The 57,671-nt window shown below is 64.5% G+C and carries 48 protein-coding genes and 1 tRNA gene (2 of these 49 running past the window's edge); 26 read left to right on the plus strand and 23 right to left on the minus strand.

Annotation, left to right across the window (positions count from 1 at the left end; translation table 11 throughout):
- Together GOC52_RS19240 and GOC52_RS19245 are read left to right on the plus strand one after the other, a co-directional pair.
- Positions 1–943: the 3' portion of a S8 family serine peptidase gene (locus GOC52_RS19240; protein ID WP_010482107.1), read on the plus strand. The gene continues 824 nt to the left of window position 1, outside the view; the window shows 943 of its 1,767 coding nt (coding positions 825–1,767); the start codon falls outside the window, past its left edge; its stop codon occupies positions 941–943.
- Positions 943–1,536, plus strand: coding sequence for a S8 family serine peptidase (locus tag GOC52_RS19245; RefSeq protein WP_019336322.1), 594 nt, complete (start codon positions 943–945; stop codon positions 1,534–1,536). Before GOC52_RS19240 ends, GOC52_RS19245 begins: the two co-directional genes overlap by 1 nt.
- Positions 1,537–1,672: 136 nt before the next feature.
- Here GOC52_RS19245 and GOC52_RS19250 read toward each other — a convergent pair whose 3' ends face one another.
- The 5 genes from GOC52_RS19250 to cyoA all read right to left on the minus strand — a co-directional run bounded on the left by GOC52_RS19250 (position 1,673) and on the right by cyoA (position 6,341).
- Positions 1,673–2,344: an SCO family protein gene (locus GOC52_RS19250; RefSeq protein WP_100446965.1), complete on the minus strand. Its 672-nt coding sequence runs from the start codon at positions 2,342–2,344 to the stop codon at positions 1,673–1,675.
- 143 nt (positions 2,345–2,487) lie between these two features.
- Positions 2,488–2,820 (minus strand): cytochrome o ubiquinol oxidase subunit IV, encoded by a 333-nt coding sequence (cyoD, locus tag GOC52_RS19255; protein ID WP_005411473.1) that lies wholly within the window; start codon positions 2,818–2,820, stop codon positions 2,488–2,490.
- 1 nt (position 2,821) lies between these two features.
- Complete coding sequence (gene cyoC, locus GOC52_RS19260; protein ID WP_010482111.1) at positions 2,822–3,457, minus strand: cytochrome o ubiquinol oxidase subunit III; 636 nt, start codon at positions 3,455–3,457, stop codon at positions 2,822–2,824.
- Complete coding sequence (gene cyoB, locus GOC52_RS19265; RefSeq protein WP_191850172.1) at positions 3,454–5,430, minus strand: cytochrome o ubiquinol oxidase subunit I; 1,977 nt, start codon at positions 5,428–5,430, stop codon at positions 3,454–3,456. The genes cyoC and cyoB overlap by 4 nt, the downstream gene beginning before the upstream one ends.
- A gap of 5 nt (positions 5,431–5,435) precedes the next feature.
- A complete protein-coding gene (gene cyoA, locus GOC52_RS19270; RefSeq protein ID WP_010482114.1) occupies positions 5,436–6,341 on the minus strand; it encodes a ubiquinol oxidase subunit II in 906 nt (301 codons plus the stop codon).
- Positions 6,342–6,524: 183 nt separating this feature from the next.
- Here cyoA and GOC52_RS19275 point away from each other — a divergent pair, with 183 nt between their 5' ends.
- From GOC52_RS19275 to GOC52_RS19290, 4 genes are read left to right on the plus strand one after another with little or no spacing between them, the layout of a single operon-like run.
- Positions 6,525–7,940: an aminotransferase-like domain-containing protein gene (locus tag GOC52_RS19275; RefSeq protein WP_191850174.1), complete on the plus strand. Its 1,416-nt coding sequence runs from the start codon at positions 6,525–6,527 to the stop codon at positions 7,938–7,940.
- 55 nt (positions 7,941–7,995) lie between these two features.
- Positions 7,996–8,274, plus strand: a complete 279-nt coding sequence (locus GOC52_RS19280; RefSeq protein ID WP_005414763.1) for a hypothetical protein — start codon at positions 7,996–7,998, stop codon at positions 8,272–8,274.
- Complete coding sequence (locus GOC52_RS19285) at positions 8,274–8,873, plus strand: DUF6436 domain-containing protein (RefSeq protein WP_049454011.1); 600 nt, start codon at positions 8,274–8,276, stop codon at positions 8,871–8,873. The genes GOC52_RS19280 and GOC52_RS19285 overlap by 1 nt, the downstream gene beginning before the upstream one ends.
- Positions 8,874–8,882: 9 nt before the next feature.
- The gene (locus GOC52_RS19290; protein WP_049454013.1) at positions 8,883–10,397 is read left to right on the plus strand and encodes an aminotransferase-like domain-containing protein; all 1,515 of its coding nucleotides are present in this window, start codon (positions 8,883–8,885) and stop codon (positions 10,395–10,397) included.
- Between the two features lie 241 nt (positions 10,398–10,638).
- Here the strand turns inward: GOC52_RS19290 and GOC52_RS19295 are convergent, their stop codons facing one another.
- Both GOC52_RS19295 and GOC52_RS19300 read right to left on the minus strand, forming a co-directional pair.
- On the minus strand, positions 10,639–11,940 hold the full coding sequence (locus GOC52_RS19295) for an aminotransferase class V-fold PLP-dependent enzyme (RefSeq protein WP_191850176.1): 1,302 nt from the start codon (positions 11,938–11,940) through the stop codon (positions 10,639–10,641).
- Positions 11,940–14,342 carry a TonB-dependent receptor plug domain-containing protein gene (locus GOC52_RS19300; protein WP_191850178.1) on the minus strand — a complete coding sequence of 801 codons (2,403 nt, stop codon included), beginning with the start codon at positions 14,340–14,342 and terminating at the stop codon, positions 11,940–11,942. The genes GOC52_RS19295 and GOC52_RS19300 overlap by 1 nt, the downstream gene beginning before the upstream one ends.
- Before the next feature lie 199 nt (positions 14,343–14,541).
- On the opposite strand from GOC52_RS19300, the gene GOC52_RS19305 reads away from it, so the two are divergent.
- Genes GOC52_RS19305 through GOC52_RS19315 form a run of 3 tightly spaced genes read left to right on the plus strand, consistent with a single transcriptional unit; the run spans position 14,542 to position 17,188 of the window.
- Positions 14,542–15,369, plus strand: coding sequence for an AraC family transcriptional regulator (locus GOC52_RS19305; protein ID WP_191850180.1), 828 nt, complete (start codon positions 14,542–14,544; stop codon positions 15,367–15,369).
- A gap of 13 nt (positions 15,370–15,382) precedes the next feature.
- The gene (locus tag GOC52_RS19310; RefSeq protein ID WP_134958826.1) at positions 15,383–16,462 is read left to right on the plus strand and encodes an alpha/beta hydrolase family protein; all 1,080 of its coding nucleotides are present in this window, start codon (positions 15,383–15,385) and stop codon (positions 16,460–16,462) included.
- A 54-nt stretch (positions 16,463–16,516) separates the two neighbouring features.
- Positions 16,517–17,188, plus strand: a complete 672-nt coding sequence (locus GOC52_RS19315) for a VOC family protein (RefSeq protein ID WP_043401222.1) — start codon at positions 16,517–16,519, stop codon at positions 17,186–17,188.
- A 1-nt stretch (position 17,189) separates the two neighbouring features.
- Here GOC52_RS19315 and GOC52_RS19320 read toward each other — a convergent pair whose 3' ends face one another.
- From GOC52_RS19320 to GOC52_RS19330, 3 genes are all read right to left on the minus strand, one after another.
- On the minus strand, positions 17,190–18,593 hold the full coding sequence (locus GOC52_RS19320; RefSeq protein ID WP_191850182.1) for a TPM domain-containing protein: 1,404 nt from the start codon (positions 18,591–18,593) through the stop codon (positions 17,190–17,192).
- 2 nt (positions 18,594–18,595) lie between these two features.
- Positions 18,596–20,434: a M3 family metallopeptidase gene (locus tag GOC52_RS19325; protein ID WP_191850184.1), complete on the minus strand. Its 1,839-nt coding sequence runs from the start codon at positions 20,432–20,434 to the stop codon at positions 18,596–18,598.
- Positions 20,435–20,507: 73 nt separating this feature from the next.
- The gene (locus tag GOC52_RS19330; RefSeq protein WP_049435759.1) at positions 20,508–21,020 is read right to left on the minus strand and encodes a hypothetical protein; all 513 of its coding nucleotides are present in this window, start codon (positions 21,018–21,020) and stop codon (positions 20,508–20,510) included.
- A gap of 82 nt (positions 21,021–21,102) precedes the next feature.
- On the opposite strand from GOC52_RS19330, the gene GOC52_RS19335 reads away from it, so the two are divergent.
- A complete protein-coding gene (locus tag GOC52_RS19335; protein ID WP_143994153.1) occupies positions 21,103–21,729 on the plus strand; it encodes a YiiX/YebB-like N1pC/P60 family cysteine hydrolase in 627 nt (208 codons plus the stop codon).
- 54 nt (positions 21,730–21,783) lie between these two features.
- Here the strand turns inward: GOC52_RS19335 and GOC52_RS20810 are convergent, their stop codons facing one another.
- From GOC52_RS20810 to GOC52_RS19360, 5 genes are all read right to left on the minus strand, one after another.
- On the minus strand, positions 21,784–21,945 hold the full coding sequence (locus GOC52_RS20810; protein WP_010482135.1) for a hypothetical protein: 162 nt from the start codon (positions 21,943–21,945) through the stop codon (positions 21,784–21,786).
- Positions 21,946–22,218: 273 nt separating this feature from the next.
- Positions 22,219–23,643, minus strand: a complete 1,425-nt coding sequence (locus GOC52_RS19345) for a short-chain fatty acid transporter (protein WP_191850188.1) — start codon at positions 23,641–23,643, stop codon at positions 22,219–22,221.
- A gap of 187 nt (positions 23,644–23,830) precedes the next feature.
- Positions 23,831–24,724, minus strand: coding sequence for a 4-hydroxybenzoate octaprenyltransferase (gene ubiA, locus GOC52_RS19350; protein WP_191850190.1), 894 nt, complete (start codon positions 24,722–24,724; stop codon positions 23,831–23,833).
- Positions 24,725–24,836: 112 nt separating this feature from the next.
- Positions 24,837–25,826, minus strand: a complete 990-nt coding sequence (gene galE, locus GOC52_RS19355; RefSeq protein ID WP_191850192.1) for a UDP-glucose 4-epimerase GalE — start codon at positions 25,824–25,826, stop codon at positions 24,837–24,839.
- A gap of 111 nt (positions 25,827–25,937) precedes the next feature.
- Positions 25,938–28,166: a polysaccharide biosynthesis tyrosine autokinase gene (locus GOC52_RS19360; protein ID WP_191851487.1), complete on the minus strand. Its 2,229-nt coding sequence runs from the start codon at positions 28,164–28,166 to the stop codon at positions 25,938–25,940.
- A 634-nt stretch (positions 28,167–28,800) separates the two neighbouring features.
- Here GOC52_RS19360 and GOC52_RS19365 point away from each other — a divergent pair.
- The 10 genes from GOC52_RS19365 to GOC52_RS19410 all read left to right on the plus strand — a co-directional run bounded on the left by GOC52_RS19365 (position 28,801) and on the right by GOC52_RS19410 (position 38,680).
- On the plus strand, positions 28,801–30,267 hold the full coding sequence (locus GOC52_RS19365; RefSeq protein ID WP_191850194.1) for a lipopolysaccharide biosynthesis protein: 1,467 nt from the start codon (positions 28,801–28,803) through the stop codon (positions 30,265–30,267).
- 16 nt (positions 30,268–30,283) lie between these two features.
- On the plus strand, positions 30,284–31,345 hold the full coding sequence (locus GOC52_RS19370; protein ID WP_191850196.1) for a nitroreductase family protein: 1,062 nt from the start codon (positions 30,284–30,286) through the stop codon (positions 31,343–31,345).
- On the plus strand, positions 31,345–32,505 hold the full coding sequence (locus GOC52_RS19375; protein ID WP_191850198.1) for a polysaccharide pyruvyl transferase family protein: 1,161 nt from the start codon (positions 31,345–31,347) through the stop codon (positions 32,503–32,505). The genes GOC52_RS19370 and GOC52_RS19375 overlap by 1 nt, the downstream gene beginning before the upstream one ends.
- 53 nt (positions 32,506–32,558) lie before the next feature.
- Positions 32,559–33,449, plus strand: a complete 891-nt coding sequence (locus GOC52_RS19380; RefSeq protein WP_191850199.1) for a glycosyltransferase family 2 protein — start codon at positions 32,559–32,561, stop codon at positions 33,447–33,449.
- 8 nt (positions 33,450–33,457) lie between these two features.
- Positions 33,458–34,639: a hypothetical protein gene (locus tag GOC52_RS19385; protein ID WP_191850201.1), complete on the plus strand. Its 1,182-nt coding sequence runs from the start codon at positions 33,458–33,460 to the stop codon at positions 34,637–34,639.
- Entirely contained in the window at positions 34,632–35,531 is a 900-nt protein-coding gene (locus tag GOC52_RS19390) for a glycosyltransferase family 2 protein (RefSeq protein ID WP_191850203.1), read from the plus strand. The genes GOC52_RS19385 and GOC52_RS19390 overlap by 8 nt, the downstream gene beginning before the upstream one ends.
- A 14-nt stretch (positions 35,532–35,545) precedes the next feature.
- Positions 35,546–36,088, plus strand: coding sequence for a serine O-acetyltransferase (locus GOC52_RS19395; protein WP_191850205.1), 543 nt, complete (start codon positions 35,546–35,548; stop codon positions 36,086–36,088).
- Entirely contained in the window at positions 36,085–37,200 is a 1,116-nt protein-coding gene (locus GOC52_RS19400) for a DUF1972 domain-containing protein (RefSeq protein WP_191850207.1), read from the plus strand. Before GOC52_RS19395 ends, GOC52_RS19400 begins: the two co-directional genes overlap by 4 nt.
- Positions 37,201–37,309: 109 nt before the next feature.
- Entirely contained in the window at positions 37,310–38,476 is a 1,167-nt protein-coding gene (locus GOC52_RS19405; RefSeq protein ID WP_191850209.1) for a nucleotide sugar dehydrogenase, read from the plus strand.
- 127 nt (positions 38,477–38,603) lie between these two features.
- Positions 38,604–38,680, plus strand: a tRNA-Arg gene (locus GOC52_RS19410).
- 155 nt (positions 38,681–38,835) lie between these two features.
- Here GOC52_RS19410 and GOC52_RS19415 read toward each other — a convergent pair.
- The 4 genes from GOC52_RS19415 to GOC52_RS19430 form a co-directional block, all read right to left on the minus strand.
- Positions 38,836–39,531 carry a DKNYY domain-containing protein gene (locus GOC52_RS19415; RefSeq protein ID WP_191850211.1) on the minus strand — a complete coding sequence of 232 codons (696 nt, stop codon included), beginning with the start codon at positions 39,529–39,531 and terminating at the stop codon, positions 38,836–38,838.
- A gap of 92 nt (positions 39,532–39,623) precedes the next feature.
- Positions 39,624–40,979 (minus strand): Gfo/Idh/MocA family protein, encoded by a 1,356-nt coding sequence (locus tag GOC52_RS19420; protein ID WP_191850213.1) that lies wholly within the window; start codon positions 40,977–40,979, stop codon positions 39,624–39,626.
- Between the two features lie 65 nt (positions 40,980–41,044).
- Positions 41,045–44,020 (minus strand): TonB-dependent receptor domain-containing protein, encoded by a 2,976-nt coding sequence (locus GOC52_RS19425; protein WP_191850215.1) that lies wholly within the window; start codon positions 44,018–44,020, stop codon positions 41,045–41,047.
- Positions 44,021–44,153: 133 nt separating this feature from the next.
- Positions 44,154–47,513, minus strand: coding sequence for a TIM-barrel domain-containing protein (locus GOC52_RS19430; RefSeq protein WP_191850217.1), 3,360 nt, complete (start codon positions 47,511–47,513; stop codon positions 44,154–44,156).
- 322 nt (positions 47,514–47,835) lie between these two features.
- On the opposite strand from GOC52_RS19430, the gene GOC52_RS19435 reads away from it, so the two are divergent.
- The 6 genes from GOC52_RS19435 (at position 47,836) to GOC52_RS19460 (ending at position 55,166) form a co-directional block, all read left to right on the plus strand.
- Positions 47,836–48,990, plus strand: coding sequence for an SIS domain-containing protein (locus tag GOC52_RS19435; protein ID WP_143994158.1), 1,155 nt, complete (start codon positions 47,836–47,838; stop codon positions 48,988–48,990).
- Positions 48,983–49,921 carry an ROK family protein gene (locus tag GOC52_RS19440; protein WP_191850219.1) on the plus strand — a complete coding sequence of 313 codons (939 nt, stop codon included), beginning with the start codon at positions 48,983–48,985 and terminating at the stop codon, positions 49,919–49,921. Before GOC52_RS19435 ends, GOC52_RS19440 begins: the two co-directional genes overlap by 8 nt.
- Before the next feature lie 17 nt (positions 49,922–49,938).
- Positions 49,939–51,273 (plus strand): D-tagatose-bisphosphate aldolase, class II, non-catalytic subunit, encoded by a 1,335-nt coding sequence (locus GOC52_RS19445; protein ID WP_049435777.1) that lies wholly within the window; start codon positions 49,939–49,941, stop codon positions 51,271–51,273.
- Between the two features lie 33 nt (positions 51,274–51,306).
- Positions 51,307–52,083 (plus strand): DeoR family transcriptional regulator, encoded by a 777-nt coding sequence (locus GOC52_RS19450; protein WP_043399720.1) that lies wholly within the window; start codon positions 51,307–51,309, stop codon positions 52,081–52,083.
- Positions 52,080–53,195 carry an N-acetylglucosamine-6-phosphate deacetylase gene (gene nagA, locus GOC52_RS19455; RefSeq protein ID WP_191850221.1) on the plus strand — a complete coding sequence of 372 codons (1,116 nt, stop codon included), beginning with the start codon at positions 52,080–52,082 and terminating at the stop codon, positions 53,193–53,195. The genes GOC52_RS19450 and nagA overlap by 4 nt, the downstream gene beginning before the upstream one ends.
- A 192-nt stretch (positions 53,196–53,387) precedes the next feature.
- Positions 53,388–55,166 (plus strand): MFS transporter, encoded by a 1,779-nt coding sequence (locus GOC52_RS19460; RefSeq protein ID WP_191850224.1) that lies wholly within the window; start codon positions 53,388–53,390, stop codon positions 55,164–55,166.
- Positions 55,167–55,218: 52 nt separating this feature from the next.
- Here the strand turns inward: GOC52_RS19460 and GOC52_RS19465 are convergent, their stop codons facing one another.
- The 4 genes from GOC52_RS19465 to GOC52_RS19480 form a co-directional block, all read right to left on the minus strand.
- Positions 55,219–55,635, minus strand: a complete 417-nt coding sequence (locus GOC52_RS19465) for a SecDF P1 head subdomain-containing protein (protein WP_401743690.1) — start codon at positions 55,633–55,635, stop codon at positions 55,219–55,221.
- Positions 55,636–55,685: 50 nt separating this feature from the next.
- The gene (locus GOC52_RS19470; protein ID WP_021203354.1) at positions 55,686–56,237 is read right to left on the minus strand and encodes an HdeD family acid-resistance protein; all 552 of its coding nucleotides are present in this window, start codon (positions 56,235–56,237) and stop codon (positions 55,686–55,688) included.
- Positions 56,238–56,295: 58 nt separating this feature from the next.
- Positions 56,296–56,991, minus strand: a complete 696-nt coding sequence (locus GOC52_RS19475) for a ComF family protein (RefSeq protein ID WP_191850228.1) — start codon at positions 56,989–56,991, stop codon at positions 56,296–56,298.
- Positions 56,992–57,088: 97 nt separating this feature from the next.
- Positions 57,089–57,671, minus strand: the 3' portion of a protein-coding gene (locus GOC52_RS19480) for a chloride channel protein (protein WP_049454069.1). 758 nt of this gene lie beyond the right edge of the window; the window shows 583 of its 1,341 coding nt (coding positions 759–1,341); its start codon lies off the right edge, out of view; it ends in the stop codon at positions 57,089–57,091.

Raw genomic sequence — 57,671 nt, forward strand, 5'->3', positions numbered from 1 at the left:
CGCCGTGCGCGCCGATGGCGTGCGCTCGTCCTACTCGTCCACCGGCTCGGCGCTGTGGGTGTCCGGCTTCGGCGGCGAGAATGGCTGGCAGCGGCAGGTCGTGCCGGGCCAGCTGGCGATCCGCTACGATCCGGCCATCCTCACCACCGACGTCACCGGCTGCGCGCAGGGCAGCAACAAGAATACGAGCCTGCGCAACACATTGGACGGCGACCAGTCCGCCATCGACAGCACCTGCAACTACACCGGCAAGATGAACGGTACCTCGGCGGCCACGCCGATGGTGTCGGGCGTGGCGGCACTGCTGCTGGAAACCAATCCAAACCTGTCCTACCGCGATGTGAAGTACATCCTGGCCACCACGGCCACCCGCAATGACCCGAACCGGGCGGCGGTCACGCACTCCGATGGCCGCGTGCTGGTGCCGGGTTGGACGGTGAATGCCGCCGGCCGCGCCTACAGCAACTGGTACGGCTTCGGCGTGGTCAACGCCGCCCGTGCAGTAGAGGTCGCCGAGAACTTCCAGTCGCTGGGTGCATTGGTGGACAGCGGCTGGCGCAACACGACGCGCACCGTGGCCATCGGCAATACCTCGGCCGCTGCTGCACGCCTGACCTTCCAGCTGGCCAATGGCGCGCGCAACATCGAAAGCGTGCAGCTGGGCTTCCGGGTCAATCACAGCAACACCCGCCAGCTGCAGTTCGTGCTGGTCTCGCCCAGTGGCACGCGCAGCGTGGTGCAGCCGGCATTCACCGCGATCGGCTCTGGCCTCAATGGTGTCCAGCGCAACTTCACCAACTGGGACCTGCTGTCCAGCAATGCCTTCCTGGATGAGAACGCCACGGGCACCTGGACGCTGGAAGTCACCGACCTGGGGCAGGCCGCGAACGCTGCATCGCGTGGCAACCTCGAATTCTTCAAGATCCGCGTTCTGGGGCACTGATGATGAAGACGACCATTCTGTTGAGCACCCTCGCCCTCGCGGCGATGACCACCACCGCCTGGGCACAGAGTTCGGGCCAGACACCTCCGGCGAAGACCTTGTCGACCGTAGACACGCAGCAGTTGAAGGCGGAGGCCACCGGCCGTTCGTTCAATGTGGGCGGCGCGCGCTTCCAGCTGGCGCCGTCGGCAACCGTGCAGCCGGCCAGCGGCGGCCAGTTCCGGATCACGACCGGGGCTGATGCCAGGGCGGCGGCCGTCGGTACCCGCAGCAAGCGGTCCACCGATGCGTCTACCGGTGTGGCCGCACGTGCGGATGCCGGCGCCAGCAAGTTTGCGGCCGCTGTCTCCAACGATGGCGCGCCGGTAGTGGCGACCTCGCGGGTCAAGGTGTTCTTCACCGATGCGGCCTCGGCCCAGCGTGCGGCCACCGCCACCGGCGGCACCGTGGTGAAGGTATCCAAGGCCTCGGGCCGCGCGATTGTGGAGTACCCGTCGGTGAACGCGGCGCTGGATGCGACCACCAAGCTGCTGTCGACCGCCGGCATCAAGGCCGCCGAGCCGGACGTGGTGCAGTGGGAAGAAACCAAGTAAGGCGTTGAGTGGTGCCCCCGGCCGGTTGGCTCTCCTGGCCGGCCGGGGGATGGGTGTGGGGGGATGTGCCGACCAACGGTCGGCACCCACCAACAGCAGATCCAGACGTGCCAACCAAGGTTGGCACCCACCAGCGTCAGCGGGCGGCGAGTGTGTCGCTGTGTTTGCGGCTGCAGCTGGCCAGTGCGTCGTTGCCGGCGGCTGGATGAGCGGGCTCCAGCAGCAGGCGCTGCACGTCGGAGAACAGCTTGTCCACCGGCATGCCATAGGGCGCGAACAGGCGCAGGCGGCCCTGGCGGTCGAACACGTAGCCACCGGCGATGTGGCTCATGGTGTAGGTCTCCGGCACCTGGCCGGGTTCCTTCTCGTAGAACGCCTTGAAGTCGCTGGCCATCGCGGCCAACTGCGCTTCGTTGCCGACCAGTGCGATCGCCTTGGGGTCGAAGGCTTCCACATAGGTGCGCGCCACCTCCGGCGTATCACGCGCCGGGTCGACGCTGACGAACACGACCTGCAGCTGGTCGGCATCCTTGCCCATCAGGTGCTTCACCTGGCTCAACTCGACCATGGTGGTCGGGCACACATCCGGGCAGCTGGTGAAACCGAAGAACAGATAGGTCACCTGCCCCTGCAGGTCCTTCGGGCCGCGCATGGTGCCGTGGCTGTCGGGCATCGACCACTGCTGGCCAAGTTCTTCGCAGGCGATGTCCTTGGAATAGAAGTCCATGCGCGACTGCGCACTGCAGCCGGCCAGCAGGCCGATGGCCAGGCCTGCCAGCAGCGGCAGGCGGAAACGGGGAGAGAACAACGAACGGACAACAGCAGCAGGACGCTTCACGGGTACCACCAACGCAGATGCGGGCGGGGTCTCGGTCAGGCCTGCCCTTGGGGGAAAAGAGGGCTGAGGTGCCGGGGTGATCGCGCGATCCGTGCCGATCACTCCGGCCACGGTCAGTTGATCATCATGTGGTAGTGCATGCTCCAGATGATCCATACCGACAGCGCGACGATGATGAACAGGATCACCAGGGTGAACACGAAGCTAGCTAGGTTCCAGCCACCTTCGGACTTGCGGTCCATGTGCAGGAAATAGACCAGCTGCACCAGGATCTGCGCCACCGCGAAGCCGACCAGCAGGAACAGCGTGAGCGGACGCGACAGCACCGGGTTCATCACCAGCGCGAACGGCACCACGGTCAGCAGCGCGCACAGCACGAAGCCGATCAGGTAGGACTTGGTGGAGCCGTGCGCATTGCCGGCGCGCGAGGTTTCGACGTGGGCCATGTCAGAAGGCTCCGATCAGGTAGACGAAGGTGAAGACGCAGATCCACACCAGGTCCAAGAAGTGCCAGAACAGGCTCAGGCACGACACGCGGGTGATGTTGGTCGGGGTCAGGCCACGGCGGTAGACCTGGTGCATGACCACCGCCATCCAGATCAGGCCGCTGGCCACGTGCAGGCCGTGGGTGGCGACCAGCGCGAAGAACGCCGACAGGTAGGCACTGGTGCTGGGGCCTGCGCCTTCGTGGATCAGGTGCGAGAACTCATAGATCTCCATGCCGATGAACGAGGCACCGAGCACGAAGGTCACGCCCAGCCAGCGCAGCACCGCCGAGGTGTCGTGGCGGTGCATCGCCAGTACGGCCTGGCCGTAGGTGATGCTGGAGACCAGCAGCAGGAAGGTCTCGGCCATCACGAACGGCAGCGAGAACAGCTCCTTGCCGGTGGGGCCGCCGGCGTAGGCGGTGCTGAGCACCGCGTACGAGGCGAACAGCGAACCGAACAGCACCAGGTCGGACATGAGGTAGACCCACATGCCGAACACCTTCATGCCGCCCTGCTCATGGCTGTGGTCGTGTTCGTGGTGGTCCTCGTGTGCCTGCGTGCCGGTGGCCAGCTCGGGGCGGGTCAACAGGTTCATGCGCGTATCTCCTTCAGCTTGGCAAGGTTGGCCGCTTCAGTGCGCGCCACCTCTTCGGAACTGACGTAGTAGTCCACGTCCTCGTCGTAGGACCGCACGATCAGGGTCACGATCATCGCGATGAAGCTGGCCGCGGCCATCCACCAGATGTGCCAGACCAGGGCGAAGCACAGCACCAGGATCCAGATGTTGAGGATCAGCGGCACGCCGGTGTTCTTCGGCATGTGGATCGGTGCGTACTTCTTCGGCGGCGGCGGCAGGCCGCGCTTCTTCGCTTCGTGGAAGGCGTCCAGCTCATCGGCCTTGGGCACCACCGCGAAGTTGTAGAACGGCGGCGGCGACGGCGTGGCCCATTCCAGCGTGCGCGCATTCCACGGGTCGCCGGTCAGGTCCAGGTTGCGCTTGCGGTCGCGAACGCTCACGTAGATCTGCACCAGCATCAGGATGATGCCCGCGAACACGAACAGCGCGCCGATGAAGGCGGCGATCAGGTACGGCGTCCACGCCGGGTTGTCGTACTGGTTCATGCGACGGGTCATGCCCATGAAGCCCAGCATGTACAGCGGCATGAAGGCCAGGTAGAAGCCGATCACCCAGCAGGCGAACGACCACTTGCCCAGGCGCTCGTTGAGGGTGAAGCCGAACACCTTCGGGAACCAGTAGGCGAAGCCGGCCAGGTAGCCGAACAGCGCGCCACCGATGATGGTGTTGTGGAAGTGGGCAACCAGGAACAGGCTGTTGTGCAGCAGGAAGTCCGCGCCCGGGATGGCCAGCAGCACGCCGGTCATGCCACCGATGGTGAAGGTGACCAGGAAGGCGATGGTCCACAGCATCGGCACGCTGAACTCGACGCGGCCACCATACATGGTGAACAACCAGGTGAAGATCTTCACGCCGGTGGGAATGGCGATGATCATCGTCATGATGCCGAAGAAGGCATTGACGCTGGCACCGGAACCCATGGTGAAGAAGTGGTGCAGCCAGACGATGAACGACAGGATGCCGATCGCCAGCGTGGCGCCGACCATCGACTTGTAGCCGAACAGCTTCTTGCGCGCGAACGTGGCGGTCACTTCAGAGAAGATGCCGAACGCCGGCAGCACCAGGATGTACACCTCCGGATGGCCCCAGGCCCACACCAGGTTCACGTACATCATCGGGTTGCCACCCAATGTGTTGGTGTAGAAGTTGAAGTCCAGGTAGCGATCCAGGGTGAGCGCACCCAGCGCCACGGTCAGGATCGGGAAGGCGGCGATGATGATCACGCTGGTGACCAGCACGGTCCAGGTGAACACCGGCATCTTCATCAACGTCATGCCCGGCGCACGCATGCGCAGGATGGTGATGAACAGGTTGACGCCGGTCAGCAACGTACCGATGCCGGACGCCTGCAAGGCCCAGATGTAGTAGTCGACACCCACGCCTGGACTGAACTCGATGCCCGACAGCGGCGGATAGGCGACCCAGCCGGTCATGGCGAATTCGCCGACGCCCAGCGAGATCATCATCAGCGCTGCGCCGACCACGAAGATCCAGAAGCTGAAGGCGTTGAGGAACGGGAACGCCATGTCGCGCGCACCAATCTGCAGCGGCACGATGATGTTCATCAGGCCGACCACGAACGGGGTGGCCACGAAGAAGATCATGATCACGCCGTGTGCGGTGAAGATCTGGTCGTAGTGCTCGGGCGGCAGGAAACCGTCACTGCCTGGTCCGGCCGCGGCCAGCTGCGCGCGCATCATCAGCGCATCGGCGAAGCCGCGCACCAGCATGACCAGCGCCACCACCACGTACATGATGCCGATCTTCTTGTGGTCCACGGTGGTGAACCAGTCACGCCACAGCGGGCCCCACAGCTTGAAGTACGTCACCGCGCCGAGCAGCGCGAGGCCACCCAGCGCCATGGCCGCCAATGTGACCACGACGATCGGCTCGTGCAGCGGCACGGCCTCCCACGTCAATTTACCCAACATGTTCGTTACTCCTGGGAAACCTGGGCACCGCCGGCAGCGCCCGCCGGGGTAGCAGCTGCGGTGTTCTCACCGACGCCGATGAACTGGTCGATGACCTTCTTGAACAGCAGCGGTTCAACACTGGAGAAGTGCTGCACCGGTGCGTTCTTCGACGGCGCGGCCAGCGCCTTGAACTGCGTGAAGCTGAGCGCGTCGGGCGCGCTGCGCACTTCGGCCACCCAGCGCTCGAAGTCTTCGTTGCTGCTGGCAGTGGCGATGAACTTCATGTTCGAGAAGCCATGCCCGCTGTAGTTGCCGGACATGCCACGGAACTGGCCGGGTTCGTTGGCGATCAGGTGCAGCTGCGTGCGCATGCCGGCCATCGCGTAGATCTGCCCACCCAGCTGCGGGATGAAGAAGGTATTCATCGTCGAATTGGAGGTGATGTTGAATGCCAGCGGACGATTGGCCGGGAAGTTGAGCTGGTTGACCGTGGCGATGCCCAGGTCCGGGTACACGAACACCCACTTCCAGTCGGTGGCGATCACGTCCACGTGCAGCGGTTCGCCAGCCACGTCCAGCGGCTTGTAGGGGTCCAGCTCGTGGGTCGACTTCCACACGATCACCGCCAGCACCGCGATGATGATCAGCGGCACGCCCCAGACCACGATCTCCACCTTGGTGGAGTGCGACCAGTCCGGCGTGTATTTCGCTTTGGTGTTGCCGGCGCGGTAGCGCCACGCGAACACGAAGGTCAGCACGATGGCCGGTATCACCACGATCAGCATCAGGCCGATGCAGATCAGGATCAGGTCGCGCTGGGCGAGCCCGACCATGCCCTTCGAATCCAGCAGCACCCAGTCACAGCCCGACAGGCCGACGCAGGCCAGGGCGACCAGCGCCAGGCGGATGCGGTTCCAGCAGATATTCATTGGAGGTCAACCCTGTTGAAGAAGCGCGCTTGACCGGCTCGCCTGCGCGCAGCGCCCGGGCGTGGAGCGGCTACACTGTGGGTACGAGGTCGCCTACAAGCAGGCGAACCACTCCAATCAAGCCCATACAAGATACATCATTGTATGGACTTGTGCATCTGCACGTATGGAAAGATCTGACCGATGACGCCACCTGCCGCCGGCCGCCGCCTGAAACATCCCAATCGCACCTGGGTCCGCCCCTTCCGCGAGGGCGCCGGCCCGCTGTACCTGCAGATTGCCCAGCAGGTGCGCGAGGCGGTGGATGACGGCGTGCTGCGCCCGGGCGACCGCCTGCCGCCGCAGCGCGACCTGGCCCAGCAGGTGGGCGTGGACCTGACCACGGTCACCCGCGCCTTTGCCGAACTGCGCCAGGCCGGCCTGCTCGACGCGCAGGGCGCGGGCGGCACCTTCATCGCGCTGTCGGCCGGCAACCGCAGCACCTCGGTCGACCTGAGCATGAACATCCCGCCGCTGCTGGGCAGCGCGCCGTTCGCGCAGGGCATGGAGGCCGGCTTCCAGCACGTGGGCCAGCAGCTGGGCCAGGGCGAACTGATGAGCTACCACGTCGGCGCCGGCACCCGCGAGGACCGCGCCGCCGCCGTACAGTGGCTGGCACCGATGCTGGGTACGGTCGTCGCCGACCAGGTAGTGATCTGCCCCGGCGCGCAGACCGCGCTGTGCGCGCTGATCCTGGCCCGTACCCAGCCAGGCGAGCTGATCGCCGCCGAACAGCTGACCTACCCGGGCCTGCTGGCCGCCGCGCGCGTGCTGCAGCGGGGCGTGATGCCGGTGGCGATGGACGCCGAGGGCATGCTGCCCGACGCCTTGGAAGAAGCCTGCCAGCTACGCCGCCCGCGCCTGCTGTACCTGGTGCCGACCATCCAGAACCCGACCACCGCGACAATGTCGGCACACCGCCGGCAGGCCCTGCTGGCGGTGGCGAAGCGCCACGATCTGACCGTGATCGAAGACGATCCCTACTGGTTGCTGGCCGGTGACGCCGCGCCGCCGCTGGCCGCCCATCGCGACGCCGGCTGCCCGGTCTACTACATCTCCACCCTGTCCAAGTGCCTGGCGCCCGGCCTGCGCACCGCCTACCTGGTGGTGCCGGCCGGCGAACCGATGGAACCGGTGCTGGACGCCCTGCGCGCGATCGCCCTGATGCCGACCCAGTCGATGGTGGCGGTAGCCTCGCAGTGGATCCGCAGCGGCCAGGCCCAGGACATGGTGCAGCGCTTCCAGCAGGAGCTGCGCGAGCGCCAGGCGATTGCCGCGCAATACCTTCCGTCCCGTGCCCAGGCGCATCCGGCCGGCCTGCATGTGTGGCTGCCGCTACCGCCACGGCTGGACCAGTACCGGCTGATCCAGGCGGCACAGGAGCAGGGCCTGGGCATCGCCAGCTCCGATGCCTTCAGCGTGGAAGAGCCGCCGCCGGGCAACGCCATCCGCCTGTCACTGGGCGGCGCGGTTGACCAGGGTGCGCTGGCCGGGGCGCTGGCCAAGCTGAACGAGATCCTGTCTGAGGCCCCCGAGGCACGGCATAACGCCATCGTCTGAACCGGGTGCATGGCACGACATCCATACAAGATGATATTTTGTATGCAATGTATGGATGAAGGGACGTGCATCGATGCGCGCCGAGAAACTGAAGTTCCACCTGGTGATGGCCGGGTGCGGTGGCTTTGTAGTGCTGATGCTGGCCGCGCTGGCCTGGGTCTGCCTGCAGCCGCAGACCGTGGACGTGCAGGCCGCCGAGCGCCACGCCATCGAGCAGTGCGTGCAGCGCAGCGAGGATCCGTCGCGTAGCGAGATCCAGCGCCGCGCCCAGGCCGATTCCTGCCGCGAGATGCGCAAGCAGTACGTGCACAAGTTCGGCCGGGAAGACTCCTGATGGGCGCAGCCGCGCCGCGCCGCCGCTGGCTGCTGCCGACGATGATCGCCCTCGCCTGCCTGTTCATGGCAGGCGTGGCGGCTGCACTGTGGCAGTACTTCGGCTACAGCGCGCAATCCACGTTCACCGAACAGGCCATCGTCTTCGACGACTCGCAACTGCGCCTGCCAGCCGATCTGGCCGGAGATACCGGCCGCATCCGCGTGGTGCATTTCTGGGACCCGGCCTGCGGGGTGTGCAACCGCGAGACCGGTGCCCACCTGAGCTACCTGATCAGCATGTACCGCCGCGCCGGCATCGACTTCTACGCGATCCGTCGCCCTGGCACGCAGGGCGAACTGCCCGAGCCGCTGCGCAACAAGGTGATCAACCTGCCGTCCATCGACGGCATCGAGCACATCCCGGCCAGCCCTGCCGTGGCGATCTGGGACCGGCACGGCCATCTGGCCTACGCCGGCCCGTACAGCATCGGCATGGTCTGCAACTCGGCCAACAGTTTCGTCGAACCGCTGCTGGACAAGCTGGTACGTGGTGAGACCGTACGCCCGAAAGGACTGCTTGCCGTGGGCTGCTACTGCCCCTGGCAGGCCAAGCGCTGAGGACGCGCAATGACATCACTGACGCTGGCCGACGTGGCCGCCGCAAACAACAACGGCGGTCACCTGTCCGAACCGACCGATGGTTATGGACAGGCTCCCGCCGTTGGAAGCAACGATACGCCCCGACATGCTCCGTACATGCCGCGACCGGATGTCGCAGCCCGCGAATGGGTGCAGGACGTGCTCGCGCACAACGGGCCGATCTACCTGCGCATCGTCAATTCGCTGGAACGCACGGTGCGTCGTGGCGGCCTCGCACCCGGACAGCGCCTGCCCTCGCAGCGCGCGTTGGCGCAGCAGCTCGGCGTCGACCTGACCACGGTCACCCGCGCCTTCGATGAAGCACGCAAGCGCGGCCTGATCGAAGCGCGCGGGCCACAAGGCAGTTTCATCGCACCGCCCAAGGCCGGCTTCGACCAGGCGGTGGACCTGAGCATGAACGTGCCGCCGGTGCCTGATGCCGACGCGCTGGCGGAGACGCTGCGTCGCGGCGCCGCCGCCGTGCTTGCGCGCAGCAACGCACCGAACCTGATGACCTATCACTTGGGGGGCGGCAACCCCACTGATCGCCATGCCGCGGCGCGCTGGCTGCAGCCGATGCTGGGCGTCGTGGCTGACAACTGCCTGCTGCTGACCGAAGGCGCACAGGTGGCGCTGGCCGCGATCCTGGTCAGCCAGGGCCGCGATGGCGATACGATCCTCTGCGATGCGCTGGTCTACCCGGGCCTGCTGCAGGCCGCCGCCGCACTGGGTCGGCGGCTGCTGCCGGTGGACGGCGACGAGCACGGCATGTGTCCTGAAGCGCTGCTGCGGCAGGCACGTAGTAGCGGAGCACGGCTGGTCTATCTCAACCCCACCTGCCAGAACCCGACCGCGCTGACGCTGCCCTTGCAGCGGCGCGAGGCGCTGGCGCGGGTGCTGGAGAGCGAAGGCCTGCTGGCGATCGAGGATGATCCGTACTGGCACCTTGCCGAAGATGCACCTACACCGCTGGCGGCACTGGCACCGCGTCATGTGTTCTACGTGGCGACGCTGTCCAAGGTGATCAGCCCCGGCCTGCGCACCGCGTTCGTGCGCTGCCCGAGCGCGGCGCATGCCGAGGCGATGACGGCGGCGTTGCGGGCGACGCGACTGATGGGGCATCCGCTGGTCTCGGCGTTGGCCAGCCAACTGCTGCTGGATGGTTCGGCCCAGTCGCTGCTGGCCCAGGTGCGCACCGAGGCACGCGAGCGCACGCGCATGGCGCGCTACCTGCTGGCACCGTCGCTGCTGCAGCGCGCGGAAGGCCTGCATGCGTGGTGCCGGATACCGGCGCCGTGGACCGACGCCACGCTGGTGCGTACCGCACAGCTACAGGGGCTGGCGATTGCGCCGTCATCGGCGTTCTGCCCGCCGGGGGTCTCGCACCAGTACGGCGTGCGGTTGTCGCTGGGGCTGGCCGCAGACCGACGGCAGCTGGAAAGTGCGCTGCGGCGGATTGACCGGTTGTTGTTGTCGGATGCGTTGCCGGCGATCGAGCGGTAGCCCCCCACCCGATCGGTAGTGCCGGCCGCTGGCCGGCGGAAGATTCCTCAGCACGGTTGGAATGTGCCAACCAAGGTTGGCACCCACCAGATCGGACGTAGATCGTGGAATGGAATGTGCCGACCAACGGTCGGCACCCACCAGGCTGGAGGAGGATCGGTAGTGCCGGCCGCTGGCCGGCGGAAGATTCCCCGGCACGGTTGGAATGTGCCAACCAAGGTTGGCACCTACCAAAGCAGGGTCAGGCCAGGGCGGAGAGCGCCTGCACCAGCGCATCCATCTGCTGCGGCCGGGTGAACACCGACGGCGTCACCCGCACGCAGGCGCCGGAGTCCAACCCGTCGCGATGCGTGGTGAACACGCGATGCTCGTCCAGCAGGCGCTTCTGCAGCGCCATGTTGTCTGCCACGCTGGTGCGCCCACGCAAACGGAAGCTGGCCAATGCGCTGGCCAGCGCCGGATCCGGCGAAGACAGCACTTCAATATGCGCCATCTGCCGTGCCGGCAGCGTCCAGCGCTCGCGCAGGTAGCGCAGGCGCGCCTGCTTGTTGGCCACGCCGATGCGCTGGTGCAGCGCGATCGCTTCAGGCAGTGCCAGGTAGGCGGCGAAGTTGACCGTGCCGGTGTGTACGCGGCTGCCCACGCGGCCGTCGTCGGTCTCGCCCATGTACGGGTCGAGGTCCGCAACGCGGCCCCTGCGCACATACATCGCGCCGACGCCGACCGGCGCACCGATCCATTTGTGCAGGTTGATTCCAACGAAATCGGCCTTCAGCTGTGGCACCGCGTAGTCGATCTGGCCAAACCCATGCGCAGCATCGACGATCACATCGATACCGCGTGCGCGCGCACGCTCGGCGATCTCCGCCACCGGCAGCACCAGCCCGTGGCGATGGCTGACCTGGGTCAGCAGCACCAGTTTCAGGCGTGGCAGCCGCGCGAACGCGGCCTCGTAGGCCTGCAGGATCTGCGCGTGGTCGGGCACCGCCGGCAGCCCGATGCGCTCGACTTGCACGCCACGGCGCTGCTGCAGCCAGCGCATCGCGCCGATCATGCTGTCGTAGTCGATGTCGGCATACAGCACCTGGTCGCCGGGCTGCAGGCGGTTGTAGCCGCCAATCAACGCCAGCATCGCCTCGGTGGCACCCCGAGTCAGTGCGATCTCATCCGCACCCACACCCAGCAGCTCGGCCACCTGCCGCTGTACCGTCATGTACTGCGCCGGAAACGCGCGGCGCCCATACCAGGCATTGCCACGGTTCACCTCGGCGGTATGGCGCTGATAGCTGGCCAGCGTCTCGCGGCCCATCGCGCCCCAGTAGCCGTTCTCCAGGTGGTTCACTTCATCGGTGATGTCGAAGTGGCTGGCCACGGCGGCCCAGTAGCCTTCATCGCGGGCCAGCACGTCCGGCGCCGCGGTCGTTGCGGGAATCTGCATGGGCGCAGCGTAACGCGCGGACGCCTTGGCCGGCAGTGAAGACAGGGCGGCTGCGGCGGGCAGCAGGGTGCCGGCACGCAACAGGGAGCGGCGGGCCGGGTCCATCAGAAGCTCAACCGGTACTGTGCGTACAGGTTGGCACCGTCGGTGTCATACGGTGCATTACGCGAGTAGATCAGGCCGCGGCTGGCCTGGAACACGGCCTCATCCGGGTAGCGATCCAGTACGTTGTCGGCGCCGACGCGAAGGCTGTGGTGTTCGTTGATGCGATAGCCCACCGCGAGGTCGAGGAAGCTCATCGCACTGAAGCGCTGGTAGATGTCGCCGACCGCGTTGCCGCTGGAGTCGGTCCAGGCACCGTAGTAGCGCATGCGCGCCATCAGCGACCAGGCGCCGACATCCCAGCTGCCGGTGAGGCTGCCCTTGTGCTCGGGCAGGCGGTCTTCAAACAGCACGCGCTGGGTTTCGTTGGTGGCCACCGAGGTGCTGCCGTTGTCCACGCGGGTGCGGTTGTAGTTGTAGGCCAGGGTCAACGTCATGCGGCCTGCGCCAAGATCGCGCAGGTAATTGCCGACCACGTCCACGCCGGTGGTGGTGGTATCGAAGTCGTTGGTGAAGTAGTTCACCGAGGTATAGCCCAGCGGGTTGGGAGTACCGGCCGGAATGGCGAAGCTGGCCGACTGGCTGAAGCGGTCGGTGAGCTTGATCTGGTAGACGTCCACCGAACCGGACAGGCCCAGGTCGGTGCGCCAGGTCAGGCCCAGCGATGCGGTACGCGATTCCTCCGGCTTCAGCGGCCTGGCACCGAGCTGCTGCGCCAGCGGATCGTTCGGCGACAGGCGGCCACTGGTGAAGATCTGCAGCGTGCGCGTGTCCAGCCCCTGGGTGGTGCTGGTGGTGTTGAGCTGTGCGGGTGTCGGCGCACGGAAGCCGGTGGACACGGTGCCGCGCAGGGCCACGTCCGGCGTGATCGCGAAGCGCGCCGACAGCTTTCCGTCCAGCGTGCTGCCGAAGCTGGAGAAGTCCTCGTAGCGGCTGGCCGCACCGATGCTCCAGCGCTCGCCCAGCGGCACTTCCATATCCACGTAGGCCGCCTTGCTACGCTGGCTCCACTGCCCAGCCTGGCTGGCCGAGAAGCCCGGTGCGCCATTGGAGTTGGCCTCCAGGCCTGCGGCCGCGCCCGGGCCCACCGCGTACGAGGCCGGATCACCAGCGCGCACCTGGTAGGTCTCCTGGCGGAACTCGCCACCGAAGGCGACGTTGATCGGCTTGGACAGCGCGCCCACGTCCCACTCGTAGTTGACGTCGGCGTTGGCGTTCTTCTCGGTCTGGGTCAGGCGGCCGAGCTCGAACGCGGTCGGGCTGGCCGGACCCAGCGAAGCATTGATCGAGTTCTTCAGGCTGTAGTCGATGGCATTGCGGCCGTACGAGGCGCTGACATCCCAGCGCAGCTTGGGCGTGATCTCACCGCGCAGGCCGCCGACCAGCTGCAGATCGTTCTGGACGTTGCCGTACTGCGGGCTGAAGCCCACCGGGTACAGCGAACGCAGGTTCCAGCCCGGGAAAATGGCGGTGGTGCGGTAGGCGCCGGTGGTGGTGTCCGGGTTGCGCCAGTTGAAATCGCTGACGCCATCGCTGTGGCTGTAAAGGCCGAACGCATACAGCTCCAGCGTCTCGCTGGCGTTGGCCTTGACGTTGAAGCCGACGCGGCGGCTCTCCAGTTCCGGTTGGCCCCAGCGCTGCACCGGGTTGGGTACATCCAGCTCCGGATGCGCAGCCTGGAAAGCAATGGCATCGGGGCGCTGGCGGGTGCGCGAGGTGGCATCGGAGTTGGACGATTCGGCGAACAGCACCAGGCTGCCATAGTCGCCCAGCGACCAGCCGGTGCGCGCACTGAAGTCGCGCGAGGCACCGTCCCCCTGCGCGTACTGCGAATAGCCGGCGGTGATCTCGGTGCCCGGACCATCCTCGAGGATGATGTTGATGACACCGGCGATGGCGTCCGAGCCGTACTGCGCAGACGCACCATCACGCAGTACCTCGATGCGCTTGATTGCACTGGTCGGAATCTGCGCCAGGTCGGCGGCCTGCGCGCCACGGTTGCCGAGCAGCGCGCTGCGGTGGAAGCGACGACCGTTGACCAGCACCAGGGTCTGGTCCGGCGACAGGCCACGCAGGGTGGCCGGACGCACGAACACTTGGCCGTCCGCCATCGGCAGGCGCTGCACCACGAACGACGGCACCAGCTGGGCCAGCACATCCTTCAGGTCGGTGGATTCAACGGACGTGATGTCTTCCTTGGTGAACACGTCTACCGGCGCCAGCGTTTCGAACTGGGTGCGGTTGGAGGCACGGGTACCGGTGACCAGCATCGCATCGAGCTGGGTGGGCACGGCACGGCTACCGCCTGCGGCGTCGATCGCATCGGCCTCCGCTGCGATCGCGCCTCCTGCGCTGGCCATGGTAAGGGCAAGGAGGATGGAACGCGAAAGCTTCGAACGATGCACAGCAGGGCTCCGGGAGGACGCGACAGGGCCAGCACCTGTGCGGACACAACAGGCCTGGACAAGGCGCGCAGTCTCGGCCCGATGTGTGAAGGAGGCATGACGTCAGTACGACAGCTTGATGCCGCACAGGCGCAAGAACTGCTAAGCGCCGCGCCTGCCGATCCGCTACTGTGCCGGCATTGGATTCGGGGAAAGGCAGATGAGCGCGGCGGGCAAGGCGTTGTGGTACATCGAGACCCATGCGGACCGGCCATTGGCACTGGCCGATATCGCCGCTGCGGCGGGACTGTCACCCTTCCATCTTTCACGCCTGTTCCAGGCCCGCACCGGTACCTCGGTGGTGCGCTACCTGCGGGGACGGCGCCTGACCGCCGCCGCGCAACGATTGGCCAACGGTGCGGGCGACATCCTGCAGGTCGCGCTGGGGGCCGGCTATACCACCCATGCCGCGTTCACCCGCGCCTTCAGTGAACAGTTCGGGCAGACGCCGGAGCGCGTACGCGAACAGGGCACCGATGGGCTGGCGCTGGTACAGGCGATCCGCGTGGATGATGCGCCGGCGCCCTGCGGTGAAGCGCCGCGGCTGCTCGACACGCCCGCTTTCCAGGTGGTGGGCATCGGCATGCGGCATAGCCGCGACAGTGGCGGCGCGATTCCCGGCCAATGGGCGCAGCTCAACCGCGAATGGCCGACGCCCGCACCGATCAGCTTCGGTGTGTGCTGCAACAGCGACAACGATGGCGGCTTCGATTACATCGCCGCACTGCCGGCAAGCGTGGTGCCGAGCGTGCCTGCACACTGGCAAAGTGTGCACATTCCGCCGCGTCGCTATCTGGTGGCCTGGCACGGCGCGCACATCTCGACCATCCGCTCGACCTGGTTCTGGCTGCTGGATCATTATCTTCCTGCGTCCAACCTCAGCCTTGCCGATGCACCGGATCTGGAATGCTACGACGCCCGATTCGATGAGCACACCGGCAACGGCGGCGTGGAGATCTGGCTGCCAGTCGACGAACGTCCCAACTGACAAGGAACTGAAGATGCGCATGACGGTTGCTGTGCTGGGAATGATCCTCATGGTCTCCACTGCCGTGGCCGATGCCAGCGAGACGCAGGCAGCCGGCGAGCGCCACGGCGCCACCACGGTGGCCAGCGCGGCTGTACGCGATGCGCAGCACCACGACGCGCTGCGCTACACGGTCTGGTACCCAGCGCTGGCCGGCAGCCGGGAAACCGCCCTGACCATCGGCCCGCCCGACGCGCCGCTGTTCGACGTCGGACGTGCCGCGATGGAGGCTCCCGTCGCAGGTGATCGCCTGCCAACGCTGCTGCTCTCGCATGGCAACGGCGGCAGTGCGCGCATGATGGGCTGGCTGGGCACCGCGCTGGCGCGGGCCGGGTATCTGGTGATCGCGGTCGATCATCCAGGCAACAACGGCATTGACACGATGACCCTGCCCGGCAGCATCCTGAGCTGGTTGCGTGCGGATGACCTGCGCGCCGCTCTGGCGGCCGTGCGGGCCGATCCAGTGCTGGGCCCGCACGTCGATCCTGAACGCCTGGGGGTTGCCGGGTTCTCGGCCGGTGGCTACACGGCGCTGCTGGCAGCCGGTGCACGACCGGACCTGCAGCGACTGCTGGCCTTCTGCACCGCACATCCGGATGACGGCGTCTGCCGGCCTCAACAGGAGGCCGCAACGCATTCAATGGAAGCGCGCGTTGCCGCTGCGGCCTCTCCAGCACTGGCGCCATGGATCTCCCAGGCCAACGACGCGCGCGCCATTCCCGGCGTGCGGGCGGCATTCCTGCTGGCTCCGGCGATCATCCAGGCCTTCGCGCCAGAGCAGCTGTCCTCGTTGCGGCTGCCCGTGTCGATCGTGCTGGGTGAGGCTGACACGGTTGCGCCGCCACAGACCAATGGCGCGGCCGCCGGGGCCCTGATTCCGGGCGCGGAACTGCAGCGCTTGGCCGATGTGGGCCACTATGATTTCCTGGCCGCGTGTACCGCGACCGGGCAGCAGCGGCTGCAGGACCTGTGCACTACGTCGGTGCCAAAGGCACAGACCCACGCGCAGGCAGTGGATGCAGCGATACGGTTCTTCGACCATTCACTGCGCTAGTGGCCGCCGGGTATGGCCCGGCGCTAAAGTGGGCGCGTCCACGGAGAACCGATCATGCGCCTGCTGCACCTCACTCTGCCGGTATCTGACGTGGGTGCCGTGGCCAGCTACTTCCACGATGTGCTGCAGCAGCGCGTGGTCGGTACCCATGTGCACATCGGCTGGAGCACCATCGAACTGCAGCCCGCTGAAGGACGCCCGCTCGGTGGTGTGCACCTGGCGTTCAACGTGCCGGACAACCGCTTCGGCGAGGCGATGACCTGGTTGCGCGAACGCACGCCACTGCAGCGCAATCCGGCCGGGTTGGATTATTTTGCTCTGGAAAGCAGCTGGCAGTCGCAGTCGGTGTACTTCACCGGCCCCGATGGCTTGATCCTGGAACTGATCGGCCGCCGCCGCTTGCCGGCCAGTGCGCATCAGGGCGCCTTCCACGGCAGCGAGCTGACCTGCCTGAGCGAGGTCGGCCTGCCCAGCCACGATGTCGACGCTGTGCGCGAACAGTCCAGCCTGCGGTTCGGCCTGCAACCGATCAGCCTGCCTTCGCCGCAGTTCGCGCCGATGGGCGACGACGAGGGCCTGCTGATCGTGGTCGCTGCGGACCGGCGCTGGTTCCCCGAGCAGAAGGACCTGCCCAATGCACAGGGCCTGTTGCTGCAGGTTGGCGACGTGGCCGGCCCGGGCGTTGTGGAGGACGCTGCACTCGGCTGGCGGGTACAGGCGATCTGAGCTACCAGCTGCCGGACGCGCCGCCTCCGCCGCTGCGGCCACCGCCTCCGGACCAGCTGCTGGAGCTGCTCGACGACGAACTGCTGGATGACGAACTGGACGCGCTGCGTTCGCGGCGTGACGAAACCCGGCCACGTGCGCGCTCGCCCGGCAACATGGTGAACAACCCTACGAAGTACAGCAGCACGCCACACACACCTGACACGATCATCGCCAGCAGCCGTGGATCGTCACCTTCGGCACGATGGATCGCCAGCAACGCGCCCCCGACATAACCGAGGGTCAACAGCAACAGCACGGTCATGCGCACGACGAAGCTGCTGCGGTTCTTCTTCCAGCGTGCGCGACAGGCCTGCACCAGCAGGAACACCATCAGGGTGACAACACCCGCGGCGGCCTGCAGCAGCAGGTGCCGGGCCAGGCTCGGTGGCAGCTGGCCACGAAGCAGCGCCTGTACCAGCAAGACCATGCTGAGTACCAGCATGCCGCACAGGACGATGCGCACCCCGCGGCTGCGACGCCAGCACCAGCCGAGCAGGGCCGCCACCGGCACGCCCAGCGCCATCACGAAGCACAGGCCCGCCAGCAGGTGGCGTGGCAACAGCAACGCCACGGACAGCACCCCTGCGGCAACCACCCCTGTCACCAGCATCGGACGCCCCCAGGCCGGCAAGGTCGGCCAGCTCGGCCTCGGTGCCGACGCATTGGCGGCCAGTGCCTTGCGCCGCCGCTCCCGACGGCTTCCGCTGAAATCGTCCTCGGTCTTCGCTGGCGGTAGGGGCGGCGGCGAGCGCCACAGCCCGGCCAGGAAGCCGGCCAGCAGGGTCAACGCCACCACCGAGTCTGCGCGGCGCCAGTCCGCAGGCAGCACATTGCTGGCCGACGGCGCTTCCCATGCAGGCAGGTCCTCGCCTTCGATCAGCGCCACCATGATCGTCGTGCCATCAAGCACGCCCTGGTCGAAATCGCCCTCACGGAAGCGCGGCACGATCGCGTTGTCGATGATGCGAGCGGCGTACGCGTCTGGTAGCGCACCTTCCAGGCCATAGCCGGTCTGGATGCGTACGCGGCGATCCTGCACCGCCACCAGCAACAGCACACCGTCGTCGATACCGGCGCGGCCCAGCTGCCATTGATCAAACACCCGCTGGGCGTAGGCCTCGATGCCCTCGTTGCCCACGCTGGGTACCACCAGCACCTGCAGCTGCGCACCTTTCTGCACCTGCAGCTGCATCGCCTGCCTGCGCAGGGTGGCGCGGGTTTCGGCGGACAGCGCGTTGGCAGTGTCCACCACGGGATCGTCCAGCGCCGGCACCGGGATTGCCGCCAGCGCCGCCATCGGCAGCAGGCACAGCAGCAACAACAGCCACCTCATGGCTGCAGTCCGCTGTCCTGCGCGCAGCATGCTCACGTACCCTGCCCTGCCTCGATCCGCGCATGCAGCGCCTGCAGCTGTGCCACCGCCTGGTTGAACACCTGCAGATCGGCATCAACCAGCGCCGGCCAATCGGGAGCGTGCCCCAGCAGCTGCGCCACCTGCTCGTCCGGCGCGCGGTCGAAGCCTTCGCCAAGCACGGCAAGATAACGCTCACGGAACCCGGCGGGGTCGCGCTGGTCCTGCACATACAGCTGCACGGCCAGCAGCCCCGCATACAGGTAGTTCACCAGATAGTTCGGGTCTTCATACATCAGGCGCTTGCCGATCCAGGTGTTGCGCAGCTGCGGGTAGCGCTCCGGTTGCTGGCCGAAGCGCGCCAGCACCTGCCCGGTCAGCGCGTCCAGATCATCGGCGGTGCCCAGCGTACCGGCGGCAACGCCCTGGTAGATCGACTGCTCCAGCTGCGCTTCCTCGGAAGAGGTGAACAGCTGCAGCACCATGTCGTCCAGCAGCGACTTCAGGTAATAGGCCTTGGCACGCGGGTCCTGTGCCTGCTGGTACAGCTGGTCGCGGAAGCGCAGCTCGTTGTAGATCGCGAACGCCTCGGTCAGCCACTGGCTGCCATTGCGCTGCAGCGGCGACGCATGACCGCGCTGCATCCATTCACCATGCACGGCGTGACCGGCTTCATGTGCGATCTCGACATCGCTTTCCAGATCGCCACGGCGCACGCCAACGAACAGCATTGCCGGCACACCGGGAGCGCTCACCGAGAACGCGTCCTGGCTGCGGTCACCGCGTTCGGTGGCCAGGTCCATGCGCTGGTTGGCTGGATCGAGCAGCGCGCGCAGTTCGGCGACGTACGCTGGCCCCAGATGCTGCATGGCATCGGCGGCGTTGTCGCGCAGCTGCGCCAGCGTCAGCACTGGTGGCGTGTAGCCGGCATCGGGCACGGTGGTATCCCAGATCTGCGGCGCGTCGATGCCCGATCGCGCAGCGTGGCGTAGCAGCATGTCCTGGTAGGCGCGGCGGTCCCCCGCGTGCTGCTCGATCGCCACCAGCGTTGCATTCACTACGGCGGTATCCAGACCCATGCGCTGGTAGCCGTGTGCCGGCGCCGAGCCATCGCCCTGCAGGCGTGCGGCCGCGTCATTCACCTGCACTAGCCCCAGCAGCACCGAAGCCATCGGCTCACGGCGCGAGTGCAGCCCCTGCCAGTAACCCTTCCAGCCTGCCTCGCGCAGGGCACGGTCGGGCTGCTGGGCCAGCGCCTGCTTGTCGCGCCCCGTGTCCCAGTGCCGGCCGCCGTGCTCGATCTGCGGGTACTCGGCGCTGCGCAGGATCTGCCCGCGCAGGCGCGCGAAGCTGTCCAGCGCCGGATCGGCCAGTGCCTCCACGGCCTCATCCAGCGCGGCGTTGGCCGGGGTGGCAGCCTCCTTCAGCGCGCGTGCGCGCAGGAAGCCATACGGTGCTGCCCACGCTGCATCTGCGGGTGCCTCGCGCAGTGCGGCGCGACCACTGCGAGCGATACGGCTGCACAGCCCCGCTGCCTGCTCCATCGCCTGTGCCGGGCGAAGATCGCGTGCGTTGCGGGCGGACTGCAGGTGCAGGTAGCCGAGATGACGCAGGCACTGCGCTTCCAGTACCTCGGCCTGCTGGAAGCGTTCCGCCGGTGCAAGGGCGGACGCCTGCTGCAGGGCCTCGACGCGCTTGCCCAAGGTGACACGCGCGGCCTGTTCGGCGGTGGTATTGGCGAAGTAGGCGCGGTCATCGGCATGCACCGACTGTGCCTGGGCGCCGCTGAAGGGAGCTATCGCCAATACGGCGACGACGGCGGCGGTGGTGGTGCGCTTCCTGAAAGCCTGCATCGGCGTCTCCCTGCCTGGACCAGGGATCGAGCCTAGCAGCCACTGGCCCGCCGCGCCTGTGCCGGATAAGGCCTCAGATCGACTCGTCTTCACGCTTGACCAGCGTCCAGCAAGGCGTCTGCGCGAAGGTATAGGTCTGCTGGTCGCTGCTGTCCGGCGTACGGATCTGCACCTGCCGTTGCCCATCGGCCAGGGGGCTGACCTGCATTTCGCGGCCCTGCCCGGCCAACGCGGCAGGATCGGGCATCACCGGCCACTCGACATCGGCCAGCGCCAACCGGCTTTCCACCTTGCGCGGTTCCGGCTCGGCCTCCGCATCGATGTAGCTGTCCAACAGCGGATCGGCCGTGGCCTTTTCCTGCAGCGTGATCTCGTTGCCGAAATGCTTCAGGAACGTATCGAATTCCGGGTAGGGGCATTCACTGGCTGCAGCCACAGGTGTGGGCTCGGTGGCGCTGGTCGCCGGCGCCGCTGCGGCAGTCACGGCTTCGGCCGCTGTCTGTGGTGGCTGCGGCGCCGGCGTGCAGGCAACCAGCACCGCGCCGCAGGCAAGCACCAGCAGTGCAGGAGAAGGGTATCGACGCATGGGCTCATCCTGAATCCGGTCCGGTCGCTCCATGCTACCGCGCACCCTACAATTCCGGCATTCCGCCTGTCCGAGAGTCCTCATGCATCGCCTCCTGCTCCTGATCGGCCTGCTGCTGCCCGCCCTGTGGCCGGCCGTGGCGTTGGCCGTCAATGTCCACGAAGGCGACCTGCTGTTCGTCACTGCCGGCCGCAGCGGCCTGAGCGCGGCCATCGACGATGCCACCGGCACGCAGGGCGCACCCAGCTTCGATCACGTCGCCCTGGTCGCCTCGGCGCCGAAGGGCTGGGAGGTGCTGCACGCCGACGAGAAGGGATCACGCCGGCAATCACTGACCGAGTTCCAGCAGGACGCCCAAGCCAAGCAGCGGCAGATCGTGGTCTATCGCCTGCGCGCGCCGCAGCAGGCGGCCATCAAGGATGCGGTTGCCACCGCGCGCACGATGCTGGGCAAGCCCTACAACACGTCGTATGTGTTGAACGAGGACAGCTATTACTGCTCGGACTTCATCGAGCGTGCGTTCCGTGCGCACCGCGTGTTCGCCTTGCAGCCGATGAACTTCCGCAACCCGCAGACCGGGCAGATCGCCCAGCACTGGGTCGATCTTTACCGCGGCATGGGCATGGACGTGCCGCAGGATCAGCCGGGCACCAATCCGAACGACATGTCGGCGGCGCCGGTGCTGCAGCGTATCGGCGTGCTGGAATAAGCAAAGCCCCGCACGGGGCGGGGCTTCGCCGGTCACGTTGCACACGCAACGCGATCATTCTTCTTCGTCGTGGCCGCCCTGCTGCTGGTTCTGGTTGCGCTTCTGCTGTTCCTGCTGCTGTTGCTGCTGCTGGTCGCGGCCACGGCCCTGCTGCTGATCCTGCTGGTTCTGCTGGCCCTGCTGCTTCTGGTTCGGGTTCTGGTTCTGCTGTGCCATGTCCGATCTCCAAAGCCACTCGCGGAATGCGGTGGACGTGGCTATCGTCTGCAGCGAATGGTTAATCACGCGTGGGTGGGCGGCTACATCTGTGTGTACGCCTGTGAATGAACGCGCGGAAGCCCTTGTGGCACAAGCGGCTGAAGGATTCATGCGGGTTCGGCATGTGCTCATGCCGTCATCGACGTTGCACGCATTCATGGCGATCGCAGCCGGAAACACGCGCTGAACGAGGCTGGCTTCCCGGCTAACGCAGGGAAGCCAACGCTGCATTCAGGGCATCACCGGCGGCACGTACGCCAGGGTCATCCCCAGCAGCCACAACAGGCCCAGCACCAGCGGAATGTGCACCAGCAGCTGGATGAAGGTGAAGCCGACGATGTCGCGTGCCTTCAGCCCCAGCACGCCCAGCAGCGGCAGCATCCAGAACGGATTGATCAGGTTCGGCAGCGCTTCGGCCGCGTTGTAGACCTGCACCGCCCAGCCCAGGTGTGCCTTCAGTTCGTTGGCAGCCTGCATCACGTACGGCGCTTCGATGATCCACTTGCCGCCACCGGAGGGCACGAAGAAGCCCAGCACCGCCGAGTAGACGCCCATCACCAGCGCGAACGTATCGGTGCTGGCTACGTGCACGAACAGGCTCGACAGCCGGTGCGCCAGTGTCTGTCCATCGCCGCCGGCAGCGTGGGTGAGAATCATCGCGATGCCACCGTACAACGGGAACTGGATCAGCACGCCGGTGGTGCTCGGTACCGCCTTCGCGACCGCGTTGAGGAAGCTGCGCGGCCGCCAGTGCAGCAGCAGGCCCAGCGAAATGAACAGGAAGTTGTAGGTGTTGAGGTTGGCGATGGCCGTGACCAGCGGCTTGTTGGCGAACTCGTTGAACAGCCAGCCGAACGCCAGCAGCGAGAGCAGCACGGTCAGCAGCGGGCTGTACTCCAGCCATTCGCCCGGGCGCGTGCGGCGCTGCAGTGGTTCCGGCTCGGCCTGCGCAGCGCCGGGGAAGTCTTCAGCGGTACGGGCGCTGCCGGCGGCCGGTGCGGTCAGCCAGGCGATCAGCAACGAGACCAGGATCAACACCGCGGTCAGTGCGATCGACTGCCACAGGAAAATGGTTTCAGTGAACGGCAGGACGCCGGTGATCTCCACCAGCCCCGGCGGCATGCTGGCCGGGTTGGCCTGCAGCTGCGCGGCCGACGAGCTCAATCCCATCGCCCACACCGCACCCAGACCGAGATAAGCCGAGGCACCGGCCGCGCGGTAGTCCATGCGCAGCTCGGTGCGGCGAGCCAGCGCGCGGACCAGCAGGCCGCCGAACACCAGCGAGAAGCCCCAGCTGAGCAGCGAGGCGAGCATGCTGACCAGGCCCACGTACACCACCGCACCACGGCCGGTGCGCGGCACACGGGCAAGGAAATCGATGAAGCGTGCGACCACCGGTGCAGTGGCCACGGCATAGCCACCGATGACCACGAAGGCCATCTGCATGGTGAAGGGAATCAGGCTCCAGAAGCCGTCGCCGAAGGCACTGGCGGTAGCCTGCGGGGTGGAGCCGAAGCTCATCGCCGCCAGCGCGACAATGACCACGCCCAGCACCGCGAACACGTACGCATCGGGGAACCATTTTTCCGCCCAGGCGGCCGAGCGCAGCGCAGCGCGCGCCATCCAGCCGTCCTGTACTGCTGCCGTCGAGGCCATCGCCTACCCTCCCAGGTTCGATGGCCCGATTCTGGGCGGTGGGATGCGGGCTGTCAGCCACCTATTGGTCGTAGGTGGCGGGATACCCGGCGCTGCGCGCCGCCGCCCGAGCATGGGCTCGGGCGCTACTGATATCCGGTTTCGGGGTTGCCACCTGTAGAGCCGAGCCGACGCTCGGCTGCGCTTCTCAGCGCAGCGCCAGGTCCACGGCGATACCGGCAAACAGCGCGGCGCCCACCCAGTTGTTGTGCAGGAACGCCTTGAAGCACGGGCCGCGCTCGCGGTTGCGGCAGATCCAGAACTCGTACACCACCAGCACCGTGGCCACCGCCACGCCGGCCAGGTAGTAGCCACCCAGCCCACCACGCACGCCGACCAGCGCCATGGTCGCCAGGAACAGCGCGAACAGCACGCCCTGGATGACCAGGTCGAGGTCACCGAACAGGATCGCGGTGGAGTGAGAGCCCATCTTCAGGTCGTCGTCGCGGTCGACCATGGCGTACCAGGTGTCGTAGGCCGTGGACCACAGGATGTTGCCGGCATACAGCAGCCAGCCCAGCATCGGCACCTCGCCCTGCACGGCGGCAAAGGCCATCGGGATGCCCCAGCCGAACGACATGCCCAGGTACACCTGCGGCAGGTGCGTATAGCGCTTCAGGTAGGGGTAGCTGGCGGCCAGGAACACGCCGATGAAGCTCAAGCCGATGGTCAGGCCGTTCAGGGTCAGCACCAGGCCGAAGGCCACCAGCATCAGCACCGCGAACAGCGCCAAGGCAGCGCGCCCGCTGATTGCACCGGTGGCGAGCGGGCGTGCCTTGGTGCGTTCCACGTGCGGATCCAGCCAGCGGTCGGCGTAGTCGTTGATGACGCAACCGGCCGAGCGGGTCAGCCAGACGCCGGCGGTGAATACGAACAGGGTCCACAGCGGCGGCAGGCCGCCCGCAGCCAGCCACAACGCCCACCAGGTGGGCCACAGCAGCAGCAGCGTGCCGATCGGGCGATCGGCGCGCATCAGACTCCAGTAATGCCGCCAGCGCGGCGTCGGCGCCGGATGCGGCGCGGAAAGGGGGGTATCAGCCATGGGGATAGGATACTCCTGCACTCCCTTGGTGGCAGCGCGGGCCCGGAAAAGACGGGGCCCGATGCGCCTGCGCGCACCGGGCCCCGGTGTCCTGCCCTGCGTGGCGGTGAACTCAGACCTTGCCCCACGCTGCTGGCGCATTGTGCCAGCGCCAAGCGCTCTCAATGATCGGCGCCAGTTCTGTCCATACGGGTTGCCACCCCAGTACCCTGCGCGCACGCTCACTCGAAGCCACCAGCCGCGCGGGATCACCGGCCCGTCGCTCAGCAGCGTCGTAGGGTACGCGCAAGCCAGACACAGCTTCAGCCGTCTTGATCACGTCCAGAACAGAGAAACCCTGTCCATTGCCAAGATTGAACGCATGGGCACCTGGCTGTGCATCCATGTAATCCATCGCCAGCGCATGGGCTTGGGCCAGGTCCTGCACATGCACGTAGTCCCGCACACAGGTTCCATCCGGTGTTTCGTAGTCGTTGCCAAACACCTTAAGCCGCCCGCCCTGCCCCAGCGCCGAACGCAATACATTGGGAATCAGATGAGTCTCGCAGGCATGCGCCTCTCCGATGCCGTGCTGGGGCAATGCCCCGGCGGCGTTGAAGTACCGCAGGCATACCGAGCGCAGACCGTAGGCTGCAGCAGCGTCCGCCAAGATGCGCTCGGCCATCAGCTTGCTCGCCCCATAGGGGTTGATGGGCTGCTTCGGATGGTCTTCGTCAATCAGCGCCGAGCACGGCTCGCCAAAGATCGCCGCCGTAGAGGAAAACACAATGCGCTCCACCTCGTGACTTCGCATTGCCTGCAGAAGATTCACCGTGCCGGTGACATTGTTGATGTAGTAAGCGTAGGGATCACGTACCGACTCACCCACCAGCGACCGGGCCGCGAAATGCATGACTGCATCGAAGTGGCGGGCACCGAAAAGTCGTTGCAGAGCGGCAGCGTCCAGCAAGTCGCCCTCTACCAGCTCTCCCCACGCCACGGCGCCACGGTGCCCCGTGGACAGATTGTCGAATACGGTTACCCGGTGCCCCCGCTCGGACAAATACTGGGCCATGTGGCTGCCGATGTAGCCCGCACCGCCGCATATAAGAACGTCATGCATGGGGATCTTCCCTGATCTGATAGGAAGAATGCCTGGAGCATCCTACCCCTGGAATGGATGGAGGGTCGGCATCTTCATGCCGACCCTCTACACGCCATCAACAGCAGGAAGCTATTCCTTGCCGTCGGACTTGTACTCGTAGTAGCCATAGCTGTAATAGCCCGTGGCACGCTTCTCGACCGCGTTGAAGATCGCACCCTTGATCTGCACGCCGTTCTGCTCGAAACGCTGCAGCGTCAGCTCGATTTCCTTGGCTTGGTTCACGCCGAATCGGGTGACGAGCAGGCTCGAGCCGGCATGCGTGGCGACCAGTGCCGGGTCAGTCACGGCCAGGATCGGCGGCGTATCGACGATCACCAGGTCGTACTTGCCGGACATGTCCTGCAGCAGCTGCGCGAAACGCGGGTGCATCAGCAGTTCAGCCGGGTTCGGCGGAATGTCACCGCGCACCATATAGTGCATGTGGTCCAGGCCGGACACCGGGTGGATCACATCGTCGGCGCTGAGCTTGCCGCCCAGCACGTCCGACAGGCCCTTCTGGTGCGACACACCCAGGATCTTGTGCAGGGTGCCTTTGCGCATGTCGGCATCGATCACCAGCACGCGCTGGCCGGCCTGGGCGATCACTGCCGCCAGATTGGTGGACACGAAGGTCTTGCCCACGCCCGGGCGCGGGCCCGAGATGGTCAGGATGTTGTTCTTCGCCTCCAGCATCGCGAAGTGCAGGCTGGTGCGCAGGCTGCGCAGTGCTTCCACGGTCGGGTCGGCCGGCGCGGATACCGCCAACAGATGCTGGCGTCCATCGGCCACCACGCGCGTGCCGTGCTTGCCCTTGCGCAGCTTGGGCAGGGTGTTGGACACGCTGAGCGGGATGGCGGCGTAGACCGGCAGGCCGAGCGCTTCAATGTCCGCGGGATCTTCGATACCCGGGTTGAGCATGCGCTGGAGGAAAACGAAGGCAACCGAGAGGAAGCCGCCGAGAAGCGTGGCGATGGCTACGATCAGGGCCTTGCGCGGCTTGACCGGGTTAGCCGTATCCACGACTGCCGGATCAACGATGCGCACGTTACCCACGGTACCGGCACGGGCAACGTCCAGCTGCTGCGCCTGATTGAGCAGCGCGGTGTAGAGCTCGTTGCTGACCTGAAGGTCACGAGTCAGGCGAAGCAGTTCCTGCTGGGTGTCCGGCAGCTGGCCGACCTGGCGCTGGAAGCCAGCCTTGCGGCCTTCCAGGTCACCAATCTGCTTGAGCAGCGCACGGTAAGCCGGGTGTTCGCGGGTGAAGCTGCGATCCATCTCGGCCTGCTTCAGGCGCAGCTGCTGGATGCTCCCCTCCACGGCGACTTCCTGCTCCAGCAGACCCTTGGTCTGCATGGTGATGTCGACGGAATTGGCCTTGGACTGGTAGGTCGTCATCGCAGCTTGAGCTTCTTCGACCTGCTTCCGTACCGAGGGAAGCTGGTCCTTCACAAACTGCAGCTGGGCAGCCGCTTCTGCGGACCCCCGATCAACATTCTGCCTGACGTAGGCTTCCACTACCTGTTGGACCAGAGCCTCGGCCTTGGCTGCGTCTTGACTTTCGTAGACCACCTGCAGGATTCCAGACTCTTTACCCTGCTCGCCAACCCTGACCTCACTCTGCAGACCCGAGATGACATCCAGGCGACGGCGCTTCACAACCGTAAAGCGCGTCCCTACGTTTGCATGCAGCTTCTGGACTTCAATCGTGAACCCGTTCGCGGTCGCAGCTTCTCCCGCGACGCCGGTCAGAATCACATTTCCATCCTTGCCCAAGAGCCGGAATTTGCCACCTTCCAAAGACTCAATGGTCAAAGGAACTTCCAACCAGAGAGACGGCACTTCAAAACGCTGAAGAACGAGGGTCTCCCCGCCCCAGGCATAGCTGGTCGCACCGAACTTCGCAGTGGCCAACTGCCCTTGGACATCCGGCGAGTAGCGGCGCGCGAAGTAGGAACCAACCAACGGGAAACGTACCGGTTCAACGACCACATCCAGGTGAAGCTGATCGACGGCAGTGCCGATGACGGACCGGGAAGTGAGCAGTGCCACCTCGGTGGTAGCAGCCTTACTGCCACTTCCCACGCCAAGAGACGAAGAGATCTCAGAAAGGCCCGGAATGCCAGGCATCTTGGATTCGACCTGCACCATCGCTTGGGCTTGATAGACAGGAGCTGCAAGCAGTGCATAACCGGCACCGATTACAAAGAAGGCAGCCGTGACGATCAAAATCAGCCACTTTCGATCAAGGACGACCCCAACCAGTTCGCGCAGGTCAATTTCGTCCCCTTTGACCGAACGGTTTTCCATTTGTTTCGTCATCGCTTCCACTTAGATTTCGAGTTCGATCAGTGTTGTTCCTCGCGCAAACCATCCAAGTTGCGACGATGCCTCAGCGCGGGCCAGCCTTATAGCTTACTCCAAGACCTGGATTAGCACACCATTCCGGCGGTGACAACGGACGCTCCCGGGGCCACGTAGGCTTGTGAGCCTGCTAATATGCGAGGCTATCCATCAAAGAAACGTGTGACACACGTCTCATTTCTGGATGGCAGGCACATCACAAGGATCAATTGAAATGTCCAACTTCGACATTCGGCAGGATGCCGGCACCACGGCCGAAAGAGCGGCTGCGCAGCCACACACTGCTAACCGACACTGATCTCCCAGCTAGTGCGCAGCGCGTCAACGCCTGACCGAGAAGCTACGCAGCCAGCCAGGTCTTCGTGATCAGTCTTCGCCCAATCGTCTACGGCTATGCGGAGATGACTTGAGATGTTGGACAACCATGTGAAGTCAAGCGGTAGGTTGCCTCGTACGGACCATATCCACAGATGCAACCATCCAACAGCACAAGGACCAACTCGATCACGGAAAGACCCTGAACTTCAAGCCACGGATGCTTCTTCCAAATTCGCTGGACGAGATCGTTTTGCCGCAAACTGATACGAAAAGAATGAGTGATCATCAGCAACAAGGCAATGCAGCATTGAAGAGCAAGGCAGTTAGGGGCGGCGTCGTCACCCTTTCCGCGCAGATGGCGATGATCGCGATTCAGATGGCATCCGTGATTATCCTGTCCCGCCTGCTTCCACCTGAGGACTTCGGCATCATTGCAATGATCATGGCGCTGATTGCGTTCATGACGCTGTTCCGGGATATGGGCTTGTCCACCGCATCCATACAGAAGGTAACCCTCAGCAACGAACAGGTTAGCACTCTTTTTTGGGTGAATGTAGCTGCAGGCCTTGTATTGACTGCCCTGGTACTTGCGCTGTCCCCTCTGGTGGCCTGGTTCTATTCAAGGCCAGAACTGCAGGCGGTCTGCGCAGCTCTCTCAGCATCTTTCCTGATTACAAGCGTCGGTGCCCAGCATGGGGCAATGATGCAGCGCGAGTTGCGATTCCTGCCCAAAGCAATCGCTGACGTTTCGGGGGCACTCGTCAACCTGTTGATTGCATGCACCTTGGCATTCAAAGGATTTGGATACTGGTCCCTGGCTGTTGGCACCATTGCCGGGACACTGACAACGACTACGCTCTATCTCGCACTTGGACGCTTCAGGGTGGGTCGCCCCCGGCGTGGTCAAGGCATCCGGGAAATGCTGGGCTTTGGCGCGGACGTGACCGGCTTCGAAATTGCCAACTACTTCAGCAGAAACCTGGACAATATTCTGCTGGGACGAATCTGGGGGCCGTCGGCACTAGGCGCATATAGCCGGGCGTATCAGTTAATGATGCTACCCATCTATAGCCTGCGCACGCCGATAAATGCCGTGGCGTTCCCGGTCCTCAGCCGCCTACGAAGCGACCCTGTCGCCTTCCGTCACTACTACTGCAGAGTATCCACACTGCTGGCGTTCCTATCGATGCCGCTGATGGCCTTCCTTTGTGTGAACTCCAGGAATGTCATTTCCGTCTCCATTGGCGACAAGTGGCTCAGCGTGGTTCCGATTTTCGTACTGCTGGGAATAACGGGATTCATACAGCCCGTCGCAGGCCTGCGCGGCATGGTTCTGCTTAGCCTTGGCCACTCCCGCCGCTACCTCATCTGGGGCGTTCTGAACGCGGCCGCGGTCTGCCTATCGTTCGTCATCGGGGTCAACTGGGGGCCGGAAGGAATTGCACTGGCGTACGCCCTGGTCAACTACGCGATACTCTACCCATCGCTCGTTTTCAGCTTCAAGGACTCGCCGCTGAGCACTTCGGACTTCTTCCGGTCAATTTCGCTTCCACTACTGGGCTCTGCGATCGCGTCCGCGACCAACTTCCTCCTGCTGAGAACCATCACGCTCTCGTCCCCCATCGAAACCATTGCCATCAACTGCGTGGTGTTCACGACTGCTTACATGGCCTGCATCGCCATCGTGCCGAAGGGCAGAGAGACCTTGAAGTTCTACGCAAGATTGATTCGAAACCATTAACAATAAGTCATAGACGATGAAAGCAATTCTGCGCGACTTAAAAAGGACTGCCAAGCGCATCCTGCAAACACTGGACGAGGCATTCGTTCGACTTGGTGCGGCAAATCGTTTTCTTGCAACAGTATATTATCTTGTCAACGGCAGGTACGGCCGGGAGCAACAGGCCAATCTTTCCGGGAAGCTTGCCTACAAGAAATCTCTAAGCGATCCCTCGATCAACACAAGTCTCTTGAGGCGAAACATTCACCGCTTGGAAAAGGGGCTCCTGATGCGCCCTCGCCGGGTGCCGTTTGGCGTCAGCTACATTGGAGAGACGGTACTTGCATATCGCAATGCAGTTTCTTCGGGCACGGAGGGGGATGAGCTTCGCTGGGCTCACGACGTTCTCAGTGAATACATGAATGTGACTCCCAGTCATGAAGCGGTCGATGGATTCCGCAGCATCATGAATTCAGTCAGCCACCCATCGCCTGGCGGCCCCACCGATGCAAGAAGGCTCATTCCATACACTCGACTCGAATCAGACATGCCTCAGGTCGGGATCGATGATCTGCTGAAGCTCGCCAAGCATCGCCGCTCTGTTCGCTGGTACCGTCCCGACCCCATCCCGCGTGATGCGATTGACCGTGCAATCGAAATCGCTTCGTATTCGCCAACTGCATGTAACCGGCAGCCGTACGAGTTCCGAATCTTTGATGATCCGGAACTCGTGTCCCGCATCATCTCCATCCCAATGGGGACCACCGGTTTTGCCGAACAGGTCCCGGCCGTCGCGGTGGTAGTTGGCAGGCAACGGAACTATCCGGCTGATCGGGATCGCCACCTGATTTACGTAGATGGCTCCTTGGCCTCCATGTCTTTCGTTTATGGGCTGGAAGTTCAAGGCCTGTCATCCTGCTGTATCAACTGGCCGGACATCGAAGCACTTGAAAGAAAGATGGAGCGCGAACTCCGCCTGGCTTCAGATGAGCGCCCCATAATGCTCATCGCCTTTGGATATCCTGACTTAAGCGGCCTGGTGGCCAATTCGACAAAGAAGCCCCTCAGCACAATCTGCAAATATAACTTCGAGAAATAATGAACAACATTGTCTTCGAAATTAACGGCACCGGGACCCACAACAGAGGGGCCGAGCTGATGGCGATTGCCGTCTCTGAACAGGTGCGAGCCAGATACTCGAACCCGACAATCGTGGTCTCTTCACGGTTTGGAACGCCAGCAGATCTCAATCGCTATGGATTCCGTGCAACATGGGAGGCTCTGGGACGATTTGGACGATTGAAGACGTTCGCACGAGGACTTGCATGGCGTTTCGACGCAAACAAGGCCAACCCTGCTTCTGTCGATGTAGTACTCGATGCGTCGGGCTTCGCGTTCTCGGATCAGTGGGGCGCTCAGCCAGCAGAGCTACTGGTGACAAAGATGTCACGCGCATACCGCAAGCGGCAGGATCTCTACCTGCTTCCCCAGGCGTTGGGGACGTTTGAGAAAGAGCCTGTCCGCTCGGCGGTTAAAGCGTTGTTTGCCCGGGCAACACAGGTGTTCGCCCGTGACTCCAAGTCGCTGGAATCTGCACGCCTGATAGGATCCAGCACCGAGGTGAGACAGTGCCCTGACTTCACGGTTCTCGTAAAGCCTGTCGCAGATGCAAGCATCATCGTGCCGGACCAGTTTGTCGGAATCGTCCCAAACATTCGCATGCTGGACAAGACGAAGAGCGGGGAAAGCTACTTGGGCTTCCTGCGAGCCGCGATTAGCCAGGTTCGCCAAAGTGGCCTGACTCCGGCATTCGTCCTGCATGACGCAGAAGAAGATCGAAAGGTGATTGCCATGCTGGGCGCAGACTATGCTGCCATACCCGTGCTTACTCACCACGATCCTCGCGTGCTGAAGTGGCTTCTCGGGAAGGCCAGCATAGTAATCGGATCACGCTTCCATGCATTGGTCAGTGCGCTGTCACAGGGCACCCCGTGCATTGGAGCCGGATGGTCGCATAAGTATCCGGAGCTCTTTTCGGATTTCAACTGCTCCGACTATCTGGTCGATGATCTGGATGATCACGCGAAGCTCGATCAGTGCATTCAAGCACTCTCCACCACTGAAAGAAGATCAGAGGCGTCCGCTCGAATCACTGAAGCTGCAGATGGCGTCAAAAGCTCTGCCGAGGCCATGTGGTCCCTTGTTTTCACGCAGATCGAAGAGCGCAGAAAGACACACCTGAAAGCGCAAGCCGGGTAACGCTGGCCAGATAGAAGCCATTCGCTCCGATCTTTCCTCCAAGTGATAGTCCAATGTCAAGTCTAGTTTCCATTTATATACCGACGTTCAACAGGCTTGAGATGCTTCAGCGGGCTATTCACTCGGTCTGCTCGCAGACGTACGATCACCTTGAAGTCCTTGTTGTCGACGATTGTTCCAGCGACGGTACGCGCGCGTATCTTGAGCACCTCCCTGAGCAGGACGCAAGGATCCGCGTCTTTCTCAAGGACGCGAATTCTGGGGCGTGTGCGAGCAGGAATATAGCGCTTCGCAACTGCAGAGGAGTGTTCGCAACGGGGCTGGATGATGACGACTATGTTCTTCCAAATCATGTCCAGGAGCTGATTGACTGCTACCAATCCAAAGAGCGCGCTGGGCTTTTGGACGTTGTTGTCTTTCCGCAGATGGCGACGACAGGGGAGGATGGTGAAGTACGGAAGATGCAGCAGCCACTCGGGCGCGTTGATTTTGGTGCGCTGAAGATTAAAAACTACATTGGCAATCAGGTGTTCGCTCGAACCGACCGATACATTGATGCCGGCCTGTTCGACGAGCGACTCCCTGCATGGCAAGACTACGACCTTTGGCTGCGAATGGCCGCAAGGGGCGCAATCATGCATAAATCCCCTACGCCGACATATATCTACGAAGATGATCAATCTTCGCAGAAAATAAGCAATGCAAAGTACGAAAGGATTCTTGGCGCCTACAATATTGTTTCATCCCAGAATTCACTCAACCTCTCCAAGCGGGAGAAGCTGATACTCAAGATGAATTATTTCAGGTACGCCCAGGCTCCGATGAGTATTGGCGATCTCGCTGCTTATGTGGCCAGTGGAATCGTCCTTTCACCATCCAAGACCTACGTAAAGAAGGTTCTGGGCAAAGCATTTGGCATGTCACAGACCAAGGGCTGGTCATGAGCGGTGCAATGCGGCTGTCCCGCCATGACGTCACACTGTACGCTTCCTGCTTGGTGTTCGCCCTTGACTCGATCGCGAACTACTACTTTTCGATCCCGGTATTTGTAGCGTCAACGCCGCTCCTGACCATACTTGCATTGTCCTGCGTTAGGGACCGACAGAAGCTGCTTCTCACGTTGATTGCGATAGTGCTGTTGATCAGTACATTCCTAATCAACAGTGCTCGATTTGGCCTCAGCCAGGACAATGTATCTGACGCGTTGTTCCTGATTCTGACCTTCGCTTACATCAGTGCGGCGTCAAGCGGCTCTGCAAGCCGGAGCGCCATCAGCACCGTAACCATTCTTTTCGGACTTCTTTTCATTCCAGCCTTTCTGGGCATCAACAATAGTTTTGGCAACGACGACGCGCTATCGTCAGGTTCAACAGACATTGAGTACCTTCGGGCCTATCGACAGGGTCTTTACAGGCTTCCTCACCTTGCCGCCTACCTACTCTCGTTCGGTGCAATGTGGTGGTTCATGCGATGGGAGGCGGACAAGAAGCGCATTACGTATGCAGTCGTCTCAGCAGGCTTCCTGCTGACTTGCCTTTACACTGGCTCGCGGACGCCCGTGTTTATTTTTGTCATTGGCTTTCTGCTGTCCTTCATGGAGCTTTCGATAAAGAAGGTTGCCATGCTACTCATCGCCATCTGCGTCCTCGCACTGGCAGTCACGAAGATTGACGATATCCTGCAGCTGACGGAAGGCACGTTCTTCTATCAGTATCCATCGGCAGTCAAGACCGCTCTAACGAACTTCGAGCGCCTGAGCAGATTCATGATCTGGTCTTCTTGGTATGAGGCGATGGGATCATTCCGGCTGGAGGATTACGCTTTTGGGCGATCATTTGCGCAATCCCTTGACTACAACAGGATTCATCTCGGCAATGCCATTTGGTTTCACAATGACTTTCTCTCCATAATATATTCCTATGGAGTTCCAGTATTTCTGATCTATGCCTGGATGCTTATCGGGGCAACTCGCAAGCTAGCGCAGGGATCGTTCACTCGCGGATCAACCATGCTGGTCACTTTTATCCTCGGATCCGGATTCATCAACGGGTTCTACAAGTACCTGCCTGTAGTGTTTCTGCTCACACTTTCCTATTGGCACTTCATTGACAAGAGACCTGACGGCCGTGATTGACCTCGATACTCCAGCCAGTTCCGGCCGACCGATCCTCGATGTTTCTGTGGTTGCCGCAAACTACAACAATGCAAATTTCCTGCATGATTTCTTTGAGGCATGGCTATCCAGCACTGCAATGCCATCTGAACTGATCTTTGTTGATGATGGATCGACGGACAACTCAGTAGAGATTGCCCGACTCTATCTGTCGCAGATCCCGTGCCTGCAAATAATCGAACTGCAGGAGAACAAGGGATTCGGGAACGCGTTGAACGTCGGAATAGATAGGGCGACGTGCAAGTACCTTGCACGTATCGATCCGGACGATGTAGTCGTGGCTGATAGACTCGCGAGGCAGATCCTGGAGCTGGAGTCTGGTAGAGCGGATGTTGTGGGTTCCAATGCTTACATCTTTCAATCGTCAGGAGCCCGGGTGGTCGGTGTAAGCAACTTCCCGATGGATCACTCGATGATCGAAGCAACGATTACTCGAGGCGAACACGGTGTGCTGCACCCAACCGTAACCGCGAGAACTTCGCTCTTCAGAGAGAACAAGTATGTCCAGTCCAACGTACCTGCGGAGGACTATGACATTTTTGCGCGAATGCTACGCTCGGGCGCACGATTTCATAATATCCAGGAGCCGCTGCTCCGTTATCGCATCCATCAACGAAGCGCCTCCAACATTCTGCCGTTCAGCACGATAGAGCGCACTTACCGTATTCGAGATGAAATTTTCGGAACGCAAACATCTCGAACAGCGGTTCGACTCTATTACTGGCACATAAAATTCTATCGAAAGCATCTTTTTGCACAGCGGAGACCGGACAGGCTCTTCTACCTGGCACTGGCCTCGGGCTTGCGGCCAGACAAGGCAGTCCGGCGGGTTATCCGCAGTTTGCGAAAATGAGAGAGGCTTGATTCATGAGACTGTTCGATCTGATCAGGGAAGATTTCTTGGCAAACAGCCATGCAAAGTCGCGCTTTGTTCTCGCCTTTTTCCGCACGGCCAACTGGAGCTTGAACTCCGGCGCCGCAGTCAGAACTCTGTGCATCCCCCTGAGAATTGCATACCGCGTAGTGGTTGACTGGGTGATGGGAATCGATATTCCATGCAGTACTCGTATAGGCAGACGCGCTGTTCTTTATCATAGCCACGCGCTCGTTATCAATGAGGCCGCGATTATTGGCGATGACTGCATACTTAGGCACTGCGTCACGATTGGCAACAAGATCACGGCTTCTGGGGAAACGGGGGCGCCCATCGTTGGCAACGGCGTTGAGTTCGGAGCGGGAGCGGTTGTGATCGGCCCCATAACGATTGGAGACAACTCGAAAATCGGGGCACTCTCCGTTGTAACGCGTTCAGTATCAGCCGGTTCCATCATGGTTGGGAATCCAGCCCGCGCTATCGGACGCCCTGATCCGTCCCCGCACAGCGAGCCAACTCGCGGAGCAACATCTTGAAAATCAGAATTCTCGGCATTCGCGGCGTACCTGCCGCGCATGGTGGCTTTGAAACTTTTGCCGAACATCTTTGTCATCACCTTGTCGGGATCGGCTGGAATCCGGTGGTCTACTGCCAGGAGGATCGCAGTGGCGAGATATGGACAGATGAATGGATGGGTATCGAAAGAGTACACATTCCCGTTTCCAATCCGGGCCCATTGGGCACGATTATTTTCGATTGGAAGTCAATTCGCCATGCGGCTAAAGAACGGGATCCATGCCTGGTCCTTGGGTACAACACTGCCGTCTTCCTTTTCCTTCTGCGGATTCGCGGTATCCCGAACGCCATCAACATGGATGGCATCGAGTGGGCGAGAGCCAAGTGGGGCTCCATCGCGAAGCTTTGGTTCTGGCTGAATGATTGGGCCGGTTGCTGGCTTGGAAAGCACCTGGTGGCCGACCACCCTCAGATATCGAAGCATCTTTCGTCGCGTGTCAGTACCAGGAAGATAACGATGATTCCGTATGGCGCGGTGCCAGTGCGTTCAGCGGACCCTTCACTTCTTGAACGATGGCAGCTCGAGCAAGGCCAATTCCTGACTGTAATCGCTCGCCCCGAGCCGGAGAACTCCCTTCTGGAAATAGTGCAGGGATTCTCGAAGCAACGCAGGGGCGTCAAGTTGGTGGTACTTGGGAACTATGACCGCTCCAACGCATATCAGAAGCTCGTGCTGGAGTCAGGAAGCGATGAAGTTGTTTTCACCGGCGCGATCTACGACAAGCCTGTAGTGGAATCCCTCCGATTCCATAGCTTGGCGTACGTGCACGGGCATCGAGTGGGAGGCACCAATCCATCTCTGGTCGAGGCTCTCGGCGCTGGAAACGCTGTTTTTGCACATGACAACCGCTTCAATCGCTGGGTCGCGGGTGATGGCGCACAGTACTTTTCTGATGCAGACACTTTCTCTGCCATCTTGGACGAGGTGCTCTCAGACAGCGCACAGCTGAAAAGGATGGCTTCGGCATCGCTTTTGCGGTTTGAATCAGAATTTACATGGCCGATTGTTCTCCGAAAGTACGAGTCACTCCTCAGGGGAATTGCCGATAGTCAATCTTCGCAGGTGCCCTGATCAGCTGTGCTGGAGATAACACTGAGCGCAGATTGGGTGGGAGTCGCCAGCACTTGGGAATGAGCATCAAGATCCCGTCGCTTGCCGCGAGGGAGTTCAAGGAGCACTAATGAAAATCGCCGTTGCTGGAACCGGCTATGTTGGCCTTTCCAATGCCGTACTCTTCGCTCAGAACCACGATGTGGTGGCCCTCGACATAGACGCCGGCCGCGTTGCGCTTATCAACGACGGCAAGTCACCTATCGAGGATGCTGAGATCCAAGCCTATCTGGCGCAAGCAACCCTACAGTTGAGAGCAACGCTCGATCCGAAGGATGCCTATGCCGGCGCCGCGTTCGTGATCATCGCTACGCCCACGGACTATGATCCGCAGACCAACTACTTCAACACAAGCTCGGTGGAGTCGGTTGTCCGCGATGTCGTAGCAATCAACCCCGATGCGGTGATGGTCATCAAGTCCACCATCCCGGTGGGCTGCACGGATGAGCTTCGCGAACGGTTCGGCACCCGCAACATCATCTTCTCGCCTGAATTCCTGCGCGAGGGGAAGGCGCTGTACGACAACCTTCACCCCAGCCGCATCATCGTGGGTGAACGCTCGGAGCGTGGGGAAGCGTTTGCCGGGTTGCTTCAAGAAGGCGCAATGAGCAAGAACGTACCCACGCTGTTCACCGATTCCACCGAGGCCGAGGCGATCAAGCTGTTCGCCAACACCTACCTCGCCATGCGCGTTGCGTTCTTCAACGAACTGGACACCTATGCTGCGTCGCACGGGCTGGACACGCGCCAGATCATTGATGGCGTGAGCCTGGATCCGCGCATCGGCAGACATTACAACAACCCTTCGTTCGGCTATGGCGGCTACTGCCTGCCGAAGGACACGAAGCAGCTGCTGGCCAACTACAGCGACGTGCCGCAGAACCTGATCCACGCCATCGTGGAAGCCAACCGCACCCGCAAGGATTTCATCGCCGACGAAGTGATCCGCCGTTCGCCCAAGGTAGTTGGCATCTATCGCTTGGTCATGAAGTCCGGCTCGGATAACTTCAGGGCTTCGGCCATCCAGGGCGTGATGAAGCGCATCAAGGCCAAGGGCATCGAGGTGGTCGTCCACGAGCCCGTCCTGCAGGTTCCGCACTTCTACAATTCCCGGGTCAACAATGACCTGGAGCGCTTCACGGCCGAGTGCGACGTGATCCTGGCCAACCGGCTGTCGCCTGAGATCTCGGACGTTTCAGAGAAGGTCTATACCCGGGATCTGTTCGGAAACGACTGATTTCAGGGCATCTAGCCAAGAGTCCGCGGTCCTGGCAGGTCAGGCTCTACCTGCCAGGGCAGATTTTTGTCGCGGACTCCGCTAGAATCCTTTGCTACCGCCGGGTAACCGGTAGTATCACCACAACGCGCTCGTAGCTCAGCCGGATAGAGTAGTGGCTTCCGAAGCCATTGGTCGGGGGTTCGAATCCCTCCGGGCGCGCCATCTTCCCCTGCTCCCGTCTGCTCTTGCAGGCCCCGCCTCCGAGCAGGTCCCCCCAGCAACACCCCGGCTCCTAGAGCAGCCCCACCGCCCAGCGCTTCAGCTGGCGGCAAAGCGCCATGGCCGGTCGTCAGCGCGAGCCTCCGCGCGCGCCCCAGTCAGTCAAGCCCATGCAGCGCCCGCAGCTCGGGGGCCTTCTTGACCTGGTACATGTTGAACAACTGCGTCGCATCCCGCGACCAGTTCCCCTCCAGCCTGCGCCACGTCGCCACATCCACCCGGGGCAGCTTCCGTTCCAGGTAGTAGACCCGGCTGCCATCACCCGAGAAGTACCCGCCCAGCAGCCGCCAGCGCGCGCGATCCACCCCGGGCAGCGGCTTCCCATCGCAATAGACATTGTGGTCATCAAGCGCGAACAGCGGCTCCTGCGGCACCACCTGCAGCAGGTTCCCACGCAGGCAGTGCTTCATCCGCCTCCCGCAGTACCAGCCACCCTGGTCATCAGCCCCGTAGCCGCCGCCGAGATCGCGGAACGTCGTGCACTCCGCCCCGGGCAGCGCCTTCAGCGAGGTCTCGAACTCGAAGTAGACGGCGTGGTCGTCAAGCCAATAGGCGCCGCACTGGCCGAAGCTTTCGCGGTCTACCACGGGCAGCCGGGTCCACCCGTGGTAGACGGCGTGCGCATCGCGCGCGATGAAATAGTGGGCTGGATCGAACTCGAAGCTCGCTGCGTCGGCCTTGCGCAGCAACCGGCCTTGGTGGAAGACCTGGCCCTCGTGGACGCGCCAGAACTCGATGCCATGCGGACCGATGAATCGCTGGTCCGGCAGGTCGCTGATCTTCTGCCATGCCATGGTCTGGGGCTCCGCCCGGGGTGGGGCCGTAGTGTAGTGCAGGCGGAAACGGCAACGCCGGGCATGGCCCGGCGCTACCGTTGGTGTACAGGTCAGTACTTGCCGTCGAAGGCGAAGATCGGCTTGCGCTTCTGCCACAGGCCCGCCGTGAAATCCGGGAACTCCAGCGTCTGGAAGCTGTTGGCGATCGATTGCTCGCTCAACGGCGTGATCGCGCTCCATGTAACCGCGTCATAGATATCGATCGGCATCGGTGCCTTGGCCTTCAGCGCCTCCACGAAGGCGTGGATGACGAACCAGTCCATGCCACCGTGACCAGCACTGGCGGCGGTGTCGGCATTCTGCTTCCACAGCGGGTGTTCGTATTCGTCCTGGTACTTCTTGAACTCTTCCCACTGGTGCGGCGGGCTGCGGCCTTCGATGTGGATTGAATGGTTCACATCCATCCACAGGCCCTTGGTGCCCTGCACGCGGAAGCCCATCGAGTACGGGCGCGGCAGTGAGGTATCGTGCTGCAGCAGGATGGTCTCTCCGTTCTCGCAGGCCAGCGTGGTGGTCACGATGTCGCCGAGCTTGAACTTCACCTTGGTACTGGGATGCGTGGTGCCGCCACTCTTGGCCACGGTGTATTCGTGCAGGCCGCGCGCCTTGGTCGCGAAGGCGTTGATGTGGGTGAAGCGGTTGCCGCGATTGATGCCGGTGTACATCGCGCACGGGCCGATGCCGTGGCTGGGGTAGAGCTCACCATTGCGCTTCACCGAATGCTCGGTGCGCCAGCGGGCTTCGCTCCAGCCCTTGGGACCGAATTCCACGCCGCTGTCGTAGGGCTGGTTCGGGTCGCCGGAATTGAACTTCACGCCGCGCAGGTCGTGCTGGTAGCCGGCCTGCAGGTGCACCAGCTCACCGAACAGGCCCTGGCGCACCATCTGCAGCGCGGCCATCACGTCGCGGCGGTAGCAGACGTTCTCCAGCAGCATGTACGGGGTGCCGGTACTCAGCTGGGTCTTCAACACGTCCCAGTGATCCTGCAGTGTGATGCCGGCCACCACTTCACAGCCCACTGCCACGCCAGCCTGCATCGCGGCAATCGCCATCGGCGCGTGGTACTCCCACGGCGTGGCGATGATCACGCCATCGATGCCCTTCTGTTCCAGCAGGCGCTTCCAGGCGTTGGTGTCGCGGTCCTGGCCGTAGGTCTTCGGGGCCGGTTTGCCGGCCTTGCTGACCATCTCCACGGCGCGGCCGAGCATGATCGGCGCGATATCGCAGACGGCGACAACCTCGACGTCTTCGCGGCGCACCAGTTCCTTCAGCAGCACCAGGCCACGCATGCCGGTACCGATCATGGCCAGGCGCACCTTGCGCCCGCGTGCCCAGGCCGGGGTCTGCGGCAGCAGGCTGCTGGCGGCGACAGCGGCGCTGGCCGCGATGAATTCCCTACGCTTCATGGCAAACATCTCTCCTCTTGGCAGCGTGCCGGCCGCAGCCGGCACGCCAGGTCACGCAAACGGAATTACTTGAACCGATAGCCGATGGTCACACTGTAACCACGACCGAAGATCGTTGCGTAGTCACTGGAGTCACCCAGGAAGCTGTTCGGGTCGTAGAACGGCAGGCGGTTGAACAGGTTCTTGACGGTGAAGCTCAGGTTCCACGCATCATCCGGGCGCCAGGTGACGCTCATGTTGGCGGTCCACCATGACGGTGCACCATCACACTTGCTCTTCTGCAGGGCCAGATAGCCGCCGGTGCAGGTTTCCTTGTTGTTGCTCACCTCATCAACCTGGTCGGTGGCCCACTTGGTGCCGCCCACGTAGTTGACGAACATGCTGGTGGTCACCTGCTTGTAGGTCCAGTCGGCATTGAGCGTGGCACGCAGGCGCGGGTTGTTGTAGTAGCCCACCACGTCGCCGTAGTACCAGCCGCTCGCTTCATCCATGTAGAAGCGGTTGCGGTTGGCGATGGTGGCAGCCAGGCCGATGTTCAGGTTGCCCCAATCACCCAGCGAGAAGCGGCTGCGCGCGTCGATGTCGAAGCCGTCGATCAGGGTCTTGCCACGGTTCTTGTACTGGCCCACCACGCTGGCCACGTTGCCGGCGGAGTAGCCTGGCAGCGTCGAGGGACAGTTCACGCCACTGGCCGGGTCGGCACACATCGCCGCCAGCTGCGCCAGGTTGGCACGGTCGCTGTCGGTGATCGGCGAACGCGACGAGGAGATGATGTCTTCCATGCGGCGGTAGTCCGGCGCAACGATTTCATTGTCGCGGTAGATGAACCAGTAGTCGGCCGACACCGACAGCCAGGTTGCCGGCTCGTAGACGAAACCAAGGGTAGCGATCTTCGCCTTCTCCGGCTTCAGGTCCTTGTTCGGCTGGGTCATGCGTGCCACGGTGCGGCTGCAATCGACGTTCAGCAGGTTCTTGCCGAGATCCACGTCACCCGGGCGCTGCGACCTCAGCAGCAGGTTGGCGATGGCGTTGGTCTCGTTGCAGCGCAGCTCGTCACGGTAGCCGCCCAGCTGCGCGAACACGCCGCCGTTGCCGGACTCGGCCAGGCTCGGTGCACGGAAGCCGGTGGAGTACGTGCCGCGCAGCATCAGCTGATCGAACGCCTGGTACTTGAAGCCAATCTTCGGCGCGATGTTGGCGCTGAAGTTCGGGTACTTGTCCACGCGCACCGCCGCATCCAGTTCCAGCTTGTCGGTGATCGGCGCCACGGTCTCGGCGAACAGCGCGTAGGTGTTGCGCTTGCCATCGAACCAGGAACCACCCTGCTGGGTGATCAGGCCGTTGGCCGCATCGGCGTTGCCCGGGGTATAGAAGGTCTCACGGCTGGCGTTGAAGCCAAACGCGGCGCGCATCTCACCGGCCGGCAGCTGGAACAGCGGGCCTTCGATCTTGCCGTCCAGGGTGTGCAGGCGGGTCCACGACTGGATGTCGAAGGTCGGGAACGCTTCACGGATCAATGCAGCGTTGGCTTCGCTGATCTCGCCGAACTTGTATGCCGGGTGGTCGGAGATGATCACGCGGCCGGTGGTCGGATCGACCGAGTACGGGCCGAACGCCTTCTCGAAGCCCTTGATGTTGACGTTGATCGTCTGGTACGTGGTGGAGTGGGTACCGGCGCTGGCGAAGGCGGTCTCCCAGTTCCAGTCACCCCGGTTGCCACGCGCACCGGCCAGCACGCGGTAGCTCTTGTCGGTATTGCGCTGGCCGAAGTAGTTCGGGCCGGCATCCTGCAGCAGGTAGTTCAGGCCGACCACGCCGCCCATCATGGCCTTCATCTGCGGGCTGGCGTGGTTGTACTCGTTGTTCGGGCCCAGGAACGGGTACAGGAACTGGTTGACGGTGTTGCCGGTGTTGCGCGAGAACCAGCTGGTCGGGTTGCCGGTGGTGGTGCCGTAGGTGCGCGGCGTACCGCCGTTGGCGCGCAGGTCGATGTCGGTGTAGGTCGCCTCAGCGAAGATCTCGGTGCTGTCGCCCACCAGGAAAGTGCCGTTGAGGTAGGCGGTATTGCGCTCGGACTTGGCGCCGGCATCGATCTCGTTGTTCATCCAGGTTTCCCAGACGCAACGCGGGCCGGCCGCTTCACTGGTCAGCACGTTCTTGCAGCCCGGCGCAGCTTCCTGCACACGGCGGCCGGTGACCGGATCGAAGGCGAAGTAGCTGCCCGGGTTGAACTCGCCCGGCTTGCTGCCCACGCCCAGGCGCAGGTTGTTGAGGTAGTTCGGGTTGTTGACGTAGTACTGGTCAGGCCGCTTGTCGTAGAAGTCGCTCAGCGGAATCGCGTCGCGGCGGTACATGTTCACCGCGCCGTAGATGTTGAAGCGGTTCTCGGCCAGGTCACCGAAGCCGGCGGTGATGCTGGCCTGGCGCTCGCCGTAGGAGTCGATGCGCGAGGAGGTGTCGTTGGTGAAGCTGACCTCGGCGCCCTGGAAGTTGCGCTTGGTGATCACGTTGATCACGCCGGCCACCGCGTCGGTGCCGTACACCGCCGAAGCGCCGTCGGTCAGCACTTCCATGCGTTCGATGGCCGCAGCCGGGATCGCGTCGATGTTGACGAACTGGGTCTGGAAGCCGGCCGGCGCGCCGTAGTACGACAGGCGACGACCATTCAGCAGCACCAGCGTTCCCTGGGCACCGAGGCCGCGCAGGTTGGCCTGCGAAGCACCGTCGGAACCGGTGAACAACGAACGCGCATCCTGCTGCGCCGGGCGTGCGGCAGGCAGGTTGTCGAGCACCTGCAACAGCGTGCGCGCACCCATGTTCTGGATGTCCTGCTTGCTGATCACCTGCACCGGCGACGCGGTTTCAACGTCGGTGCGGCGGATGTTGGAGCCAGTGACCTCGATGCGGGCCAGGTCGGTGGCCTTGTCCTTGCTCTCCTGGGCGAAGGCAGGAACGGCGACCGACAGCAGCACGCCGGCAATGGCCAGCGACAGCGGAGCGATCGAACGACAGGGGGGGCGGTGGTGGCGGGCGGGCAACATCGGGGTTCTCTCCTGGCAGGGGTGCGGCGCGAATGGTGAGCGCGTGGGCGTTCGGCGGGCAAAACGCTCCCGGGCCACGGCCATGAGGGCCGTAGTCGGAATGGGCGGGGGGAGGAGCGGTGTTACGAGGGGGTCATGGGGCGACGATGCTGGCGGAGTCGCCCTCCTGGCCGATCAGCACGGCGTTGGCCCAGTTGGCACAGACCTGGGCGGGTTGGCTGCCCTGCGCACCCAGCGTGCGCAGGCTCAGGCTGGAAAGGCCACGGATGTCCAGCTCCGGCTTGACCACGCCGGGTGCCTTCACCAGGCCGCTGTCGTACAGCAGGCGGTTGTCACCCCAGACCTGGAACTGCAGGCCACCGGCGTTGCGGCAGGCGTCGTCGATGCCGAGGTCGGCACGCAGCAGGTGCCAGCCGCCCTGCAGGCGCAGGTCGATGCGGCTGTTGGCGCCGACGCCCAGGCCACGGCGGAACTGCAGGCCGTTCATGCGCATGCCGGCATCGCCACGGAACGACTGGTCGGCGCGCACCTGGCTGGCCAGCGCGGCCGGCACCGGCAGCTCGGAGAGATAGCGCTGCCGGGCCGGTCGCTCCGGTTCCTGGTGTTCAAGAATGTGGAAGGTGGACAAGGCGATCGGGCCGACGTCGCGCGGCTGCAGTGCATCGAAGGCGCGGGCGCTGCCCTGTGCGGCGGTGACCATCGGGTCGGCGCTGCTGGCGCCGTCGCCTTCGGGGTTCTGCACGCTCAACACGCGGAAGCGCAGCAGGCGGCCGGCATGGGCCGGGAACGCGATGCGCTGCACGCCTTCCTTCAACTGCAGGCGGCCACGCGCGATCGGCTCGCCCCACTCGCCGTTGCTGTCGCCCAGGTAGACCTCGTAATCGCGTACCTGGCCGTGCTTCCAGTTCTTGTCGTTGCGCGGCGCGATGTCGATGCCATCGATCATCCTGCGCTCGCCGAACCCGATCACCCATTCATGCGCACCGGTGCGCACGGCCTGGTTGCGCACACTGCGGAACCAGGTACCCGGGTCATCATCGAAGGCGTTTTCCAGCGCGTGGCCGGGCTCTTCGGCCGGGCGGTTGACCACCAGCAGGCTGTCTGCGGGCAGTTCGCGGCCGAGTACCGGTGCCGCCGGATACGCATCGTCGGCAGCGGCGGCGGCGACCGCGAAGTCCAGCTGCAGTTGCAGGGGCTGGCGGATGTCCTGGCTGGCGGTGCGCACATGCAGCGTGCCGCGTCGTTCGGCGGCATCGAAGTACCAGCCTTCAGCAGCAGCGTTGAACGCAGCGGCATCAGCCAGCGCCGGCAGCGCGCGGCCAGCGGCCTGCACCGCACGCGGCGCCTGGCGGCTGAGCACGCGCAGGCCATAGCGGCGCTGCGGCAGCTGGCCGTTGTACTGGCCCTGCACCGCATCGATCTTCACCTGCACCGGGCCACTGCCCTGCGCTGGCGCCTGCACGCGGATCACCTGCGTGCTCGACTCGCCCTGCTGGTAGCGGCGCGTGTTGCCATCGTCTTCGTACAGCGTGTAGTGCGACTCGCCCTGCGGGTACAGGTCGAAGGTCACTTCATCGAGCGGCTTCTCACCGTCGAACAGCATCGACGGGTACATCGGCAGGATCGCTCCGGCACGCACGAACACCGGCAGCGTGGCCAGGTCCACCTGGCGGTCGAGCTGGCGGCCGTCGGCGCCGGCCTGCACGCGGCGGCCGTCCCAGTAGTCGATCCAGCCGCCGGCCGGCAGGTGGATATCGCGGCGCCAGCCACGGCTGGCCGCCTGGCTGCGGTACACCGGCGCCACCAGCAGATCGCGGCCAAGCAGGAACTGGTACTTGTAGGTTTCATCCTGCGCGTGCGGGTCGCGCGGGTTGTCCCACATCAGGCCACGCACCGGTGGTGCGCCGGTCTGCGCGGCCTCGTGCACCAGGCCGTACATGTACGGGGTCAGGCGCATCTTCAACTTCAGGTAATCGCGGTTGATGCTGCGGTAGGGCTCGTCGTACCACCACGGATGCTTGCGTGCGTTCGACGACCAGCCGCTCATGCCCATCAGTACCGGCGTGAACGCCTTCCACTGCAGGTCGCGGGTGAAGGTCTCGGCGCTGCCGCCGAAGATCGCATCGACGTCGCCGCTGGCATAGGCCATGCCGGACAGGCCGGAACCGACCAGGGTCGGCACGTGCCAGCGGATGTAGTCCCAGCTGCTGCTCTGGTCGCCGGTCCAGGCCACGGCGTAGCGCTGGATGCCGGCCCAGCCCATCACCGTCCACAGGAACGGGCGCGAATCGGAATTGTCGAGGATGCCGTTGAACGCCTGGCGGTTGGCGTCCATCGCGAACTGGTAGCCCTTGCCGGTCCAGGCCACGTCCAGCTTCTGCACGCGGCTGCCGGCCTTGCCCACTTCCCAGGCGATCTTGTCGACGCCGTTCTCGGTCCACAGTCCGGTGCGGAAACCGTAGCCGGCCAGCCCCTTCACGGTTTCCGGCAACTGCTTGTAACCGCAGCCGTAGCCGTCGTTGGGCAGGATCCAGCCACCGGGCATGTCGTGGGCGCGGTACTGCTTGGCCACGCTGTCGATCACATCGGGGGTGGTGCCGGTCGGGCCGTCGCTCCAGCCTTCGGGCACCGTGCCGGGCTTCTTGCTGTTGTCGCCATCGTTGTAGCAATCGGCGTCGCCGTAGGACAGCGCCCAGCGCGCGACCATGTTCGGCCGGCCAGTCAGCTGGGTGTAGCGCTCGATCAGTTTCGGCAGGTCGGCGCCGACGAAGTAATAGGCATCGAAGCGGTCTTCGCGATGCAGTAGCGTGGACTGGTCGGCCTCGCGCAGATCGTAGCTGCCATCGCTCCAGGTATTGCGCAGCATGCCCCAGCCACGGCTGCTCAGCAGCATCGGTGCAGGGCTGGGGCGGTCGCCCTCTTCCCAGCCGCCGGAATAGGACACCTCCAGCTCGCGGCCCTTGAACTGGTAGCGGCCGTTCTGCTGGCCGCCACCGAAGTAGCCCTCATCGGCCTGCGAGGACAGCACCTGCACGCTCTGCGTGGCATCCAGGTCCAGCGGCTGCAGTTCCTGCCACAGCGCGGTGGGCTGGCCGTTGTCCAGCCGTTCCAGGCGCATGCGTAGCGGCTGCCGCTGTACATGCAGCACCAGGGACTCGGTCCGCACGCGGATTTCCTGCGCGTCTTCTTCCAGCTTCGCCTGCACGTTGGCCTTGGGCTGCGGCAGTACGATCGGCGCGGCCTTGTCGCCGGCGCCGGTCAGCGTGCCGTTGCGGCCGGCCTGCACGCGGACGATGTCGGTGGCCGGCAGTTCGATGCGGAGCAGCGCGCCCTTGTCGGTCTGCAGGTCCCAGCCCTGCACGCCGTCGCGGCTGGCGCTGGCGGCAACCGAACGCAGGTTGCCGACCGGCTCGGCCTGGGCCGGCATGGACGCCAACATCAATGCCGGCAACAGAGCCAGCATCAGCGGCGAGCGACGAACGCAGATTTCCACACGGACTCCCAACCCGTTCACCGGGCGTTTCGAAAGCGGTTGGGCCGACTCTAGGGCAGCGATTCGAAAGATGTCAACAAATTGAAAGGAAAAAGGAAGATATATTCCACTGAAACGAAAGTTGTTGCGTCGCAATACTTTGTGTAATCGATTGCAGCTGCCTGTTAAGCATTGTGCGATACGGCACTCGCCCCGTTCTTTCGTTTTCCCGAGCGCTCGGCAGCGGGAAAAGTCATCGCGTCATTTTCTTTCTTTTTACTTTCGATGTTTGACATTTCGAAAGAAAACGCAGATGGTGCGCTGGCCCAACTGGAACCTCCGAATGGACGTCACCCTGCTTTCCGATGTGTCCGCCTGGCAGCGCCTTGGCGGAGCCGATACCGCTACCGAAATCGCCCAGCAGCCAGCGCTATGGGAAGCCCTCGCCCAGGATCTGTCGCGTGCCCGCGACCGCCTGCAGGCCTTCCTCGGCGGCAGCCTCAACGATCCCAACCAGCGCGTGCTGTTCACCGGCGCCGGCAGCTCCGGCTTCATCGCCGAGATGGTGGCCGATGCGATCAACGCGCAGTGGCCGGCCGAGGTGCGCGTGGTGCACACCACCAGCCTGCTGACCCATCCGGCGCTGTACCTGCAGCGCGACCGCCCCACCCTGCTGGTCTCGTTTGGCCGCAGTGGTTCCAGTCCGGAAAGCGTGGCCGCGGTGGACCGCGTGCGCGCCGATGTGGATGAGGCACGCTTCCTCGACATCACCTGCAACGCCGATGGCGAACTCGCCCGTCGTGGTGCCGGCCGTGCCGATACCTGCACGCTGCTGATGCCGTCGGCCAGCTGCGATCGCGCCTTCGCCATGACCAGCAGCCTGACCTGCATGCTGCTGGCCGCACTGACCGTGTTCGATCGTTCGCCGTGGGATGCGCGCGTGGCGCGCCTGAAGCAGATTGCCGCGCTGGCCCGCGAAGGCCAGGCGCAGTGGGATGCACCGGTGGCGGTGCTGGCGCAGCGCCCGTTCAACCGCATCATCTACCTCGGCAGCGGCCCGCTGGAAGCGCTGGCGCGCGAATGCGCGCTGAAGGTGCTGGAGCTGACCGCCGGCCGCGTGCTGGCGCTGGCCAACACACCGCTGGGCTTCCGCCATGGCCCGAAGTCGACGCTGGACGGCAACACCCTGGTGGTGGTGCTGCGCAGCGTGCAGCCGCTGGCGCGCCGCTACGAGCAGGACCTGCTGGAAGAACTGCGCCGCGACGGCGTGGCCGGCCAGGTGCTGGCGATCGGCCCGCATTCGGACATCGGCGCCGATGACGAATACACCCTCACCGTGCCGGCACTGGACGATCCGTGGCTGGCACCGGTGTGGCTGGGCTTCGCGCAGCTGTTCGCGCTGCAGCGCTCGGCCGCGCTGGGCCTGACCCCGGACAACCCGTTCCCGGACGGCACCGTCAACCGCGTCGTCAAGGGCGTCACCATCCACCATGGCTGAGCTGATCGCCCACGCCTGCTACGGCATCGACATCGGCGGCACCAAGATCGAGCTGGTGGCGTGCGATGCGGCGATGCAGGTCACCTGGCGCCGCCGCGTGGCCACCCCACAGGGTGACTACGACGGCTTCCTGAAGGCGGTGGTGGCGCTGGTGGCCGAGGCCGATGCGGCGCTGGGCCGCAGTGATGCCGCCATCGGCATCGCCCTGCCCGGCGTGCGCGACCGCCGCAGCGGCCGCCAGCTCAGCGCGAACGTGCCGGCACTGACCGGCCACAGCGTGGCGGCGGATCTGCAGGCACGCCTGCAACGCCCGCTGCACTTCGGCAACGACCTGCAGTGCTTTGCCCTGTCGGAAGCGCATGGCGGGGCCGCCGACGGCTACCCCAGCATGTTCGGCGCCATCCTCGGCACCGGTGCCGGTGGCGGCTTCTGCCTGCAGGGCCGCCTGCTGTCCGGCTTCAACGGCCTGGCCGGCGAATGGGGCCACTGGAGCGTGCCCGGCCACCTGCTGCAGCGCCACGGCCTGCCACTCATCGACTGCGCCTGCGGCCTGCAGGGCTGCGTGGAGCGCTACGTGTCCGGCAGCGGGCTGGCAATGATCGAGCGTCACCTCGGTGGCAGCGCCACCGACGCCAGCGCAGTGATCGCACTGGCCGAAGCCGGTGATGTGCGTGCGCGCAGGGCGCTGGACATCCATCGCGACCTGCTTGGCCACAGCCTGGCCGCGCTGGTGCTGGCGCTGGACCCGCACGTGATCGTGCTCGGCGGTGGCCTGTCGCAGTACGCGCCGCTGTACCAGCAGCTGCCGGCGGCCATCGCCGCACATCTGTTCAACGGCGTGCAGGTTCCGCCGATCGTGCCGCCGCGCTTCGGTGATGCCGGTGGCGCACGTGGTGCCGCCCTGCTCGCCTGCCAACCCTCGTTTTCCTGATTGACCGGAGCTTGACCATGTCCCCGTTGCAGACCCTGCTTGCCTCCCACCGCGCCGGTGCCAACGTCGGCCTGTACAGCGTCTGCTGCAGCAACGAGCAGGTGCTGCGTGCGGCCATGCACGTGGCGCTGGCGCACGGCACCGTGCTGCTGATCGAGGCCACCTCCAACCAGGTCGACCAGTTCGGCGGCTACACCGGCATGACCCCGCCGCAGTACCGCGATTACGTGGGCACGCTGGCCGATGAAGAAGGTTTCCCGCGCGAGCGGCTGATCCTGGGTGGCGACCACCTCGGCCCGAATGCCTGGCAGAAGCGCCCGGCCGCCGAAGCGATGACCCACGCGCGCGTGCTGATCGAAGCCTACGTCGCCGCCGGTTTCCACAAGATCCACCTCGATTGCAGCATGTCCTGCGCCGATGACCCGGTGCCGCTGCCCGACGCCATCGTCGCCGCGCGCTCGGCCGAGCTGGCCGAGATCGCCGAACGCACCGCCGCCGATCATGGCCTGCCGCCGCCGGTCTACGTGATCGGTACCGAAGTGCCGATTCCCGGTGGCGAAGCCTCGCTGGCCGAAGGCCTGCAGGTGACCACGCCCGCCGCTGCCGCGCAGACACTGGCGATTCATCAGCAGGCGTTCGATACGCCGCAGCTGCGCGATGCGTGGCAGCGCGTGATCGCCATGGTGGTGCAACCGGGCGTGGATTTCGATCACAGCAGCGTGCACGAGTACGACCCGGCCGCCGCCAGCACGCTGGCCGACTTCCTCGAACAGCAGCCGCGCATCGTGTTCGAAGCGCATTCCACCGACTACCAGCGCGAAAGTGGCCTGCACGCCTTGGTGCGCGACCACTTCGCCATCCTCAAGGTCGGCCCGGCGGCGACCTTCGCCTACCGCGAAGCGCTGTTCGCGCTGGCCGCGATCGAGGCCGAACTGCTGCCGGCGGCGCAGTGCTCGCGCCTGCCGCAGGTGCTGGATGAAGTGATGGTGGCGCAGCCGAAGTACTGGCAGTCCTACTACCAGGGCGATGAGGCAGCGCTGCGCCTGCTGCGCAGCTATTCCTTCAGCGACCGCTGCCGCTACTACTGGGGCGAGCCGGCGCTGGTGAAGGCGGTGCAGACCCTGTTCGCCAACCTGGAACAGCATGCGCCGCCGCTGGTACTGCTCAGCCAGTACCTGCCGGAGCAGTACCGCGCCGTGCGCGAGGGCACCTTGGCCAATACGCCTACCGCGCTGGCGCAGCATCGCGTCGGCCTGTGCCTGGGCGAGTACGCCCGTGCGTGCAGCGCCAACCAGGCCGGAACCCGCACGCATCACGCAGACGCGGCTGCCGCCGTTGCTGCGAACGGCTAATCTCTACCTTTCCCCGCGACACCGAGAATGGCCATGCGCAACACCCGCTCCCGCCGGCAACAGATCCTGCAGCTGCTGATCGAGCACGGCTCGGTGCAGGTGGCCGATCTGGTCGAGCGCTTCGGCGTGTCGGCGGTGACCATCCGTGCCGACCTGACCCACTTCGAATCGCAGGGCCTGGCCAACCGTACCCACGGCGGTGCGACGCTGGTACGCACGCCGCCGCAGGAACAGGACATCCACGAAAAGGACGCACTGAACCTGCCGCTGAAGGAATCGATCGGCGCCTGTGCCGCGCGCCTGGTGCGGCCCGGTGACAACATCATCATCGACTCTGGCTCGACCACGATGACCCTGGCCCGCCACCTGCGTAGCCAGCGCGACGTGACGGTGATGACCAACGGGCTGAACATCGCCTGGGAACTGGCCAACGCGCCCGGCATCAACGTGCTGCTGACCGGTGGGCTGCTGCGCCAGCAGTCGCTGTCGCTGCAGGGCAGCCAGGCCGAAGCCAGCCTCAACTCCTACAGCTTCGACACCCTGTTCCTGGGCGTGGACGGCCTGGACCTGCAGTTCGGCCTGACCACCCACGATGAAGCCGAAGCCCGCCTCAACCACCGCATGGTCGAGCGCGCGCGCCGCATCGTGGTGCTGACCGACGCCTCCAAGTTCGGCCGCGTCAGCCTGCACCGCATCGCACTTCTCGATCAGATCCACGCCATCATCACCGACGCCGGCATCGACGACGCAACCCGTGAAGGGCTGCAGCGGCTGGGCATCGAAGTGATCATCGCCGAGCCCACTGCATGACCGACACCCGCACCCTGCATGGCCGCATCCTCACGCCGCTGGGTTGGCGGCGTGGCCACGTCCACTTCGATTCGCACATCCGCCAGCTGCAGGTGGACGACCACAGCGGCGCTGACGACCTGCAGCTGCCGGTGATCCTGCCCGGCTTCATCGACCTGCACGTGCATGGTGCGGCCGGCGTCGACCTGATGCAGGGCGGCGACGTGGCCCGCACCATTGCCCGCACCCATCTGCGCTTCGGTACCACCACGCTGCTGGCGACCACCATGACCGCCGGCCTGGATGAGATCGAGCACGCGCTGCACGGCGTGGCCGCGACCATGGCAGCGCCCGATGCCGACGCCGCCTGCATTGCCGGCGTACATCTGGAAGGGCCGTTCATCAGCCCGCAGCGCCTGGGCGCGCAACCCAACCGCACCATCGAGGCGACGCTGGCGCTGGTGCAGCAGCTGCACGCGCTGGCACCGATCCGGGTGATGACGCTGGCGCCGGAAATCGGCGAGCACACCGCACTGATTCCCGCGCTGGCGGCAATGGGCATTCGCGTGCAGCTCGGCCACAGCGCCGGCACGTACGAAGAGGGTGTTGCTGCCCTGCAGGCCGGGGCTTCCGGCTTCACCCATCTGTTCAATGGCATGACCGGCGTCGACCACTACCGGCCTGGCATCGCCGCGGCGGCGCTGGCACATGCGCAGTACGCCGAGATCATTCCCGACCTGCAGCACATCCACCCCGGCGTGATCCGCCTGGCCGCGCGCGCGATCCCGCGCTTGTACGCGGTGACCGACGCCACCGCCGCCACCGGCATGCCCGATGGCGAGTACGCGCTGGGCGAACAGCGCGTGCACAAGTGCGGCGGCTGCGTGCGCCTGGCCACCGGTTCGCTGGCAGGCAGCGCGCTGACCATGGACCAGGCGCTGCGCAACCTTGTGCGTGTGGGATTGGAACTGGCCGATGCCTCGCAGCGCGTGTCCACCTTCCCCGCCGATTACCTGGGCTTGAGCGATCGCGGTCGCATTGCGCCCGACGCCCGTGCCGACCTGGTAGTGCTGGATGCGGAACTGCGCCTGCAGCAGGTGGTCATTGGCGGGCGGGTGGTCGATCTGAACTGACGCACGCCATGCGGCCCGGACGCCGCGCAGGCTCCCTGTAGAGCCGAGCCATGCTCGGCTCACCGCGCGAAGCGCGGCATGGGGGACCTCGATATCGGAACGGAAAGCAGCCGAGCATGGCTCGGCTCTACAGAAAGCACTCTGCGACGAACCGCCGCCGGGCGTGGCCCGGCGCTACCACAGGAACTGCCGATGACCGCAAGCACCGCTCCGCGCTGGCCCGTACGCTACCTGCTCTTCATCGGCGGCCTCGGCGGCCTGCTGTACGGCATCGACATCGGCATCATCGCCGGTGCCCTGCCCTATCTTGAAGCGACCGCCAGCCACGCCTGGCAGCTCAGCAGCCAGCAGCTCGGCTTCGTGGTGGCGGCGGTACTGCTGGGCAGCGTACTGTCCTCGCTGTTCGCCGGCATGATCGCCGACCTGATTGGCCGCCGCGGCGCGATGCTGCTGGCCGGCCTGCTGTTCACCGCCTCGATTCCGATCATGGCGCTGGCCTCCGGCTACACGCCGCTGCTGCTGGGACGCCTGCTGCAGGGCATCAGTGGCGGTCTGATCGGCGTCGTGATTCCGCTGTACCTGGCCGAAGTGCTCAGCCCCGAACGGCGCGGGCGCGGCGCGGCCATGTTCCAGCTGCTGCTGACCGTTGGCCTGGTGCTGGCAGCCCTGATCGGCCTGTACCACGCCCATGCCGTGGATGCCGCCGCCGAGGCCGTGCGCTCGCTGCCGGTCGCGCAGCAGGCGCAGGAACTGTTCACGGTGAAGGACCACGCCTGGCGCACCATCTTCTGGACCTGCCTGGCGCCCGGCCTGCTGTTCTGCGCCGGTATCTTCTGGCTGTCCGAATCACCACGCTGGCTGGTGCGCCGCGGCCGCATCGATGAAGCCCGCCGCAGCCTTCAGCGCGTCCTCCCCGCCGCAGACGTCGAGCCCACGCTGGCCCAGATCCAGGCGCCGGAATCGAGCAGCAGCGACGGCAAGCGCGACCCGCTGCTCAGCCGCCGCTACGTGGTGCCGTTCGTGCTCGCGTGCGTGGTGCTGGCCTGCACCCAGGCCACCGGCATCAACTCGGTGCTGGCCTACGCGGTCAACATCCTCAACCAGGCCGGCCTGTCCGGTTCGGTGGCCAACGGTGCCGACGTGGCGATCAAGCTGCTCAACGCGGTGATGACCGTGGTCGCGCTGCTGCTGGTCGACCGCAAGGGCCGCAAGTTCCTGCTGATGCTGGGCAGCGGTGGCATCTGCGTGGCCCTGCTGGCGGCGGCCACGCTGTTCTTCCAGGCCGAGCGCGGACGCGCCGATGTGCAGCCTCAGCTGCAGGCGGCGGTCAGCGGCGAAGGCCTGCAGTTGGTGCTGGATGACGCGCAGTGGCAACGCCTGAGCAATGGCATCGACAGCCGGGGCCGACCGATGCAGCTGACCGTGTCGTACGCCTATGGTGATTTCACCAATGTGCGCGCCCTGCGCAGCGACAACCTGATTGATCGCGAACTGCGCATCGAGCGCACCGGAACCGTGCAGCCGGACAGCGTGATTAGTGCGTTCTTCCGCAAACTCCATCTGAACCCGTTCGCCGACCCGGCCAGTGCCGCGCAGGCACCGCTGCGCATCGAACAGGCGCGCATCGGCCCGGTGCCGCCACCGGCACACGGTTGGGCCGTGGCCGCCTGCATCCTGGTGTTTGTCGCCTTCTTCGCCGTCGGCCCCGGCGTATGCGTGTGGCTGGCATTGTCGGAGCTGATGCCAAACCGCATCCGTTCCAATGGCATGAGCATCGCGCTGCTGATCAACCAGTTCGTGTCCACCACCATCGCCGCCATCTTCCTGCCCACGGTGGGCCACTACGGCTACGCCAGCATGTTCGTGTTCTGGGCGGCGTGCACCTTTGTGTTCTTCCTGGTGGCCGCGTTCTGGCTGCCGGAGACCAAGGGCAAGTCGCTGGAAGAGATCGAGGCACGGTTCGCCCGGTAGCGGTCGACCTTGGTCGACCTCCATGCGCGGCGTGGGGGTGTTGGCGCGCCCGTCACTCGCCCGTGATGTGCTTCGCAAGCTCCTGCGCCTCGGCAACGCTGGACAAGCCGCTCAGCATCATCGATTCGCCGAACGGTCCCTGCACCGTCGCCACCATCAGCACGCGGCCATCCACGCTGAGCGCCGCACGCTGACCGACCAGTGCTGCCGTGCCATCGTGGATGCGCTGGTGCGCTTCGGGCCGATAGCGGATCTGCAGGCCGGGCTGCTTGGCCTCGTCCAGTACGTAGCGCACATCGGCGATGTCGGCACTGCCGGCAATCGGCGGCTCGCGCAGGGCCAGGGTTTCGCCCTGCCACTGCACCGGTCTGCCCTTGCCGGCTGCATCGACCGCGCTCAGGCGCACATCCACGCCGGGGCGTGGCGCATGATCCTTGCCTGCCAAGGCACCGGGTGTGGCGCCCGGCATGCATCCGGTCAGGGTCAACGCCACGCCCAGCAACAGGGGAAGCACAGCCCTCACTTCAGCTTCCGCAGCTTGAAGGCCACCAGTACCTGCAGCAGCCCATACAGCAAGCTGCCGATACCGATCCACAGCGTGGTCACCGCCACGCCCGCATAGGGATTTGCGGCAAACAGCAGGCCCAGCACCACCGCCAGCACGCCACTGAGGATCAGCAGCCACTCGCCCTGGATCTGCTTGCGCACGCGGATCGCGAACACGATGCGATAGATGCCGGCCACCAGCAGCCACGCGGCCAGGAACAGCACCAGCACGCTGGCGGTGGCCAGCGGGTTGATCACCGCAAGGATGCCGAAGCCCAGCGAGGCGATGGCATACAGCGCCAACCAGCCACGCGAGGCACCACTGCCGCCGCTGATCAGTGCGAATAGGCTGATGACGCCTTCAACGATGGCCATCACGCCCAGTGTCCAGGCCAGTGCCATCGCTGCGGACAGCGGCCAGCCAATGGCAACGATGCCGAAACCCAGTGCGACGAGCCCGTACAGCAGCAGGATCCACCAGCTGCGCCCAACCGCCGACAACAAGGGAGACAAGGGGGAATTCATGACCACTCCTTCGATCCGGAACCGGCCTCATCCTAGCCCCTGTGGATGAAGAGGGCGATCACGGCGCCCGCGCACAGACCCACACGCGCACCTCCCCAGCGCCGACCAGGCGCAGCGTCTCGGCGACCTCCATCACCGTGCTGCCGGTGGTCATCACATCATCGACCACGGTCAGCCGCGAGGGCACCGGACCACGGACAGCAAACGCATCGAACAGATTCTCCCTGCGCTGTTCGGCCGTGCGCTCGGACTGCGGTGCGGTATGCCGCTGCCGGTACACCCCCTGCCAGACCGGCATCGGCAGCAACCGGCACAGCTCACCGGCCTGGTTGTAGCCGCGCTGGCGCAAGCGTCGCCTGTGCAGCGGCACCGGCACCAGCGGCGTGCACGACCACGGCGGCGGTGCGCGCTGCATCAGCTGCGCGAGCAGGCGTCCGGCGGCGAGATCCTGATGGAACTTGTAGCGGACCAGCAACTGGTCGACCGGCGGCAGGTACAGCAGGCTGGCATGCGTGGCGGCCTGTGGCGGCACCTCTTCGCGGCAGGTGCCGCAGACGATCAACGCGGTGTCGGGCAACGGCAAGGCGCAGCGCAGGCAGGCACGGCCTGCCCAGGGCAGATCGGCCAAGCAAGCCCAGCACAGATCAAGATCATCGTGGCCCGGGTCGCCGCAGACCAGGCAGCGGAGCGGTAGCAGCACACCAAGCAGTGCGCGCGAGACACGGGTTGCCGAACGCAGGAGATAAGTACGCATCACCCAATACTTGATGGCGCACGCCGCGTGCGGCCATCGGCGAAGCACCGATTGCAGTGTCGGAACTGCCCTCAACTGCGACGGGGGCCGCCGCCCGTCAGGAAAGGCGTTCGCCCTGTCCGGTCGCCGGTGGCGTAGCGGCGGGCCCGATCAACAACTCCGCCAGCCCGCGATAGATCGGCACCCTGCACACCAGCCCGGACACGCCACGCGCGATCAGCACCGTGGCCAGTATCGGCAGCAGCAGGTCGCCGCTGTCGGTCAGCTCCAGCGAGATCACGGCCGACGTCAGCGGGGCCTGGGTAACGCCGGTCAGGTAAGCACACATGCCCAGCAGCACGAACGCGCGCGGGTCCACGCCCGGCATCAGCACTGCCAGGTTGTGGCCGAGTCCAGCGCCGACCGCCAACGCCGGCGAGAACAGGCCGCCGGGAATGCCCGCCACGTACGAGGCCAGATTGGCCAGCAGCTTCATCAACCCGAACTCGTGGCCGACCAGCGCCTGCCCCTGCACCAGGCTGCGCGCCTGCTCGTAGCCGGTGCCGAACGCGCCTTCACCGAAGACCAGGGCGAGCAGTACCACCACCAGACCGCAGCCTGCGGCCAACAGAACCGGATGCCGCTGCCGCAGTTGCCCGAGCCAGCGCGGGCGGCCCGCCGCACTGGCCAGCACCGCACGC

Origin of the sequence: Stenotrophomonas sp. SXG-1, from assembly GCF_014083965.1 — a bacterium.
GTDB classification, from domain to species: Bacteria; Pseudomonadota; Gammaproteobacteria; order Xanthomonadales; family Xanthomonadaceae; genus Stenotrophomonas; species Stenotrophomonas geniculata.

Coding starts and splice junctions, on each gene's coding strand:
- GOC52_RS19395 (WP_191850205.1), top strand. CDS start 35,546: ATGAGACTGTTCGATCTGATCAGGGAAGATTTCTTGGCAAACAGCCAT.
- cyoB (WP_191850172.1), bottom strand. CDS start 5,430: ATGTTGGGTAAATTGACGTGGGAGGCCGTGCCGCTGCACGAGCCGATC.
- GOC52_RS19360 (WP_191851487.1), bottom strand. CDS start 28,166: ATGACGAAACAAATGGAAAACCGTTCGGTCAAAGGGGACGAAATTGAC.
- GOC52_RS19450 (WP_043399720.1), top strand. CDS start 51,307: ATGCGCAACACCCGCTCCCGCCGGCAACAGATCCTGCAGCTGCTGATC.
- GOC52_RS20810 (WP_010482135.1), bottom strand. CDS start 21,945: ATGGCACAGCAGAACCAGAACCCGAACCAGAAGCAGCAGGGCCAGCAG.
- galE (WP_191850192.1), bottom strand. CDS start 25,826: ATGCATGACGTTCTTATATGCGGCGGTGCGGGCTACATCGGCAGCCAC.
- GOC52_RS19460 (WP_191850224.1), top strand. CDS start 53,388: ATGACCGCAAGCACCGCTCCGCGCTGGCCCGTACGCTACCTGCTCTTC.
- GOC52_RS19320 (WP_191850182.1), bottom strand. CDS start 18,593: ATGCTGCGCGCAGGACAGCGGACTGCAGCCATGAGGTGGCTGTTGTTG.
- GOC52_RS19420 (WP_191850213.1), bottom strand. CDS start 40,979: ATGAAGCGTAGGGAATTCATCGCGGCCAGCGCCGCTGTCGCCGCCAGC.
- GOC52_RS19445 (WP_049435777.1), top strand. CDS start 49,939: ATGTCCCCGTTGCAGACCCTGCTTGCCTCCCACCGCGCCGGTGCCAAC.
- GOC52_RS19345 (WP_191850188.1), bottom strand. CDS start 23,643: ATGGCCTCGACGGCAGCAGTACAGGACGGCTGGATGGCGCGCGCTGCG.
- GOC52_RS19415 (WP_191850211.1), bottom strand. CDS start 39,531: ATGGCATGGCAGAAGATCAGCGACCTGCCGGACCAGCGATTCATCGGT.
- GOC52_RS19285 (WP_049454011.1), top strand. CDS start 8,274: ATGGGCGCAGCCGCGCCGCGCCGCCGCTGGCTGCTGCCGACGATGATC.
- GOC52_RS19435 (WP_143994158.1), top strand. CDS start 47,836: ATGGACGTCACCCTGCTTTCCGATGTGTCCGCCTGGCAGCGCCTTGGC.
- GOC52_RS19295 (WP_191850176.1), bottom strand. CDS start 11,940: ATGGACCCGGCCCGCCGCTCCCTGTTGCGTGCCGGCACCCTGCTGCCC.
- GOC52_RS19325 (WP_191850184.1), bottom strand. CDS start 20,434: ATGCAGGCTTTCAGGAAGCGCACCACCACCGCCGCCGTCGTCGCCGTA.
- ubiA (WP_191850190.1), bottom strand. CDS start 24,724: ATGGCTGATACCCCCCTTTCCGCGCCGCATCCGGCGCCGACGCCGCGC.
- GOC52_RS19370 (WP_191850196.1), top strand. CDS start 30,284: ATGAAAGCAATTCTGCGCGACTTAAAAAGGACTGCCAAGCGCATCCTG.
- cyoA (WP_010482114.1), bottom strand. CDS start 6,341: ATGAATATCTGCTGGAACCGCATCCGCCTGGCGCTGGTCGCCCTGGCC.
- GOC52_RS19315 (WP_043401222.1), top strand. CDS start 16,517: ATGCGCCTGCTGCACCTCACTCTGCCGGTATCTGACGTGGGTGCCGTG.
- GOC52_RS19375 (WP_191850198.1), top strand. CDS start 31,345: ATGAACAACATTGTCTTCGAAATTAACGGCACCGGGACCCACAACAGA.
- GOC52_RS19245 (WP_019336322.1), top strand. CDS start 943: ATGATGAAGACGACCATTCTGTTGAGCACCCTCGCCCTCGCGGCGATG.
- GOC52_RS19385 (WP_191850201.1), top strand. CDS start 33,458: ATGCGGCTGTCCCGCCATGACGTCACACTGTACGCTTCCTGCTTGGTG.
- GOC52_RS19425 (WP_191850215.1), bottom strand. CDS start 44,020: ATGTTGCCCGCCCGCCACCACCGCCCCCCCTGTCGTTCGATCGCTCCG.
- nagA (WP_191850221.1), top strand. CDS start 52,080: ATGACCGACACCCGCACCCTGCATGGCCGCATCCTCACGCCGCTGGGT.
- cyoD (WP_005411473.1), bottom strand. CDS start 2,820: ATGGCCCACGTCGAAACCTCGCGCGCCGGCAATGCGCACGGCTCCACC.
- GOC52_RS19310 (WP_134958826.1), top strand. CDS start 15,383: ATGCGCATGACGGTTGCTGTGCTGGGAATGATCCTCATGGTCTCCACT.
- GOC52_RS19475 (WP_191850228.1), bottom strand. CDS start 56,991: ATGCGTACTTATCTCCTGCGTTCGGCAACCCGTGTCTCGCGCGCACTG.
- GOC52_RS19470 (WP_021203354.1), bottom strand. CDS start 56,237: ATGAATTCCCCCTTGTCTCCCTTGTTGTCGGCGGTTGGGCGCAGCTGG.
- GOC52_RS19335 (WP_143994153.1), top strand. CDS start 21,103: ATGCATCGCCTCCTGCTCCTGATCGGCCTGCTGCTGCCCGCCCTGTGG.
- GOC52_RS19405 (WP_191850209.1), top strand. CDS start 37,310: ATGAAAATCGCCGTTGCTGGAACCGGCTATGTTGGCCTTTCCAATGCC.
- GOC52_RS19365 (WP_191850194.1), top strand. CDS start 28,801: ATGAGTGATCATCAGCAACAAGGCAATGCAGCATTGAAGAGCAAGGCA.
- cyoC (WP_010482111.1), bottom strand. CDS start 3,457: ATGAACCTGTTGACCCGCCCCGAGCTGGCCACCGGCACGCAGGCACAC.
- GOC52_RS19440 (WP_191850219.1), top strand. CDS start 48,983: ATGGCTGAGCTGATCGCCCACGCCTGCTACGGCATCGACATCGGCGGC.
- GOC52_RS19465 (WP_401743690.1), bottom strand. CDS start 55,635: ATGCCGGGCGCCACACCCGGTGCCTTGGCAGGCAAGGATCATGCGCCA.
- GOC52_RS19275 (WP_191850174.1), top strand. CDS start 6,525: ATGACGCCACCTGCCGCCGGCCGCCGCCTGAAACATCCCAATCGCACC.
- GOC52_RS19380 (WP_191850199.1), top strand. CDS start 32,559: ATGTCAAGTCTAGTTTCCATTTATATACCGACGTTCAACAGGCTTGAG.
- GOC52_RS19305 (WP_191850180.1), top strand. CDS start 14,542: ATGAGCGCGGCGGGCAAGGCGTTGTGGTACATCGAGACCCATGCGGAC.
- GOC52_RS19290 (WP_049454013.1), top strand. CDS start 8,883: ATGACATCACTGACGCTGGCCGACGTGGCCGCCGCAAACAACAACGGC.
- GOC52_RS19280 (WP_005414763.1), top strand. CDS start 7,996: ATGAAGGGACGTGCATCGATGCGCGCCGAGAAACTGAAGTTCCACCTG.
- GOC52_RS19330 (WP_049435759.1), bottom strand. CDS start 21,020: ATGCGTCGATACCCTTCTCCTGCACTGCTGGTGCTTGCCTGCGGCGCG.